Annotated in this window: 46 protein-coding genes and 1 rRNA gene (1 of these 47 running past the window's edge); 30 read left to right on the forward strand and 17 right to left on the reverse strand. The window is 39.1% G+C overall.

Translation table 11 applies throughout. From position 1 onward, the window contains the following. The first annotated feature begins 131 nt into the window (after window positions 1-131). Both rrf and ACWIB3_RS02985 read left to right on the forward strand, forming a co-directional pair. A 5S ribosomal RNA gene (gene rrf, locus ACWIB3_RS02980) occupies window positions 132-243 on the forward strand. Window positions 244-723: 480 nt separating this feature from the next. Further along, on the forward strand, window positions 724-3,402 hold the full coding sequence (locus ACWIB3_RS02985) for a DUF7133 domain-containing protein (protein ID WP_454290825.1): 2,679 nt from the start codon (window positions 724-726) through the stop codon (window positions 3,400-3,402). A 65-nt stretch (window positions 3,403-3,467) separates the two neighbouring features. On the opposite strand, the gene ACWIB3_RS02990 is transcribed toward ACWIB3_RS02985, so the two are convergent. Then, window positions 3,468-3,857, reverse strand: a complete 390-nt coding sequence (locus ACWIB3_RS02990; protein WP_185213257.1) for an SRPBCC domain-containing protein — start codon at window positions 3,855-3,857, stop codon at window positions 3,468-3,470. Window positions 3,858-3,916: 59 nt separating this feature from the next. Between ACWIB3_RS02990 and ACWIB3_RS02995 the strand changes: the two genes are divergently transcribed. Next, window positions 3,917-5,284 carry a methyltransferase RsmF C-terminal domain-like protein gene (locus tag ACWIB3_RS02995; RefSeq protein ID WP_454290826.1) on the forward strand — a complete coding sequence of 456 codons (1,368 nt, stop codon included), beginning with the start codon at window positions 3,917-3,919 and terminating at the stop codon, window positions 5,282-5,284. A gap of 1 nt (window position 5,285) precedes the next feature. Here ACWIB3_RS02995 and coaBC read toward each other — a convergent pair whose 3' ends face one another. From coaBC to ACWIB3_RS03010, 3 genes are read right to left on the reverse strand one after another with little or no spacing between them, the layout of a single operon-like run. Further along, window positions 5,286-6,488, reverse strand: a complete 1,203-nt coding sequence (gene coaBC / locus ACWIB3_RS03000) for a bifunctional phosphopantothenoylcysteine decarboxylase/phosphopantothenate--cysteine ligase CoaBC (RefSeq protein ID WP_454290827.1) — start codon at window positions 6,486-6,488, stop codon at window positions 5,286-5,288. A gap of 10 nt (window positions 6,489-6,498) precedes the next feature. After that, window positions 6,499-6,825, reverse strand: a complete 327-nt coding sequence (locus ACWIB3_RS03005; protein WP_094257467.1) for a DNA-directed RNA polymerase subunit omega — start codon at window positions 6,823-6,825, stop codon at window positions 6,499-6,501. Between the two features lie 28 nt (window positions 6,826-6,853). After that, window positions 6,854-7,780, reverse strand: a complete 927-nt coding sequence (locus ACWIB3_RS03010) for an outer membrane protein assembly factor BamD (protein WP_185213253.1) — start codon at window positions 7,778-7,780, stop codon at window positions 6,854-6,856. Window positions 7,781-8,044: 264 nt separating this feature from the next. Between ACWIB3_RS03010 and ACWIB3_RS03015 the strand changes: the two genes are divergently transcribed. Together ACWIB3_RS03015 and ACWIB3_RS03020 are read left to right on the forward strand one after the other, a co-directional pair. Then, window positions 8,045-8,320, forward strand: coding sequence for a NifU family protein (locus ACWIB3_RS03015; protein ID WP_093099647.1), 276 nt, complete (start codon window positions 8,045-8,047; stop codon window positions 8,318-8,320). A 71-nt stretch (window positions 8,321-8,391) separates the two neighbouring features. Then, window positions 8,392-9,048, forward strand: coding sequence for a hypothetical protein (locus ACWIB3_RS03020; RefSeq protein WP_454290828.1), 657 nt, complete (start codon window positions 8,392-8,394; stop codon window positions 9,046-9,048). Here ACWIB3_RS03020 and ACWIB3_RS03025 read toward each other — a convergent pair. From ACWIB3_RS03025 to polA, 11 genes are all read right to left on the reverse strand, one after another. Further along, entirely contained in the window at window positions 9,045-10,274 is a 1,230-nt protein-coding gene (locus ACWIB3_RS03025; protein ID WP_454290829.1) for an ABC transporter permease, read from the reverse strand. The two genes, ACWIB3_RS03020 and ACWIB3_RS03025, sit on opposite strands and share 4 nt — an antisense overlap. A 4-nt stretch (window positions 10,275-10,278) precedes the next feature. Then, complete coding sequence (locus ACWIB3_RS03030; RefSeq protein ID WP_185218436.1) at window positions 10,279-10,920, reverse strand: MBL fold metallo-hydrolase; 642 nt, start codon at window positions 10,918-10,920, stop codon at window positions 10,279-10,281. A gap of 40 nt (window positions 10,921-10,960) precedes the next feature. Continuing rightward, window positions 10,961-11,704: a shikimate dehydrogenase family protein gene (locus ACWIB3_RS03035; RefSeq protein ID WP_454290830.1), complete on the reverse strand. Its 744-nt coding sequence runs from the start codon at window positions 11,702-11,704 to the stop codon at window positions 10,961-10,963. After that, entirely contained in the window at window positions 11,701-13,110 is a 1,410-nt protein-coding gene (locus ACWIB3_RS03040; protein ID WP_185218438.1) for a tetratricopeptide repeat protein, read from the reverse strand. Before ACWIB3_RS03040 ends, ACWIB3_RS03035 begins: the two co-directional genes overlap by 4 nt. 226 nt (window positions 13,111-13,336) lie before the next feature. Further along, a complete protein-coding gene (locus ACWIB3_RS03045) occupies window positions 13,337-14,716 on the reverse strand; it encodes an OmpA family protein (protein WP_313262067.1) in 1,380 nt (459 codons plus the stop codon). A 242-nt stretch (window positions 14,717-14,958) separates the two neighbouring features. Beyond that, a complete protein-coding gene (locus ACWIB3_RS03050; protein ID WP_313262065.1) occupies window positions 14,959-15,972 on the reverse strand; it encodes an inorganic phosphate transporter in 1,014 nt (337 codons plus the stop codon). A 34-nt stretch (window positions 15,973-16,006) separates the two neighbouring features. Next, the gene (locus tag ACWIB3_RS03055; RefSeq protein WP_313514058.1) at window positions 16,007-16,654 is read right to left on the reverse strand and encodes a DUF47 domain-containing protein; all 648 of its coding nucleotides are present in this window, start codon (window positions 16,652-16,654) and stop codon (window positions 16,007-16,009) included. A 74-nt stretch (window positions 16,655-16,728) separates the two neighbouring features. Then, entirely contained in the window at window positions 16,729-17,754 is a 1,026-nt protein-coding gene (locus tag ACWIB3_RS03060) for a sensor histidine kinase (RefSeq protein ID WP_313262061.1), read from the reverse strand. Between the two features lie 37 nt (window positions 17,755-17,791). Further along, a complete protein-coding gene (locus ACWIB3_RS03065; RefSeq protein ID WP_185213245.1) occupies window positions 17,792-18,445 on the reverse strand; it encodes a phosphatidylserine decarboxylase family protein in 654 nt (217 codons plus the stop codon). 42 nt (window positions 18,446-18,487) lie between these two features. Next, window positions 18,488-19,585, reverse strand: coding sequence for a toxin-antitoxin system YwqK family antitoxin (locus ACWIB3_RS03070; protein WP_454290831.1), 1,098 nt, complete (start codon window positions 19,583-19,585; stop codon window positions 18,488-18,490). A gap of 5 nt (window positions 19,586-19,590) precedes the next feature. Beyond that, on the reverse strand, window positions 19,591-22,398 hold the full coding sequence (polA, locus tag ACWIB3_RS03075; protein WP_313262056.1) for a DNA polymerase I: 2,808 nt from the start codon (window positions 22,396-22,398) through the stop codon (window positions 19,591-19,593). Between the two features lie 119 nt (window positions 22,399-22,517). Between polA and rsgA the strand changes: the two genes are divergently transcribed. The 5 genes from rsgA (at window position 22,518) to ACWIB3_RS03100 (ending at window position 30,587) form a co-directional block, all read left to right on the forward strand. Further along, window positions 22,518-23,438: a ribosome small subunit-dependent GTPase A gene (gene rsgA, locus ACWIB3_RS03080; RefSeq protein WP_313262054.1), complete on the forward strand. Its 921-nt coding sequence runs from the start codon at window positions 22,518-22,520 to the stop codon at window positions 23,436-23,438. Window positions 23,439-23,595: 157 nt separating this feature from the next. Beyond that, entirely contained in the window at window positions 23,596-25,401 is a 1,806-nt protein-coding gene (locus ACWIB3_RS03085) for a hypothetical protein (RefSeq protein ID WP_454290832.1), read from the forward strand. A gap of 65 nt (window positions 25,402-25,466) precedes the next feature. Continuing rightward, window positions 25,467-27,251, forward strand: coding sequence for a TrkH family potassium uptake protein (locus ACWIB3_RS03090; protein ID WP_454290833.1), 1,785 nt, complete (start codon window positions 25,467-25,469; stop codon window positions 27,249-27,251). 5 nt (window positions 27,252-27,256) lie between these two features. After that, complete coding sequence (locus ACWIB3_RS03095; protein ID WP_185213240.1) at window positions 27,257-27,943, forward strand: potassium channel family protein; 687 nt, start codon at window positions 27,257-27,259, stop codon at window positions 27,941-27,943. A gap of 172 nt (window positions 27,944-28,115) precedes the next feature. Next, entirely contained in the window at window positions 28,116-30,587 is a 2,472-nt protein-coding gene (locus ACWIB3_RS03100; protein WP_454290834.1) for a YfhO family protein, read from the forward strand. A 141-nt stretch (window positions 30,588-30,728) separates the two neighbouring features. On the opposite strand, the gene ACWIB3_RS03105 is transcribed toward ACWIB3_RS03100, so the two are convergent. After that, complete coding sequence (locus ACWIB3_RS03105; RefSeq protein ID WP_185213238.1) at window positions 30,729-31,337, reverse strand: ribonuclease HII; 609 nt, start codon at window positions 31,335-31,337, stop codon at window positions 30,729-30,731. A gap of 299 nt (window positions 31,338-31,636) precedes the next feature. Between ACWIB3_RS03105 and ACWIB3_RS03110 the strand changes: the two genes are divergently transcribed. The 9 genes from ACWIB3_RS03110 to ACWIB3_RS03150 all read left to right on the forward strand — a co-directional run bounded on the left by ACWIB3_RS03110 (window position 31,637) and on the right by ACWIB3_RS03150 (window position 46,275). Further along, window positions 31,637-32,368 (forward strand): hypothetical protein, encoded by a 732-nt coding sequence (locus tag ACWIB3_RS03110; protein WP_454290835.1) that lies wholly within the window; start codon window positions 31,637-31,639, stop codon window positions 32,366-32,368. Window positions 32,369-32,386: 18 nt separating this feature from the next. Beyond that, window positions 32,387-35,227, forward strand: coding sequence for an outer membrane beta-barrel protein (locus ACWIB3_RS03115; protein WP_185218444.1), 2,841 nt, complete (start codon window positions 32,387-32,389; stop codon window positions 35,225-35,227). Between the two features lie 152 nt (window positions 35,228-35,379). Beyond that, entirely contained in the window at window positions 35,380-36,609 is a 1,230-nt protein-coding gene (locus ACWIB3_RS03120) for a M16 family metallopeptidase (RefSeq protein WP_185213235.1), read from the forward strand. A 30-nt stretch (window positions 36,610-36,639) separates the two neighbouring features. Next, complete coding sequence (fabD, locus tag ACWIB3_RS03125; protein WP_454290836.1) at window positions 36,640-37,530, forward strand: ACP S-malonyltransferase; 891 nt, start codon at window positions 36,640-36,642, stop codon at window positions 37,528-37,530. A gap of 326 nt (window positions 37,531-37,856) precedes the next feature. Next, window positions 37,857-38,444 carry an RNA polymerase sigma factor gene (locus ACWIB3_RS03130; protein ID WP_454290837.1) on the forward strand — a complete coding sequence of 196 codons (588 nt, stop codon included), beginning with the start codon at window positions 37,857-37,859 and terminating at the stop codon, window positions 38,442-38,444. A 60-nt stretch (window positions 38,445-38,504) separates the two neighbouring features. After that, complete coding sequence (locus ACWIB3_RS03135; protein WP_454290838.1) at window positions 38,505-39,614, forward strand: FecR family protein; 1,110 nt, start codon at window positions 38,505-38,507, stop codon at window positions 39,612-39,614. A 238-nt stretch (window positions 39,615-39,852) separates the two neighbouring features. Beyond that, complete coding sequence (locus tag ACWIB3_RS03140) at window positions 39,853-43,236, forward strand: TonB-dependent receptor (RefSeq protein WP_454290839.1); 3,384 nt, start codon at window positions 39,853-39,855, stop codon at window positions 43,234-43,236. 22 nt (window positions 43,237-43,258) lie between these two features. Beyond that, complete coding sequence (locus ACWIB3_RS03145) at window positions 43,259-44,926, forward strand: RagB/SusD family nutrient uptake outer membrane protein (RefSeq protein WP_454290840.1); 1,668 nt, start codon at window positions 43,259-43,261, stop codon at window positions 44,924-44,926. After that, window positions 44,917-46,275, forward strand: coding sequence for an alpha-L-fucosidase (locus tag ACWIB3_RS03150; protein WP_454290841.1), 1,359 nt, complete (start codon window positions 44,917-44,919; stop codon window positions 46,273-46,275). Before ACWIB3_RS03145 ends, ACWIB3_RS03150 begins: the two co-directional genes overlap by 10 nt. A 173-nt stretch (window positions 46,276-46,448) precedes the next feature. Here ACWIB3_RS03150 and metK read toward each other — a convergent pair whose 3' ends face one another. Further along, window positions 46,449-47,702 carry a methionine adenosyltransferase gene (gene metK / locus ACWIB3_RS03155; RefSeq protein ID WP_454290842.1) on the reverse strand — a complete coding sequence of 418 codons (1,254 nt, stop codon included), beginning with the start codon at window positions 47,700-47,702 and terminating at the stop codon, window positions 46,449-46,451. Window positions 47,703-47,926: 224 nt separating this feature from the next. On the opposite strand from metK, the gene ACWIB3_RS03160 reads away from it, so the two are divergent. From ACWIB3_RS03160 to ACWIB3_RS03210, 11 genes are all read left to right on the forward strand, one after another. Continuing rightward, a complete protein-coding gene (locus ACWIB3_RS03160) occupies window positions 47,927-48,802 on the forward strand; it encodes a diacylglycerol/lipid kinase family protein (protein ID WP_185213228.1) in 876 nt (291 codons plus the stop codon). Window positions 48,803-48,804: 2 nt separating this feature from the next. Then, the gene (locus ACWIB3_RS03165) at window positions 48,805-49,155 is read left to right on the forward strand and encodes a translation initiation factor (RefSeq protein ID WP_454290843.1); all 351 of its coding nucleotides are present in this window, start codon (window positions 48,805-48,807) and stop codon (window positions 49,153-49,155) included. Window positions 49,156-49,571: 416 nt separating this feature from the next. Then, entirely contained in the window at window positions 49,572-50,402 is an 831-nt protein-coding gene (locus ACWIB3_RS03170; RefSeq protein WP_093099604.1) for a MotA/TolQ/ExbB proton channel family protein, read from the forward strand. 99 nt (window positions 50,403-50,501) lie between these two features. Further along, complete coding sequence (locus ACWIB3_RS03175; protein WP_093099602.1) at window positions 50,502-51,158, forward strand: ExbD/TolR family protein; 657 nt, start codon at window positions 50,502-50,504, stop codon at window positions 51,156-51,158. 9 nt (window positions 51,159-51,167) lie between these two features. After that, on the forward strand, window positions 51,168-51,725 hold the full coding sequence (locus tag ACWIB3_RS03180) for an ExbD/TolR family protein (RefSeq protein WP_185213226.1): 558 nt from the start codon (window positions 51,168-51,170) through the stop codon (window positions 51,723-51,725). 23 nt (window positions 51,726-51,748) lie between these two features. Continuing rightward, a complete protein-coding gene (locus ACWIB3_RS03185) occupies window positions 51,749-52,630 on the forward strand; it encodes an energy transducer TonB (RefSeq protein WP_454290844.1) in 882 nt (293 codons plus the stop codon). Between the two features lie 6 nt (window positions 52,631-52,636). Beyond that, on the forward strand, window positions 52,637-52,873 hold the full coding sequence (locus ACWIB3_RS03190) for a hypothetical protein (RefSeq protein ID WP_093099596.1): 237 nt from the start codon (window positions 52,637-52,639) through the stop codon (window positions 52,871-52,873). 35 nt (window positions 52,874-52,908) lie between these two features. Then, a complete protein-coding gene (locus ACWIB3_RS03195) occupies window positions 52,909-53,865 on the forward strand; it encodes a PstS family phosphate ABC transporter substrate-binding protein (protein ID WP_254530281.1) in 957 nt (318 codons plus the stop codon). Window positions 53,866-53,892: 27 nt separating this feature from the next. Beyond that, the gene (locus ACWIB3_RS03200) at window positions 53,893-55,641 is read left to right on the forward strand and encodes a tetratricopeptide repeat protein (RefSeq protein ID WP_454290845.1); all 1,749 of its coding nucleotides are present in this window, start codon (window positions 53,893-53,895) and stop codon (window positions 55,639-55,641) included. A 968-nt stretch (window positions 55,642-56,609) separates the two neighbouring features. Beyond that, window positions 56,610-56,813 carry a DUF6965 family protein gene (locus ACWIB3_RS03205; RefSeq protein WP_376780675.1) on the forward strand — a complete coding sequence of 68 codons (204 nt, stop codon included), beginning with the start codon at window positions 56,610-56,612 and terminating at the stop codon, window positions 56,811-56,813. Window positions 56,814-57,546: 733 nt separating this feature from the next. Beyond that, window positions 57,547-57,671: the beginning of a COG1470 family protein gene (locus ACWIB3_RS03210; protein WP_454290846.1), read on the forward strand. Its footprint extends 331 nt past the window's final position; the window shows 125 of its 456 coding nt (coding positions 1-125); the start codon lies at window positions 57,547-57,549; its stop codon lies off the right edge, out of view.

Below are 57,671 nucleotides of genomic sequence, written 5' to 3' on the forward strand. Positions count from 1 at the left end.
GCCGAGTGGTACTAATAGCCCGAAGCTTTCCAATGCGGATAGACCTGTTGTCCTCTCTCTTTTTCTGATCTTTTCTTCCAATAACATGTCAATGTACCTTCCCCTAGATGGGGGCATGTACAAAAAGGTATTCAGGTGCCTATATCGGCGGTGTCCACCTCTTCCCATTCCGAACAGAGAAGTTAAGCCCGCCAGAGCCGATGGTATTGCCGTAACAGGTGGGAGAGTAGGTCGGTGCCTAATTTTATACGGGAGCCCGCTGTCAACAGACAGCGGGCTTTCTGTTTTTAGGGGGTAATTGGTAATAAGGTATGCCGGTAGGGAGGCGGATCCGTTCCGTCGCCATATTATCCATCCTGCTCCTGGAATATCCTCCCATCCCATTAATCCTGGTCCGTTCCCAGTTCTTGGTCCATCCTCTCATCCATTTAATCCTGGTTCAAATCCAACCCGTCCTTTCCATCCCTCCCTTTTCAGAACAATATCAAATAACATATAGTTAAAATCGAATTAGTTCATTTGAAATATTATTCGCATTTTTATTCTAGTATAATTTTAACCAAATGTGAATTGTGAAATAGAAAAAAGCTTATTTAAGCTCTAGTGCCAGTTAACTTTATTAAAATCTTACTTAAACCTGCGTATTAATGGGATCTTGTTTTCCGGGATTGGGAACCAAACCGGTTATTCGCTATTCCAATCAATCTATATTTATCATCGAGAATGAAAAGAACATTTAATTTATTTTTTCTCCTTCCATTAATGTTGGGGTTCCCCAATTTTAATGAGAACTCAGAACTACCTCAAACTAAAAACAATTTCACTAATCAGTACGGTATTCGAATGGGACAGGATACTTTAAAAACCATGTCTGGTGCTCCATCCGATCTGATCATGACCGAATTTACCGGTCCAGATCTTACACCTTCGCCTGCCTGCCTAGCAGTTGCCCCTACTGGAGAAGTCTATGTAGGTGTGGATATGATCGGATCTCTGGGTAAGGATATGGGCAAAGGCTTTATCCGTCGATTTGTGGACTCGGATAATAACGGCAGCATGGACAAGCATACAGATTTCGCCCGCGTGGATAACCCGAGGGGAATCTTTGTCCTAGGTGATCAAGTATTTGTCCTGCACACGACATTTGATTCCAAATCGGGGATTGCAACAGGTATGGACCTTGTTGTGTTTGAAGACAAGGATAAAGATGGTGTTGCAGATGGAGACCCTAAGGTATTGATCAATGGCTTAAGTAATGCCAAGTATATTCAAGAACGTGGTACGGACCATGCAACAAATGGGATTAGAATGGGAATCGATGGCTGGATCTATATCGCAGTTGGAGATTTTGGATTCCATAATGCTACGGGTGCAGATGGCAAGAAATTGACCAATCTGGGCGGTGGTGTTTTGAGGGTTCGTCCTGATGGTACCGAAATGGAACTATATACACATGGTCTGCGCAATATTTATGATGTTGCAATCGATCCATTTATGAATATCTTCACCAGGGATAATACCAATGATGGTGGGGGCTGGGATATCCGTTTTTCCCATCAGATCCAATCGGGTGAATATGGTTATCCTTTATTGTTCCAAAACTTTACAGAAGAGATCATTCCGGCATTGGCCATGTTGGGTGGTGGTTCAGGAACAGGATCCTTATACATGGATGAGGATACTTGGCCAGAAAAATATAATAAGGTGCCAATGATGGCAGATTGGGGAAGGAACTTCCTTTATATGCATCATGTGACGCCGGATGGCCCTAGCTTTAAACAGAAAGAAGAAGAATTCATCAAGTTGCCACAGATAACGGATGTGGATGTAGATGGTTCAGGTAGATTATACCTATCTGCATGGGATGGTGCGGGCTATTCAGGTAATCCTGATAAAGGTTATATCGTTCGTGTTGTACCTCAGGGTTGGACTTACAAAGCCTTTCCAGAAATCAAGAATGCTTCGGTAGCTGATTTGAAGGAACTGTTGAAGTCTGGAAGTTCTACGATTAGGTTATATGCTTCCCAAGAATTGGTAGCAAGAGCATCTGAGGAAGCTGCTACTGCTGCTTTGGAGACTGCTCAAGACAAGAATTTACCATTGAGCAGTCGAGTGGCTGGTATTTATACTTATGCACAGGTAGCTAAAGGGAAAGGGGTTACAGCCTTGTTAGACCTTGCTAAGGAAGCAACAGTTAGGGAATTTGCTTTCCGTGCCTTGACAGACCGTCTGTCTACAGTGGACCAAGTGCCTACAGATCCTTTTGTTGAAGGGTTGAAAGATCCATCGGTTAGGGTTCAGGCCGTTTCTGCTGTTTCATTAGGTAGATTGGGTCGACCAGAAGTGGCCAATTCATTGCTACAAGTGGCTGTACCAGCATCGTTCATTGCTCCTGCAAAAGGAAAGGAAGGTCCTCATGATGTTCCTAACTCAGCAATTATTCTCCCTCATTTGGCCGTAAAAGCATTGGTTCGCTTGAATGCCGTAAATCCTGCCGTAGGATTTTTGAGCACAGAGAGTCCTGATCTGGCCTTATGGGCATTGCGTTATATGCATGATCCAAGAGCGGTAGAAGGATTGATCGCTGCCTATGGAAAAACAAAGGATCAAAAATTAAAGGATAAAATCCTGATTACCCTTGCCAGGTTGTATAAAAAAGAAGCGGATTATGATGCTTCTTGGTGGTGGGGAACCCGTCCAGATTCGCATGGTCCTTATTATAAAGCCGTTGATTGGGCATCATCACCGGTTATCGAAAAATTCCTGGTTGCTGAGGGAGCAAAAAGCAGTAGTTCCAAAAAACAGTATTTTGCTGACCTAAATGAAAAATTCAGGATGGAGATTGCTGCATTTGATATTGTAGAACCTAAGGTAATTGCTGAAAAACAGCCTACAGAGAAGAAAGTTGACCTAGAGAAAATCAAGAACCAAAAAGGACAGGTAGGTAAAACTTCTATCGAAGAGGTAATGATAGCACTACGTAAAGTAAAGGGAGATCCTACGAAAGGTAAAGCTTTGTTTAACAAACAAGGTTGCCATGCTTGTCACAGTGTCAATAAAGGCGAGGCTATGAAGGGACCATTTATGGGACAGATCGGTGGTATTATGAACCGTGAGCAGATTGCCGAATCGATCTTGAGACCTAATGCATCAATATCCCAAGGATTCTCCACTGTCTTGGTAACGACTAAGGACAAGAAGAATTTCATGGGTTTTGTGACCCAGGAGACAGCAAGTAAGCTTGTACTGAGAGATATTGCCGGGAATGTGAATACCATCAACAAAACCAATGTGGCAAGTAGAAAAGAAATGCCGAATTCTATGATGCCGGCCGGTTTGGCAAATTCATTGACTTTGGAAGAGTTTGCATCGCTGGTATCTTTCTTAGAAAAACAGAAATAAAAGCTTAATTAATAACAAAATAAAAGCCATGTCAAAGGACATGGCTTTTATTTTTTTGAAGGGTCTTAATCTTCTTCTTCGTCATAAAATTCCATCAATGATGAAATATAGGGATCATCCCATCCATCAACGATATCATCATAGGCCTCGTCAGGTATGTTGCTTTGCCTTACTTCTAATGAGGTACCCTTTTTATGTTCATGGAGTTTCAAGGTCACGATGGAAGGTTCTTCCTGCTCTCCGAAATACCATTCCTGGACAATTTTGCTGAACGGTTCCAATTCCAGGAACTTTCCTTGAATGGCTCCATCCCACATGGAGAATTCTCCATTGGGCACTGGGTCGATTTCTACAAGGTCGCCAGTCCATAATCTGATGGTTATTTCAGTCGTCAATGCTCTGTAAAGTTCCTCAGGTGTAGCAGGTATGATATAATATTTTTTAAATTCTTTCATTCTAAATATTAAAGGAAAAAAATAATTCCTGTAAATTTACATAGATTTATTAGCATAATATGAGTAATATTCTCCCGAATTCCTTAATAAAAAGATTAGGTATAAATCCATTTTTTGACGAAGACGCCTTTAAAGCCGCACATGAAAGCGGGGAAAAACTCACCTCCATACGCTTAAATCCTAAAAAACCCACAGAATTAGACTTTGAACTTGCCGACCGGATCCCCTGGTGTGAAAATGGGTATTATCTGAATGAACGTCCAAAATTTACCTTGGACCCCTTATTTCATGCGGGCTGTTATTATGTGCAGGAAGCATCATCTATGTTTGTCAGTCATATCTTGAAGGAACTAAAACTTCGGGAAAGGGACATCAAGGCCTTAGATCTATGTGCTGCACCAGGAGGGAAATCTACATTGATCAATGATCAGATCAGTCCCAATAGCTTATTGGTAGCAAATGAAATCATAAAGAGTAGATCCGTCATCCTACAGGAAAACCTGATGCGTTGGGGGTTCCCAAATGTTGTGGTGACCAATAACGATCCTTCAGCTTTCAGAAGGTTGCCAGGGTTCTTCGACCTAATGCTGGTGGATGCCCCTTGTTCGGGTTCAGGCATGTTTCGAAAAGATGAAGATAGTATTGATGAATGGTCAGAAGCGAATGTAAAGCTCTGCAGGGAGAGGCAACAAAGGATTTTATCTGAAGTTGTATCTTGTTTGAGCAGCAATGGCTATTTACTGTATTCTACCTGTTCTTATTCTTCTGAGGAAAATGAAGATATTTTGGATTGGCTGATCGAAGAATATAACCTTGCTAGCATAGAAGTTCCAGTTGATCCTGATTGGGGAATAGAACTGACCAAATCTGAAAAACAAAAGGCTACAGGCTATCGTTTTTATCCGCATAAAACTAAGGGAGAAGGATTTTTCATTGGCATCCTGCAAGTAAAGCATATCCAGCCTACATTCTCGACCAAGAAGATGAAAATGGAGAAATCTCCAGTTCCTAAAGATTGCCTAGTTGGATGGATTGAAAATGACAAGGACTTTTCCACATTAATGCACAATGAAAATGTCCACATTTTTCCGAAAGACTTGGAAGCCAGTATAAAGGCTTTACAACAGGTCCTTTACCTCAAAAATGCAGGAACAATGGTAGGAAAGTGGATAGGAAAGGAGCTTGTTCCATCCCATGATCTGGCATTGAGTGTTTTTAGAGATAAAAATCTGTCTTCAGTGGAGCTCTCTTTATCAGATGCTCAGGATTTCCTAAGAAAGGAACAGTTGGACATTGAATTGTTCAATGGGGTGAAAAAAGGCTGGTGCTTGATTAATTATGAGGGTGTTTCTTTAGGCTGGGTAAAGGTTTTGGGAAATCGTATCAATAATTACTACCCAAGGGAAGTTAGGATAGCAAATCTATAACTTATAGATTTTGATGGGCTAAAATCAAAGCGCAAATATCCTTTGCCACTTCCTCCTTGCTTTTTAGATCAAATGAAAGGATCTCTTCTTTTTTATTGATGACCGTGATTTTATTGGTGTCGTGTGCAAAACCGGCACCCTTATCCTGCATGGAATTGAGTACGATAAAATCTAGGTTTTTTCTCTTCAGCTTGCCAATTGCATTTTCCAGCTCATTGTTGGTCTCAAGTGCAAATCCAACCAGCGTCTGCTTTTCTGTCTTTTTTGCTCCAAGGCTAGCTAGGATATCCGTTGTTTTTTTAAGGGATATGCTGAAGTCTTCGGCTTTTTTCTTGATTTTCTGATCGGCAACTTCGGTAGGGGTATAGTCCGCAACGGCTGCGCTCATGACCGTGATGTCGGCTTGATCAAAGTATTTGCTGCATGCATCAAACATCTCTGCTGCAGACTGAATATTGACCCTTTTTACGCCCTCTGGCGTGCTCAAAGCTGTTGGACCACTGACTAGGGTCACTTCAGCGCCAAGGCTGCTGAGTTCCTTCGCAATGGCATAACCCATCTTTCCGCTGGAATGATTGCCAATGAAACGAACTGGATCGATAGCTTCATAGGTTGGTCCTGCTGAAACCAGGGCTTTCTTTCCAGAAAGCGGTTTATCGGATTCGAAATAGTCTTGGATGAACTGGAAGATATCTTCCGGTTCTGCCAGTCTACCTTCACCTACCAGTCCGCTGGCCAGATCTCCTTTTCCCGGAGGGATGATTACATTTCCGTAGGATTGGAGCAGATGGATGTTGTTTTTGACAGATGGGTGTATCCACATGTCCAAATCCATTGCCGGAGCTAAGAAAACCTTGCTTTTTGCAGAAAGATAGACTGCTTGAAGAAGATTGTCGCAGATACCTTGGGCACATTTTGCTAAAGTATTTGCAGTAGCTGGAGCAATTAAAATGAGGTCTGCCGATTCGGCAATATGGACATGGTTATTCCATTCCCCTGTTTTTTGGTCGTAATATTCAACGAAAACGGGGTTATTGGAAAGGGTAGAAAGAGTAAGTGGAGTAATGAATTGAGTAGCTTCCTGGGTCATGATAACCTGAACGGAGGCTTCTGCTTTTCTCAGTAATCTTACCAATGTTGCAATCTTATAAGCGGCGATGCTGCCGCTTATACCAATTACAATATGTTTGTCTCTTAAAGACATGGTAAATAGCTTACTCTTGTTCTTTAGATGGGTTTCTGAAATATACTTTCTCGTGTAAAAACTCGTCGATAGCTACTAAAGTTGGTTTTGGCAATCTTTCGTAGTGCTTAGAGATTTCAATTTGCTCACGGTTTTCAAACACTTCCTCTAAATTATCATTGCTGCTTGCAAACTCTGACAATTTTTGGTTTAACTCCTCTTTCATATCTACAGCGATTTGATTAGCACGCTTGCTGATAACAACGATAGATTCGTAAAGGTTATCAGTAGTTTGGTCTAACTCTCTTAAATCGCGAGTTACTGTTGAATTTGGAACGGTATTTTTATTCTGATTCATATATAAATAAAAATGGATGTACTAAAGATTATTGTTGATTGTTATTCTCGGTCTCGATTGGAACACCATTTGGTGTTGCAATACCTAAGTCTTCTTCACGTTGTTTCCTCATTTTTTCGTCATTAGCCATGATCTTCAGGGCAGAGGCAATCTTTCTGTCCGCACTTCCGCGAAGGCCGTTCAACTCATTGTTGTACTTGCTCTCAGGGTAATGCTCCATAAAGCTGTCGTAATAATCAATCATCTGATTGAACCTTTCCTCTTGACGGTGAGGGTAGGAGTTATCGGCAAAAAGATATTGTGATTTTACCAATAGATATTCGATATCTTCTGCGTGCTTGGTGTCTGGATATATTTTTAATACATTTTCCAATGCGATCACAGCTGCACGGTAATCATCTGGCAATCCCATATTGAAATACAATTTGGCATTGTCAAAAGCTTTCTTCTCTAATTTGTCACGAAGGTTTTGGATCAAATCACCAGCCTCTTTTGCTCGTTCCGACTCAGGGTACAGGTTCACAAAGAGTTGAAGTTGGTCAATCGCCTTACGTGTATTGTCTTGATCTAAATTTGATCGTGGAGAATCTAAATAATAACAGTATGCAGACATAAACCGACATTCCTCAGCTCTAGGGCTGTTTGGATAATTATCTGCAAAGTTTTTAAAGTGAAATCTTGCTGAGATATAATCTTTAAGACGATAGGCAGCAAAAGCAGTGTAATAGTTTAGATCTTCAGCATCAGCCGTGCCACGGTATTTGGCCAACAGATCTTGAAATAAGGTCAAAGCTTTAGAGTACTTCTCTTTTTCGTAGTACTTTACAGCTTCTTGATACTTCATTTGTACGTTATTGCTTGCGCGTAGTTTTTCGAATTTACTCTTACAACTACCCAAGCCCAATAAAAGAAACAAGCCGACAATTAGGCTAAATACATGATTCTTTAAAAACATCCCACAAAGATACGTGAATTAATACTAATTTTCAATTATTTAATGATACGCGAAAATACTTGATTTCAATAAGGTAATTCTTGGATGAACCTGGTTTTAACAATCTTTAACTTAAAGTGTCTCATTTTGCTGAGATTGAAGGTCTTGAGGCTAATATTAGGGTTTTTTGTTAAGTCAAATGAATGTTGAATTAGCATCGGGCATGTCACAAATAATTAAAATAATAACTATATTTACGTTTAATATATTTTATCAGGATTTAAAATGACCTTATTTGAAAGAGTAGAGCAAGCATTGGATTCCATCAGACCTTATTTACAGACTGATGGGGGTAACGTTTCTATTGAAGAAATTACGCCAGACAACGTTGTGAAGCTTAAATTGTTGGGGACTTGCGCAAATTGTTCAATGAGTATCATGACTTTTAAAGCAGGTTTAGAACAAGCGATTAAAAAGGCCGTTCCGGAGATTGTTGCTGTGGAAGCAATCAATATCACGGATATGGATGATCCCAATGCGATAAACCCCAACCAATTGTAATAAAAATATTAGATGCTGTTAACACTATTTAACAGCGTCTTACGTATGATTTTCCCTAGTTTTGTTGCTACATGAAATTCCTACAGAAATATATCTTGCTTGCTGTACTATTGGCAGTTGGTTTGAGCCTCCAAGCTCAGAACAATAAAATAGTACAGGTCTCTGGGTATATTTTAGCGGAGGAGACGGATATTGCCGTTCCTTATGTGACCATTCGAAATGAAAGTTATGGGAATGAGACATATTCAGCCAACCACGAAGGTTACTTCTCCTTTGTCGGACATACCGGTGACGAGATTGTCTTTTCTTCTATTGGTTACCGCTCCGTGAGGATTACCATTCCAAATGTCGATGGTGATAAATATACCGTTAAGATCGAATTGACGCCCACCGTAGAGGAATTACCGATGGTTACTGTTGGTCCTCCATTGCCATGGGCAAGTATTGAAGAGTTCAATATGGAATTCTTGGCCTTGAATATTGGTAGTGATGATGTAATGACTGCAAAAAGGAACCTTTCTCCTCAAGCTTTGGCATCTCTTTCTAAGATTGTTCCTAGGAGTGCTGAAGAAATCCAAACGTTTAATAACTTTCAGCGACATATCAATATGTCGAATAAAGCCATCAACCAAAATATGGCAAACCCACTGTTGAATCCTTTTGCTTGGGGTTCATTGATCAACCAGATCAGGCGTGGAGATTTTAGTAGACAGCGACTGAAGTATTAATTGGACTCTAGCGCTCCGCGCTTATTGATGCCTCTGATGTTTAACCTGGAGGCCATATAAGAAACCAAAGTGGAAACCGCCATTACCGTAATAAAGATCAGCACTAAATCCATATAACGAATGTCTACAGGGTAGGCGTCGAACAATGAGCCTTCGCTGGTTGTGACAAATCCGAAATGATTTTGCAATAAACAGAAAACCAATCCTAAGAAAGCGCCCGTGACACTTCCGATCAACGCAATGAGGATGCCTTGGTAATAAAAGATGTTTTGGATGAGGTTGTTGCTGGCCCCTAAACTATTCAAAACCACCATATCCTGTTTCTTGTCGATCACCAACATGGTCAGGGAACCAATAATATTAAATATAGCAATGATTCCGATGATCGTCACGATAAAGAAAACGATCCATTTTTCTGATCGTACGGTTTTGTAAAGGGTAGGGTTCTGCTGTTCCCTGTTCTTTACCTGAAAATCCTTGCCTAATAAAGCTTGAATTTCCTTTTGTAAGCTTGTAGAATTGTCGTTTTTCCCATAGAGTTCAATTGCTGAGATGCCTTCATGCTCATTGAGTAAATCTTTTGCAAAATCTATGGGTACAATGATTAAATCTTCGAAGCCGGGTTGATAGCCCAGAATGGCATTTGGCTTTATTACGCGTGTCCTGATATCTTCCAATGGGTTGATATTGTTTGGAGATGCTTTTTTGTCAGGAATATTGAGGAATATCTGATTTTCGTCTCCTTGCAGCGGAACTTGTAAGTTTGCCTGGACCGTGGTGCCAAGAATAGCGTAATTCGTGCTGTCTTCCTTGACTTCTAACCTGCCTTCCAATAACATGTCTTCATTGGCGATTTGATGTAGGCTATTGGGTTCAATGCCCTTTAATCGCCCAATAAATTGCTGTTGGTTAAATTCAGCAAGGACCTTGTCTTCTAATACCTCGCTATATGAAGTGATTTCTGGTAATGCGCGAAGATTTTTAAAGGCTTCGCTATTGGTGGAAAACACCTTGCCTGAGGATGGTTCAATCCTATATTCTGGCGAAAAAGTGCTGTACTGGGAAAGAATAAAGCGTTCCAATCCATTGTAAAAGGATAAAACTATCACCAAAGCAGCTGTGCTCACCAATACCCCGATCATACTGATCGATGAAATGATATTGATCGCATTTACTGACTTTTTTGAAAAAAGATATCGTTTCGCAAAGAATATTGGGAGCTTCATTGTTCTAGGCTCTGATAAATGGATTAGTCTTTTTTTCTTCTCCAACAGTGGTAGTCGGTCCATGACCAGGATATACTACTGTTTCTTCAGGGAGTGTGTATATTTTGGTAGCAATACTGTTCAACAATTGCTGATGGTTGCCACCTGGAAGATCTGTGCGACCGATACTGCTCTTGAACAGGACATCGCCGCCTATCAAGAAGTTATGTTCTTTACTGTATAAACAAAGATGGGCAGGTGAATGACCAGGCGCTAAGATCAGGGATAATTCTTCATCGCCTATCTTTATGTTATCATCTTCTGTTAAGAATGTCTCAGGAATGGGCGATGGCTCATATCGGATACCCATTTGAGGAGCATAGTTTTGTACCTGTATCACTAAGGGTAATTCGCCCTCATGGAACTGTGGAATTAAATCATAGGTCTCAGATACAAATTTGTTGCCCAACACATGGTCGATATGACCGTGGGTATTGATAAGATGGATTGGTTTTAGACCATTGTTTTCAATATATTCTTTCAGATGGTTTTCTTCTTGATAATTGTGCATTCCAGGATCTATAATGATGCAGTTTTTGTTTTCATCATAGATTAGATAGGTGTTTTCCTGGTATGGATTGAATACAAATGTCTTGATATGTAGCATGTCCAAAAATAGGAAATATTTCTAAGCAATTGGGTTTTTCCTATTGATTCCAGATTTCCCAGTTTTTTTCTGCTTGCAGAACCAACATTTCATAACCATTTTTAATAGCTGCCCCTCTTTCTTTTCCTTTTTTTAGGAATAAGGTTTCTTCAGGGTTGTAAATAAGGTCATATAATAAATGTTCACTGCTGATTGCATGGTATGGCAAGGCTGGACACTCCTCGGTTTTTGGGAATGTTCCTAATGGTGTGCAATTTATTAATAATGGCGTGTTTTGGATTAATTCTTCCGTTAGGTCTTCATAGGAAAGGTTATCCTCTGTCTTAGCCCGACTAACGATCTTAAAGTCTATGCCAAGCTTTTTTAAGGAGTATGCAACCGCCTTTGTTGCTCCTCCATTTCCAAATATTAATGCTTTGCTATGGTTGGGTTTCAATAATGGCTCCAATGACTTTTCGAATCCATATGCATCTGTATTGAATCCTTTCAATTTAACACCATCTGTTTCATGTCGGATTTGTATACAATTCACAGCGGCGATTTCCTTAGCTTCTTCTGAAAGTTCCGTTAAATATTGCATCACATCCTGTTTATAAGGAATAGTTACATTGACTCCGTAAAATTCAGGGTTATTCAGATAAAGGCTCGGAAATTCTTCGATTGTTGAAAGAGGGTATAAATCATAATCAATATTCTTTATACCCTCGTTTCTAAATTTTTCTAAATAATATTTTTTGGAAAATGAATGGCCAAGGGGATAGCCAATTAATCCTAATTGTTTCATCTTCCTTCTGTATATTTTTTAATTATGTCTACAATAACTTGATTTCCCTGTAATTGAGGCAAGTACTCAAATAATATATAATGCTTCTCTGGGTCTACATTTAAGGCAAGTTCCAAGAAACTCAAAGCCTCTGTATATTTCCCTGCTGCAAACATATAGGCAACCATGCGGTAATAAAGTGTAGCTTCATCAGGGTTACATTTGATGGCTTCTGAAATTACTTCAATAGCCTCTTCAAGTCTTGTTTGCTCAAATAAAAGCGATGAATAGTCCAACCATGCCTCAGCATCGGTTGGGTTTAATTCAACAACTTTTGAATAAGCTTCAATTGACTGATCAAATTGTTTCAATTTATATCGGGCATCCGCAATCGCAAACCAATAATCTGGATTTTCATCGTCGATTTCTAGAGCTTTTTTGTAAAAATGAAGGGATTCAAAATATCTTTCTTCAAAATCTAAAGTTACTCCAATGCCAAACCAAGCATCACTTTGATTGCTATCAAGCTTTACAGCTTTTTTATAGTACTGCCTAGCTTCATCCATCAATTCCAACTTTTCATAGCATTCCCCAATAGCACAATAAGTATCTGCATTAGGAGTTTCATGCTCGAATGTTTGTTTATAGACTTCAATTGCTTCTGAATAGCGATCTAAGTTTACCAGGGCATTCCCTTTATTGAAATAAGCAGATGAGAAATTCTCATTGATCAAGATAGCATAGTCATAAGCGTCAATTGCAGCTCCAAAATCACCCAATTTATGGTAAGCATTTCCTAAATTATACCATGCAGCATATGAATATGGGTCTGTATCGATGTATTGGTTATAGAATTGTATACTTTCTTGCTGTTGTTCCAATACATCATAGCAAAATGCTATTTCGTAAAGTGCATCTTGATTATCTTTATTTGCTTGAAGGGATTTCTTCAGATATGATATTGCCTTTTCGTAAGAGCCCTGCATCTGATATAAACCAGCAATCTGGTAATATACCTCATCTTTAGCATCACTTAATTTTAATGCCTTAAAAAAGTTTTCTTCTGCTAGAGCATGTTCCTGGAGGGCAGATAGGATTGTACCCTTGATTAAATAGATATCACCTTCCGAAGGTTCTAATAATTCAGCCTTGTTTAAAGCCTCCAATGCAGGCTCATACTGTAAAGTTGATGCCAATAGCTGAGCTTTTTTAATCAAGAACAAGGTTTCGAATGGGTGTTGGGCAGATGCAAATTCTATTACTTGTAAAGCCTTTATTGGATCATTGTTAGTAATGTAATAGTCAATAATGCTTTCAAAAGCTTTTGCGTCAAAAAAGTACTGGTCTTCATTTCGAAGCATTTCCTCATAACGATCCACCGAAAATTTTTGTTCTTCCGGGGTTCCAAATTCAAAATCTTCTTCCATTATTCTCCTCTTTAAATTTTATTCGTACTCTCCAATTCCTAAATGAAAATACTATTTTTTGAACATCAGAATATGTAATTGTTTTCAACATATTCACATTTTAGACTGGGCTAGTCTGCAAAAGTAAAGTTAATAAAGTAATTACAATGTAATTACTTGTGTAAAACAACAAAAAAGCCAGCTGTTTCAGCTGGCTTTTATTATTTCAAATTGTTATTTCTAACAATTATTTTTTGATCTCAACACGACGGTTTTGAACACGACCTTCTTCAGTATCGTTTGAAGCAACTGGGTTAGCTTCACCGTATCCTGTAGCGTTGATGCTTGATGCAGATACTCCAGCGTTAACTAAGTATTGTTTTACTGCATTTGCACGGTCTTTTGATAAGTTCATGTTGTAAGCTTCTGTACCTTCCGCAGATGCATAACCATCTAATGAAACAGAACCATTGCTATCTTTCAATTCTTTAGCTAATTTATCTAAAGTAGAGTAAGATTCAGTTTTCAATACTGAGCTATCAAATTCGAATTGAATTGGAGCGAAGTATCCTGAAGTAGTTCCGTCAGTTAATTGCTGAGGCTCAGGGAATTTGATTGGACATCCTGATCCGTCAACTACTGTACCTGCAGGAGTTCCTGGACATTTGTCAAATTTATCAGATACACCGTCACCATCAGAGTCTTTGCTTAATTGATCAACAGTACCTTCTAAAGTAGATACGCGTTGTTTCAATGCTTCAACTTCGTTACGTAATGAAGGGTCTTTCAACTCATCATATAATGTAGCAACTGGGTTAGTGAATGTTAAGCTTTCTTTATCACGAGAACCTAAAGTGAACTCTAAACCACCATATACGTTAGAGAATTTTTGTTTTCCGTCGTAACGAACTGGTCCGTATAATAAGTTATCATCAGTGAAGTTCATTGTGTAACCTAAGTTCAAGGCAACAACTTCAGATAATTTAAATTTAACACCAACACCAACTGGGATAAATCCAGTTAAACGGTTGTCACGGTCTCCAGTAGCCTCACGGTCACCAAAGATTTCTTGACCCCATTTACCTTCGTTGTTGTAAACTTCATTACCTGTGAAATCGTTGTTAGCAAATTGAACTGGGTTGTGAGCCATAACACCTAAACCAACTTTAGCGTAGAAGTTAACAGCATTTTCTCTTCTCATGAAGTCGATAGTACCTAATTGGAATACACCATTTAAGCTAGCTGCCCAGTTAACTGAAGTCTCAGCAGATCTTGCACCTAAGTTATTCTCCGGAGTAGTAACTAAGTCATGGTTGAAAGTTTTGATACGACCACGGTTACCCTCTAATTCTAAACCGAATAAGTGAGAGAATTGTTTACGGATAGTTAAACCATAGTATTCGCCAACTTTGTTTTGGAAATATCCAACGCGTTGTCCGAAACCGTTTTGGCCACCGATGATAGTGTTAGGAGTAGTGATACCACCTTGAACACCGATTGACCAAGTTCTGTATTGTGATCTACCACCAAATACAGTTGGGGTTTGTGCTTGTGCAGTTTCAGCGAAACCTAAAGCGGCTACTAAAGAAGCTGCAACAGCTGTTTTTTTAATTGTAGAATAGTTCATACTCTTTTTTTTAAGGTTATTAAAATTTTTAATTGTTTCTAGTTGTAAAATCAATTTAACATAACTTAACAATAACGGTGCCAAAAAATGTTAAATTACAAAAAGCTCAATTTTAATGATATATAGAGGTCCTTTTGCCGCGTAAAAATACTTATTAACATTAAATAACACAAATTTTTTATCAAAACTTTATTAATTAACGATAAATACCTGCATAATATCGCATGTCTGTATGATAATTACTACAGGATATAATGAATTATTGCTAGGGTTAACCCCCCTAACAATGCACTTACAGGGATAGTTAACACCCAGGCCCATAATAAACTTATTGTTACGCCCCAACGGACGGCTGAAACTCTTTTCACTAAACCCACCCCTATAATTGAACCGGTGATGGTATGCGTTGTTGATACGGGGATACCGAAATGTTCGGTAATGCCCAAAGTTATTGCGCCTGCTGTTTCTGCACTTACTCCTTCTAATGGAGTAACCTTTGTTATTTTAGTGCCCATGGTCTTTACGATTTTCCACCCTCCGCTCATCGTTCCTGCTGCAATTGCAAAATAACAGGCCAGTGGTACCCATTCAGGCATTTCTTCAAAACTTCCAATTACCCCTTGTGCAATCAAGGCTGTTGCAATAATCCCCATTACCTTTTGGGCGTCGTTTCCGCCATGGGCAAAGCTCAGTCCTGCTGATGAAACCAACTGGAGGATTTTGAACCATTTCTCGGCTACTGCAGGTCTTGCTTTTTTACAGATGTTGATAATTATTAAGGTAATGATAATGGAGATGGTCATACCAACCAATGGTGCCAGGACAATAAATGATACAATTTTTAATGTTGCGCTCAAATTAATGGCTTCCATGGGATTTGCTCCTAAGAATAAGGCATATGCCATTCCCGATCCCGCAAATCCCCCAATCAATGTGTGGCTTGAGCTTGAGGGGATTCCGTAATACCAGGTGAAAAGGTTCCATGCAATTGCTGCCACTAGGCCAGAAAAGATAACCTCGAGTGTGATGTATTCTTCTATGACCGTTTTTGCAATGGTGTTAGCTACCTTATGGTCGGTAAAAACGAAATAAGCAACGAAGTTAAATAATGCAGCCCATAATACTGCCATAAATGGAGTCAGTACCTTGGTCGATACGATGGTCGCAATGGAATTTGCCGCATCATGGAATCCATTGATGTAGTCAAACGCAATGGCCAGAACGATTACGACAATTAATAATGTGGTTATTCCCATAATTTAATATTGTTGTCAATTCTTATTTAAAACACTAAGCGTTCTTTACAAGAATACTTTCTAATACATTGGCAACATCCTCACATTTATCGGTTGCATCTTCCATCGCTGATAAAACTTCTTTGTTCTTGATTAGGTTGATTGCATCTTTTTCATACTCAAACAACTCAGCAACTGCTTTGTCAAAAATATAGTCCGCTTTATTTTCGACACTGTTTATTCGCACACAAGAATCAGTAATATTTCTGATGTTTTTTAAATCTTTGAGCTCAAATAATGCCTTTGCAACATGTTCGGTTGCCTCAAGGATCAGGCTGGAGATTTCCTTCATGGCCTCGCTGGGCTCAGTAACCTTGTAGAGTTCCATTCTATTGGAAGCTCCATGGATAAAATCAGCAACATCATCCAATGAACTAGCCAATGCATGGATATCCTCCCTGTCAAACGGAGTGATAAAATTCTTGCCCAACTCTAAATGGATTTGATGTGTAAGATTATCTCCCTTGTGCTCTAGATCTTCCAATAATTTGGCGTTGTCGGTTCTACGCTGGAGATCTGAGGTATGAACGCTTTCTTTTAGAAGCTTAGCCATGTCAATTAAATTTGATCCGGCTTGTTCAAATAATGGGAAAAATTTCTTGTCCTTCGGGACGAAGTATTGAAAAATGCTGTTTAAAGACATAACTCGTATTTTAAGTAGCGCAAAATTATGCACTTAATGTTAAGTTAATGTTAAGTTTTGATAAATCGCTTAAATTAAGCTTTCTCAAGGGTAAATGAAAAGGTAGTACCTATACCTTCCGTACTTCGAACATGCACATTTTGCTGATGCGCCTCAATGATGTGCTTAACGATTGCGAGACCTAATCCTGACCCACCAATATCCCGAGATCTACTTTTATCCGTCCTGAAAAATCGCTCAAATACTCTCGGTAGATTTTTTTCCTCGATGCCTTGGCCATTATCCGTAATTTCTATCAGTACCTGGTCTATTAATAAGTGAACCTTGATATTTGTTTTACCACCCTTGGATCCATATTTAATAGAATTATCGATTAAGTTGATTAAAACTTGTTGAATTTTCTTTCTATCAGCCTTTACATTGATAGGATTATTGCCTTTAGGATTAAAAACAAGGGTTATATTATTATCTTTGGCTTTATATTCCAAATCATCGATAGTCTCTTTTATAAGGGCAATGAGGTCAAATTTTTCTTTTGCAACTGAGATCTCGCCAGATTCCAGTTTTGCTATTTCATCCAGGTCATGGATCAGATAGCTCAAGCGATCTAAATTTCGAGAGGCTTTATTCAGAAAATTAACTGCCATTTCTGGATTGTCCTCAATCATACCGTCTTGAAGGGTCTCAATATATCCCTGAATCGCAAATAATGGGGTTTTGAATTCATGGGAAATATTAGAAAGAAATTCTTTTCGAAATTTTTCTTGAGCTTTTAATTGGTTAATCTCTATGGTTTTTTGTTTGGCCCAGTCCCTTACTTCTTTTTCTGCATCTCCAATCGGATCTTCAGATTTATGGTCCCCTAAAGCGTCTTTCAGTTCTTTGCCCAACTTCAGGTTGTGGATCAGTTTATATACAGATTTTATTCTTTCGTATACAAATTTTTGAAAAACATAGTTTAATAAGCTGAATGAAAGGACAAAACTCAGGATCAGGATAAAGGTGAAAGTAGGTAAGTCCCTCTCATAATAGTAGTTCATTCCTGATAGTGTCAAGGAAAAAACAAAACTAATGACAAGGATTAGGGTGCGAAAATTCATATTTACCTAATTAAAGGTGATCTCTCATTGTTTGAGATTAAAAACGGGCAATAATTGATTTACCTCCCGTAACCTTATCCCCAATGTTTACATTGATTTTTGAATCCAATGGCAAAAACAAATCCACCCTTGATCCAAACTTAATAAATCCAAATTCTTCACCTTGTTTCACCTCTTGGCCTTCTTTCACATACCAAACGATCCTTCTAGCCATTGCTCCAGCTATTTGACGGAACAATACTTCAACTCCAGATTCGGTCTTTACAACTACGGTTGTTCTTTCATTATCAGTAGAGGATTTTGGATGCCATGCTACCAAGAATTTCCCAGGATGATATTTGAAAAAGGATACAATTCCAGATACAGGATTTCGATTGACGTGGACATTGATAGGAGACATAAAAATCGATACTTGAATTCTACGGTCCTTCAAATACTCAGTTTCTTCTGTTTCTTCAATCACTACAACCTTACCATCAGCAGGACATAGTACAATCCCATCATCGATTGTTATGGTTTTGTTTGGACTCCTAAAAAATTGGACAATCGTAATCAACAGAAATGCAGAAACAATATATATGATCCATTTCACAACACTACCGGCATCATAATAATGCGCAATGGCATTTATTATAAAAATAAATAATACTACTAATGCTAAACTGGTATAGCCTTCCTTGTGAAATTTCATAAATAAATATTTGTGCAAATATAATTATTCTCTATTAATGTCCTATTGTTCATTCTTTCTAGCAATGTTCAAGCTATGGAATTGTATCTTTCCAGATTCGTCCGATGATACTTTTCCCTTTACAGTAATCTCATCCTGAATGTATTCCCCATTTACAAACGAGGGAATATATCGCTCTACGGAATTTAATACCAACTTAAATGGTCTGCTTATCTCCTCAGGAACATCATCTATGATCTCTAGTTTTGATGGGTTTCCATCCTTGCTTACCTGAACTTTATATTCGAAATTATCCTCAATAGGTGCTCTCAATTCAAAAGAATGAAAAGGTTGGGTGAGATAATCAGTTAAATAGCTGTTATAACCTGCGATTTCATCGTAATTACAGCCCTTGGAAATGAATTTTTCTGCCCTAAAGAAATTTTCAACCGGTAGAACGCTGAAAATAGGAGATGAATACTCAGTTTCATTGATTATATCATATCCGGATTTGAAAACCCCTCTATAGTAGACTTCCTCAGCAACTAAATCAGCTAATTTGTCCGCTGTATAATAAATTTGCCAAATTCCGTCTGGCACACCGTCTTTTAATTTTCCTTTATGCTTTACAAATGGATAGCCATAGGGATTATAGCCTTGGAAAGGTACATTGAAATCAAACCTGCCATTTCCTCCTTCTACAACCTTCCGACCCCGGGTATCATTGAACTCCATGATTTTCACATAGTCAGGAGAAAATTCTACAACCATCATTAATGCTCCATCCGGATAATAGTAGTTCCAATTGCCTTGGGGTCTATCATTCACAAATGTGGCTTCCCATTTAATAGATCGATTGGGGTGATAGGACTTGAAATAGCCAGATTTTTTCCCATCGACATAAGAACCTTCAAGTATCGGCCTGCCTTCGAGATCAAAATCGGTAAATGAACCGATATATTTACTGCTTGCAGGATCAAAACTCGCTACACGCTCAATGCTCTTAAATTCACAGTCTCTATCAACTAAATAATAATTGTTGTCAAAATAAAAACGGACGAGGTTTTCTCCAGATTTTTCAAAAAAAATAGGGCTTCGGTCCTGAGCGAAGCTGTCCAAGAAAATTACAATAAAGAATAAAAAACTACTCAGTATCTTCATTTTGTTTAATGTGCTTCTAACCAATTTCTTCCTTCACCAATCTCTATTTCAATTGGAACTTGCATCTCAATAGCGTTTTTCATCCTATTTTCGATGATGGATTTAAATTCATTGATTTCATGATTGGGAACATCGAATACAAGCTCATCATGTACCTGCATGATCATCTTGCCTTCCATTCCTCTTTCTGCAATATCTTTTTGGATATTTATCATGGCTATTTTAATCAGATCTGCTGCAGAACCCTGTATTGGAGCATTGATGGCATTTCGCTCTGCGAATCCTCTAACGGTCATATTTGCAGAATTGATATCCCTTAGATAACGCCTTCTTTTCAATATAGTTTCCACATATCCATTTTCCTTCGCAAATTCAATTACTTCGCCCATATATTTTCGAATACCTGTATATTGAGTGAAGTACTGGTCAATGATTTCTGCAGCTTCTTTGCGGCTGATTCCCAAATTTTGTGACAGACCAAATGCAGATTGTCCATAAATAATCCCAAAGTTTACAGCCTTGGCATTTCTCCTCATATCAGAATTAACTTCCTCCAATGACACCGAATAAACGCGAGCAGCAGTTGCCTTGTGAATGTCTAATCCTTGTTTAAAGGCCTCCAACATATTAACATCTTGACTTAATTCGGCCATGATCCTTAGCTCAATCTGAGAATAATCGGCAGATAGCAATGTCCAGTCTTCATTTCGGCTGATAAAGGCCTTTCTCACTTCCCTTCCTCTTTCCGTACGGATTGGGATATTCTGTAAGTTTGGATTTGTAGAACTCAACCTTCCAGTGGCTGCCACAGCCTGATTGTAGGAAGTATGTATTAATCCTGTATTGGGATTGATCAGATTTGGAAGGGCATCGACATAAGTGGATTTCAACTTCTGAAGCTGTCTAAAATCTAAAATATCCTGTACGATGTCAGATTTGTTTGCCAAAGCCAAAAGAACGTCTTCACCGGTTTTGTATTGACCTGTTTTTGTTTTTTTAGCTTTCGGATCTAGTTGAAGTTTGTCAAATAGAACTTCTCCAAGTTGTTTTGGAGAGGCGATATTAAAGGTAACACCTGCTTTTTCATAAATCTGTTGCTCCAATACCTTTACTTCTTTTTCTATTTCTTTTGAAAACTGCTTCAAGGTATCTACATCCACTTTTACTCCATTTCTTTCCACATCTGCCAACACTTTTAATAATGGAAATTCAACCTTTTGAGCTAACTCTATAGTGGAAGTTTCCTCAAGAAGAGGAGCGAGCTTGTTTTTTAATTGTAAGGTAATGTCAGCATCTTCAGAAGCATACTCTTTCACCAGCTCGACATCAACATCCCGCATATTTCCCTGATTTTTCCCTTTACCCCCGATTAAATCGGTAATAGAAACTGGAGTATAGTTTAAATAAGTCTCTGAAAGGTAATCCATGTTATGGCGAGTGTCAGGATCAATGAGGTAATGGGCAAGCATAGTGTCAAAAAACTCACCTTTAACATCAACATCATATCTGGATAGAAGAAGGATGTCATATTTTAGATTTTGACCAATTTTCTTAATGCCTTCATTTTCAAATATCTCTTTGAAAATATTCACTGTTTTTTGCGCTTCATCTTGATCTGCACTAACTGGTATATAATAACCTTCAAAAGCCTTGGTACTAAATGAAATTCCAACCAATTCCGCTTGTAGAGCATCCAAACCGGTTGTTTCCGTATCAAAACAGAAGGATTCCTCTTTGGCTAATTGCAGTGCAAGTTCCTTTTGTTTTTCTTCGCTGTCAACAAGTATATATTGGTGTGCAGTATTTTGAATGTTTGTAAAAACTGGGTTTTCGACAACTTCCGCAGGTTGATTGCTCTTTGATCCTTCTAAGTTTGCATCATTATGGACTGCAAAAAGATCCATTTGCCCAGCTTTTGGTGCCGAATTTTCAACCATGCTGAAATCCTCTCCAAAAACTCTTTTTCCTAAAGTCCGGAACTCCAATTCAACAAACAAAGGCTCTAACAGATCTTTATTAGGTTTCTCTAATTCCAATGCCTTTTCGTCCAATTCTACCGGAACATCAAGTAAAATGGTAGCAAGCTTTTTAGAAATCAATCCCTGTTCCGAAAAGTTTTCTACATTTTCTTTCAGTTTGCCTTTCAGTTTATCTGTGTTTTGGATCAGGCTTTCGATAGATCCAAATTCTTGGATTAATTTTTTAGCGGTTTTCTCTCCAATCCCCGGAATCCCTGGAATGTTGTCAACAGCATCACCCCATAACCCTAAAATATCGATGACTTCATGGACATTGTTTATTTCCCATTTCTCCAAAATTTCAGGAACACCTAAAGTTTCAGCGCCATTACCCATACGGGCAGGTTTATATATGAAAATATTGTCCGATACCAATTGGCCAAAATCCTTGTCAGGAGTCATGCAATAGACCTTAAAATCCTTCTTTTCACCCTTTTTCGCTAAAGTCCCAATGATGTCGTCGGCCTCATAACCATCCATGGTAATGATCGGGATATTGAACCCTTCGATCAAGCGATAAATATAAGGAATGGAAGCGGCAAGATCCTCGGGCATCTTTTCCCGTTGAGCCTTGTATGCCTCAAACTCTAAATGTCTATTGGTTGGTGCTGCAGTATCGAATACAACAGCAATATGACTAGGTTTCTGATTATTTAAAACATCGAGCAAGGTATTGGTGAAACCCATAATTGCCCCTGTGTTCAGTCCGTATGATGTAATGCGGGGTGTTTTACTTAGTGCGAAGTATGCACGGTAAATTAATGCCATCCCGTCTAAAAGAAATAACTTTTTCAAATTCTTCGTTTTTTTACCTGTATAACAAAGTTAACAAATTCAAATAGACGCAAAGATTAATTATTTTTTTCCATTTTTGCGGGAATTGCTTGTATTTTTAAATAACATGGAAAATTGATATGCGCGGACTTGTAACAAAATCTACCGGTAGTTGGTACCAAGTTTTGGATGATGATGGAAAAAGATATGAATGTCGGATAAAAGGAATATTCAGAACCCAAGGTATTAAAACAACTAACCCCATTGCTGTGGGGGATAGGGTGGAGTTTGAAATTGAACATGGCCAACAAAGCGCGGTTATCACTAAACTTGAACCGAGGAAAAACTATATCATTCGTAGATCAGTAAACCTTTCCAAGCAAACTCAAATTATTGGTGCAAATCTAGATCTAGCACTCTTGGTGGTTACTTTGGCCTCGCCACCTACATCTACTGGCTTCATCGATAGATTTCTGGTAACAGCTGAAGCTTATGGGATTCCAGCGGCACTTGTATTCAACAAATTGGACCTTTTTTCTGAAGAGGGCCTTGAGATCTTGGCAGAATACATGGCCATTTATGAAAACTTGGGTTACCCATGTTATACCGTATCCGCATTGGAAAAGGAAAATATAGAAGAACTGAATGAAGTTTTAAAAGACAAGATTACCCTCATTTCTGGTCACTCAGGCGTTGGAAAATCTACTTTGATCAATGCCATTATTCCAGGAGCCGATCTTAAAACCGGTAATATTTCCGACTGGTCAGATAAAGGAAAGCATACAACCACCTTCGCAGAGATGATCGATCTACCATTTGGAGGGAAGCTCATCGATACTCCGGGGATTCGAGAATTGGGGATCGTGGATATCGAACCCCAAGAACTTTCCCATTATTTCCCTGAAATGCGAAACCTCCTTAACCAATGTAAATTCCATAATTGTAGACATATCAATGAGCCGGGATGTGCTGTTTTGAACGCATTGGAAAATGGTGAAATTGAACCCTCACGCTACGATAGCTATCTGAGTATCTACAATAACGAAAACAACAGGAATTAATTCCTTCAAAATTTTCCCGAAGATTTGTAGTTATTTTGTTCTTTTTCAGTTAGTTGATTTAATTCTATTTAAATATTTTCTCCAGTAAATAAACATATTGGCTATATTGTTGTTAGGAAATAACACAAGCTGGGGATAAACCGTTTTTTTGAATTTTATGAAACCTATTTGGAAATGGATTATTGGGATTATAGCCGTCTTAATTTTGGCTATTTTGGGAATTGGCTGGTATTATAGCCGAAATTGGAAACCTATTGTAGAAGAAAAACTCAAGGAAACAGTTTCAAAAGCTACAAATGGTCTTTATTCATTGAAATATGATGATTTGGACCTCAATGTGGCTCTGGGAAATGTCACCTTAAAAAATGCAGAATTGATTCCTGATTCTGCTATCTATCGGAAAATGGTGCTCACTAAAGAGGCGCCTAATAGCCGCTATCATATCAAACTTTCAGCCTTAAAGGTCCGCAGATTCAATATCTGGGATGTAATCAAGAACAGGAAGCTGTATATCAAGGAAATCAATTTTGATTCCCCTGATATCCATATGATTTCCGAACGTCATGCCTATAATGATACCATTCAGCCGCAACAGTCAAAGACGCTATATGATAATATCAAAGATGTATTTAGTTCCATCAATGTTCGTGACATTCACATTGACAATGTAAAATTTAAGTTCTCCAAAATCGAAGAGGGCAAATCCAGCGATATCGTCTTGGATAGCATAGGCATCAAGGTGCATGATATTTTGGTGGATCAGGCCTCAATACATGATACGACCCGCCTTTTTTACACCAAGATGGTCGAGGTAGAAGTGCCAAAGTTTGAATATGAACTCTCCAACGGCATATACAAAGCCAAATTTGACCATTTGATCATGAATACTCAGGATCAAAACGTATTGTTGACCAAGGTTGAGTATGCTCCAAAAATGAGCAAGGCAGCATATTTTAAGACCAGAAATGAAAACATAACCATGGCGGTCATGAAGTTTGACACCCTTCGTTTCGAAAAATTGGACTTCAAGGAACTGATTGACAACCAGCAGACCATTGCGCAACATGTACAGATTAAAAACGGATCCGTTTCCTTATATAATGATAAGAGGTATCCTAAAAAGAGTATCTCCAAGATAGGGAAATCACCTCAGCAGCAATTAATGAAAGTTAAACAGCTCATTAGGATTGATACCGTATTTGTGGATAATGTTGACGTCCTTTATGGCGAACATTCTGCGAAATACAATAAAGAAGGTATAATTACCTTTAATCATGCCAAAGGAACATTGACCAATGTCACCAATGACAGTACATTTTTGGTGAAAAATAAATTTATGCGGGCGGATCTACAGGCAAGGATCATGAACGCCGGTCTGTTAAAAATCCAGTTTGGCTTTGACATGCTGAGCAAAGATGGCTATCATACCTATAAAGGTTCTTTAGGAAGGATGCAGGCTCCAGCTTTCAATAAAATCTTGACCCCTCTGCTAAATGCTGAAATAGCCTCAGGAAATATTAGAAGCATCAGTTTTAATTATCAGGCCAATGACCATAGAAACTGGGGGGAATTTAGATTCGACTATGACCACCTAAAATTGAACCTGATGAACGCAGTCGATCCAGGAATGAGTAAAACGAAAAAGGGGGTATTATCCTTTGTGGTCAACAACATCCTGATCAATGACAGTAATCCTGATGCCAATGAAAAATACCATATTGGCAAGGTAAATTATAAGCGTGTGCCGGAACATACTTTTTTCAAAACGTTATGGCAGAGCCTTCTGGACGGGATCAAACAATGTGCGGGAATCAGCAAAGAACGCGAGGCAAAACTGATGGGAGCCGCTGAAAAAGGTAAGGATGTCGTTGATGAAACCAAGGGCGTAGTCAAGCGTACAGGCAATTTCATCAAAGGGTTGTTCAAAAAGAAAGATAAAGAAAAAGAAGAAAAGAAAAATTAGTTTCACGTGAAAGCTTTTTTTAATGGGCCATTCATTAATGAAGATATTGCTATGTTTGTAACTTGATGGATTCGATTTTTAGCTTCCTAAAATATATATTTCGTTATAAAAAGAAAACCGTAGACCAGATTGTTTTTTATGTCAGTTTGATCAGTGCTGTAACAATGGTTGTGCATGTAGGTTACATTACGGATCCGGAGGTTGCAGTAATTACCGAGGGTGCAGTTGTAGCTCTATATTATGGTCTTTTTCTTTTTGAGATCATTCGAACTGCCTCATCAATACTCGTAGCTCGGCGAATTAATGTGTCGCACTATACAGGGGTATTGGTCAGTGCCTATTTCCTGTTAATAACGATTTCGAGGATTACAGGTGGTTTCTTATCTACCTTTGCAAAAGACGAATGGCTATATCTTGGGATTGCCATTATATTCCTCTCAGAACTTTCGAAAAACAGCCTTTTCTTTGATAATTTCTACTTCAATCCGACCATATTATTTGTCATCAGTTTCTTGGGATTGATTATTCTAGGTGCGTTTCTGTTGATGCTGCCTCGTACGACACTGGAAGCGCCATTAAGTTTTGTCGACGCTTTTTTTATGGCCACAAGCGCCGTCTGTATCACAGGGCTTTCCACAACGGATATTTCGACCAATTTTTCCCTTTTTGGGCAATCCGTCATTATGGCCTTGATCCAAGTAGGTGGATTAGGGATCATGACCTTTACGGGATTCTTTGGGTATTTCTTTTCAGGAGGTTTTTCCTTCAAAAATCAATTGATGTTCGGAGAGATCTTAGGCGAAAACAAACTGAATTCTGTAATCTCCACTCTACTGACCATCATCTTTATCACTCTTCTTTTCGAACTGATCGGTGCCATTATGATTTTTGCCTCATTAGAAGCTAAATATTTTGACTCCGTTGGAGAGATGATTTTCTTTTCTTGCTTTCATGCCATTTCAGGATTCTGTAATGCAGGTTTTACCATTATTAAAGATGGGGTAACCAGCGATGAATACCGGTTCAACTATAATTTTCAATTGGCGGTAGCATCCATGTTTATTTTAGGAGGTTTCGGTTTTGGAACCATATTTAACCTATATACTTGGGTCCAGGAAAAAGTGAAATCTATGGTCCGTAGATTGATACAGAAGAAAAGTTATCGATATAAACCGCAGGTTTTTTCGTTCAATTCCAGGTTTATTGTAGTCTGTAATGTCACAGTTATCCTTTTGGCTACACTTTCTTTCTTTATTCTGGAACAAAATCATAGCCTGATGGCGGATAAATCCTCTTTTGGAAAATGGGTAACTTCCATTTTCATGGCGAACTCTACCCGCTCAGCTGGATTTAATAGTGTGGACTTAAACTTTATCAATATTCCCACATTGATCATGTTTGTGACCTTGATGTGGATTGGAGTTTCACCAGGATCAACAGGGGGTGGAGTAAAAGTAACGACCATTGCCATTGCCTTGATGAATATTGTGGCGCTTGCCAAAGGAAAAGAATCCATCGAAATCTATAAACGCAAAATTGCATCTGAATCAGTGAATAAAGCCTTTGCCATTATTCTGCTATCCGTTCTGACAATTACCTTAAGCTTTATCTTATTGAATTTTTCAGATCCAAACCAACAGATGATTCCTTTGTTGTTTGAATCCGTTTCTGCATATACAACCTGTGGTTTATCCCTTGGAATTACCTCTTCCTTAACGGCGACGAGTAAGATTATTTTAATGTTTACCATGTTTGTAGGAAGGGTAGGAATGCTAACCTTATTGGTTGCATTTATTAAAAACACAAAGAACAAAAGTTATATTTATCCAACTGAAAAAGTATTGTTTTAAGAGATATGAAGTATATAGTATTAGGATTAGGGCATTTTGGGAGATCTTTGGCAATCCACCTTACCGAGCTAGGACATGAAGTAATCGCGGCTGATAAAAACATGAGCATTGTTGAACAGACCAAAGACCGCATTACCCATACCGTATGTCTGGACAGTACCGACCGTGATGCGGTCAGTTCATTGCCCTTAAGGGAAAGTAATGCCGTTATTGTAGCGATCGGTGAGGAAGAAGGTGCAAGTTTGATGACAGTGGCTCTTCTAAAACAACTGAAAGTAAAACGGATTATTGGTCGGGTAGTTTCAGATCTACAAAAGACTGTACTGGAAGCCATGAACATTGATGAATATATTATGCCGGAAGAAGAGGCCGCAGAGCGTTTAGCGATGCGTTTGGATAATATTGATATTGTTGACTCGTTTAAGATATCTGAAAAATACAGTATTATCGAAACAAAAGTTCCTAGCAAATACGTGGGAATGACCTTAAAAGATGCCGATCTGACCAATAAATACAAGGTTATTGTCCTGACGACTGTTCATGTAGAAAATGAAACCACCAAGGATGGTTCGACTCGGGTGAACAAAGAGGCTTCAGGGATTGCAAAATCCGATACCGTATTAATGGAAAACGACCTTCTGGTCCTATTTGGTGAACTGGCAAATATTAAAGATTTGATTCAGAAAGGTTAAAATAAACTTTTAACTAAATCCTTGCTCCAGACAAAATTAATCAATCGAAGAAGCCAAATAATCCTATAGGCTTCTTTTGTTTTATTTCAACTTTCTGATATCTCTTATCTCAAATCTCAACTCTATTCTATATTTTTGGAGCTATATCATTAATAATCCTATTAATTACTAGATGAAAACTTGGTTTAAGGAAAATCAGAATCACTTAATCATTATAGGCATCTTCTTGCTTCTAGTGGTGTTTTATTTTACGCCAGTATGGCAAGGCAAAACCTTACTACAAAGTGACGTGATGCAAGCTCGTGGTAGTCAGAAAGAAATTTTTGATTATAGAGAAAAAGACGGTACGACTCCATTATGGACGAATTCAATGTTCGGAGGGATGCCAACCTACCAAATTTGGTATGATCATGCCAATAATATCACCACCCACATCGGACCTGCTATTCGAGCTATATTTCCTCCGCCAGCGGATGTCTTGCTCATGTTCCTCCTAGGTGGATATTTCCTCTTCGCTGTATTGCGAATGAAGCCTTGGGTCGCGGCCATTGGTGCCGTCGCACTCGCGTTTTCATCCTATAATATGATATATGTCGAAGCTGGGCACATCAATAAGGCTTATGCTATCGCTTATTTCGCGCCTATTATCGGTTCGGTTATCCTCTGCTATCGCGGCAGCAAGTTTTGGGGACCTAGTCTACTGGCCCTATTCTTGGCACTTGAACTCAGGGCAAATCACATCCAGATGACCTATTACCTTTTCCTTGCCTTATTGGTATTGGTTGGGTTTGAGTTATATTACGCTATCCGTGACAAAAAATTGAACAATTTCTTAAAAGCTACTGGTTTGCAGCTGATCGGGGTTGTTGTCGCAGTTTTGGTCAATGCATCGGTGTTGTTCCCAACTTATGAATATAGCAAGGAAACCATCCGCGGAAAAGCGAACATCAGCAAAACAGATGATTCTGGTAAATCTGCCGCAGGTCTAGATAAGGAATATGCCTATGCATGGAGCCAAGGTATTGGTGAAAATATTACCTTTTTGATTCCAAATGCCTATGGTGGCCGTTCTGGAGGTACATTAACCCCAGAATCCAATACCATTAAAACCTTACAGAAAATTGGTGCATCCAAAGAAGAAGCTCTGCAGTATGCAAATAGACTTTTCCCTACTTATTGGGGTGAAAAACAATTTACCTCTGGACCTTGGTATTTTGGTGCAGGCATAATTTTCTTATTTGTCCTAGCGCTATTCGTGGTAAAAGACAGATTAAAATGGTGGATTTTAGCAGCAACCTTGCTGACTATTTTGCTTTCGTTTGGTCGTCACTTGCCATTTATATCCGATCTATTCTTTGACTACTTCCCAATGTACAACAAATTCAGGGCTGTAGAATCAATTTTGGTTATCCCTTCGGTCTTGATCCCTCTTCTTGCAATCATGGGATTGAACGAGATTATTACGCGTGGAAATGAAATCAAAGATCTAGATAAAAAAGTATTATATTCTGGTGGAGCCGTTGCTTTGCTGTGTCTGCTTATTGCAGTGATGCCTAGTTTGCTTTCTCTACGTATTTCAAACCATCAGGATTATGTTGCCTCATTGCAACAATATATTCAAGACCCAAGTTTAGCTAGTGAATTGGCCAATTCATTGTTGAAGGACCGTGCTGATATGGCTTCAAATGATGCTTGGCGTTCTTTCTTTATTGTGGTGTTGACCTTCGCCTTTGTATGGTTTTTCGTTAAGAAAAAACTTAATGCGGGAATCTTGATTGCTGCGGTAGCCGTTATTACCCTAGTAGATCTTTGGTCAGTTGATAAAAGGTATTTAAACACAGAATCTTTTGTAGACAAGAGTATCTATGAAAAACCGATCCCTGAAAGAGAAGTTGATCAATTGATACATTTGGACAAAGACCTTTCTTATAGAGTGTTTGATCTGACGACAAGTCCGTTCAATGATGCCAGTGCTTCATACTTCCACAAGAGCATCGGTGGATATCATGCTGCCAAATTGATGCGCTTCCAAGAATTATTGGAACATCAATTCAATGGCAACTTTAATGAAGACGTGTTGGACATGTTGAATGTACGATATGTCATCACAAAAGATCAAAGCAACAATTCAGATAGGATCCAACGCAGAAGCTCTGCATTAGGAAATGCCTGGTTTGTGAACAATGTTAAATTTGTCAACAGCAACCAAGCTGAGATGGATGCCTTGGGTACCTTTGATCCGAAAAAAGAGGCCATTGTAAACGAAGGATTGAAAGGCCAATTAGGGGACAAATCCATTGGTCAGCCAAATAACGCTGAAATTAAATTGACATCTTACCATCCTGATACCTTGAAGTATGAATATTCGGCAGGGAACAATGTCTTTGCGGTATTCTCTGAGATCTATTATGACAAAGGCTGGAAAGCTTACGTTGATGGCGAAGAAGTGCCTATTATCAGAACTGATTACCTATTGAGAGGTTTATCCCTACCAGGCGGTAACCACAAAGTAGAATTTGTTTTTGCACCAAATTCTATGCGAATCAGCAATATCATTTCACTGATTGCATCCATTACCCTTGTTTTAGGTCTAGGATTCGCAATTTGGTTATCTATCAAACATAGAAAAGAAAAAGTCAAATAAAATGGCTTAAGCGTATAGAAAAAGGAGATTCTTTATTAGAGAATCTCCTTTTTTTGCTTTTATCTTAGAATGTTCAGCCAGCGTGTTAAGTCTTACTCTGCGGAGTCTTGGTGTTCCCATAGCAAAGGGAAAATATATCCCCTAAAACAAGGTCAACTGCGGATCAGTGACCCTAAAGGTCTTTCTATGGTGAGGGGTCAACCCCAACTGTAAGACCGCTTGCCTATGTTTTATGGTCGGGTAGCCTTTATTCTGCATCCAATCATAATCTGGATAATCAACAGCAATGTTTTCCATGTACTCATCGCGATAGGTCTTTGCCAAGATCGAAGCTGCCGCAATGGAGAGGTACTTGCCATCACCCTTTATTATACAGGAATGAGGCACATTGGGATAAGGAATAAATTTATTGCCATCAATGATCAGGAAACCTGGTTTCACAGCAAGCATATCTAAAGCCTTGTGCATCGCCAAATAAGAGGCTTTATGGATATTGATCTTATCAATCTCTTCAGCCGAAACACTCGCAACGGCATAAGCCAAGGCTTCCTGCTCAATAATTGGCCTTAATTCCATGCGTTTCTTCTCCGAGAGCTTCTTGGAATCATTCAATACGGGATTACAATAATCCGCCGGAAATACCACAGCCGCTGCAAATACAGGCCCCGCCAAACAACCTCGGCCAGCCTCATCACATCCCGCTTCAATAAAGTCCCGCTGAAAAGTTGAAAGTAAAGTAATTGAATTCATGCTGTAAAGGTAGTATTTAGTAGTTAGTATTTAGTATTTAGTATTTAGACTGGTGTATCAACCATAGATTTATCCTTTTAAAGGCAAGAAAACCATATCAAAATCATTGAAAATCTGGCCGAAGCTAGAGTCTAAATACTAAATACTTTATACTAAATACTACCCCAAAGAAATGTAACAACTCCGTGATTAACCTCGTTTTACACTAATTTACACTTCTTGTGTTTTTCTTTGCTATGTATTCGGGAATATAAATTTTTTTCTTATACTGCTGGTAAATACAAGATTACTTGAATTGTATGAAAAGGAATATCATTATTGCCATTCTAATCTTTGCTAGTTCAAACTTGTTGGCGCAGAAGAAAAAAGACCGATATGCTATTTTACCCACTTTCCAAGTCCAGGTCGACGGAGACCTCAAGGAATGGGGAAATCAGCTATCTGTAATAGGTCAAGATTCCAGCTGGAGCTTTGCTGTTACAAACGACGCTAACTATCTGTACACCGCAGTTCAAATCAAGAACCTTGCCTTGCAACAGGAAGCAGCTCGAAATGGTATCATCGTGAATATCAACCCTGAAGGAAAAAAGAAAGATGGGGCAATTTTAATCTTTCCGATCCCAGACAGCGAGTCAGTCAGAGCAATGGTAAACGATGAAAACCTCCCGAATATGAATGTTCGCGAAGAGTTGATCAAGCGAAGCAGGGGGTATGGCGTGAAGGGTTTTGCTCGGATTGTAGATGGTAGGCTGTCATTCGAAAACACGTATGGCGTGCTGGCACTAGCAAAATTGATGGACAATGATGTTTTGGTTTATGAATCAAAAATTCCGATTCAATCAATTGGTATCAAGGATCTTAAAGATCCAGTTGCTATCCAAATCATGATTAACAATAGATTTACCATATTACAGAAAACTATCAAAAGCAGACCTGACCCCAGGGGATCGATGTACGGTCGATACAGCCCGACGGTTAAAAGTCCGTATAAGACCAAGATTGATGCTTGGATCTTAGGGACGCTGAACTAGAATTAGTTTAATTGATATATGGATAGATTATTGAAAGCCTTGATATGCTTATGCTTCATGGCAATGGGAATTACCGTATACGGTCAATCTGGCCGTGTCGTATCTGGGATGCTTCGGGATACCGAATCAAGACCCATATCAGGAGCGTCAGTGCGGTTGATAACGGCATCTGACACCATAGCAACTAGCTCTACCAATGCTGGTTTCTATACCTTTGAAAATGTTAAAGCCACAAAATTTAAGATCAGGGTAAGCAGCCTAGGCTTCTCACCTTTTGAAAAGGAAGTGGACTTTCCTGAAGGGCAAAAGGAAATCCAAATCCCTAGTTTTGAATTGGCCGTCAATGAAAACCAGATCGAAGAGGTGGTGATCCAAGGCGTACTGACTGTGCAGGTAAAGGGGGATACCGTAGAATACTCTACCAAAGACCTCAAACTCCGCGAAGGATCAGTTGCTGAAGACGCCCTTAAGAAATTACAGGGGGTTGAAGTCGACAAAGACGGAAACGTAACGGCCCAAGGTGAAACTGTAACCAAGGTCAGGATCAACGGGAAAGACTTTTTCGGTGGAGACGTCAAAACCGCTACCCAAAACCTTCCGGCCAATATTATCGAAAAAATTCAGGTTGTAGATGACTATGGTGACATGGCCAATGTGACCGGAAATAAATCTGGTGAATCGGAAAAGATCATCAATATCCAAATTGACCCTAAATATAATAAAGGCTTTATGACAACCCTTCGTGCCGGGTACGGTTCTGAAGATCGATACCAAGCAACAGGTATGTGGATGGGTATGACCGATAAAACTCAAGTCTCAATCTTGGGTAACCTAAACAACGTGAATGCGTCCCTGTTTGACTTCCGTACCATTGGCGGTGGCGCAAGGATGCGTCAAGGTGGTGGTGGCCGACCGGGCGGTGGCGGTGGAATGTTTGGCGGCGCATCGGGTCTAACTGATGTTGGATCCATCGGGGTCAATATCCGTCATGATTTCTCTGAAACGCTTAAAGTATATGGTAGCTACTCTTTTGGTCGGGATGATAATACAACATTGACGAATAGTTTGACAAACTATATCATGGGTGCTGATGGTGGTAACCTGGAGCAAAGTTCTGACTCCACTGCAAATAATATTGTTTCAAGCCATCGCTTTGAAGCTAATTTAGAATGGAATATCTCAGACAAGGATTATATAAAATTAACACCTCAGGTAGGGTTTTCTGGAACTACTTCAAACTCAAATTCTGTAAGTAACTGGTTTGATTTCCAAGAAAATACGGAAACCCGGGATAATAGGGTAGAAAGTGGAAGCTTGGATGCACCTAGGTTTGGTATCAGTGGTCTTTATAATAGAAAATTAAATGATAGGGGAAGGAATTTCTTCATGAACTTTAATTATGACAATGCCGCTACTACCCAGGATTACCAAGGCGTATTGGATCGCTTAATACAAGATCCTAATAACGCCAATACCAGCATGGCTGAAATCTATGAACAAACTATCCGTGAAGTCAACAACAAAAGTTGGAATGCAGGGGCTAGTGTATCATATCTAGAACCAGTATCCCAACATGGAAAGATTGAAATCCAGTACGACTTCAATAAAAACAATTATAACAATAAACAGAATCAGGATGCCTTTGATGAAGAAGGAGATGCATTACCTAATTTAGATGATCGTATCCTTAATTATCACTACGATCAAGATTATTCTTTTACCACACATAGAATTGGAGCAAATTATGCTTTTGAAAACGATAAGGTAAAATACTCCATTGGTGCTGCGGTTCAGCCGTCACTATTAAAAGGTACGGCCTCCAGCGATGCAGATAATGCAATTATCGATCGTTCAAACCTGAACTGGATGCCTATTGCAAGATTTGAATATAAGTTCTCTAGACAAAAGAACCTGAGCATCAATTATAATGGGTCTTCGACAGAACCTAATATCAATCAGATTCTTCCTTATGCGGTCGGAAACTCTTCTACCAACATCGTTTATGGTAACCCGAACCTGAATCCTGAATTCAGACATAGGATGATGTTGAGGTTCCGTGGAGGCGATTTCCAAAAAGGGAACACTTTCTTTGCGATGGTTAATGGTAACTTGACTTCAGATAAGATCGTATCTTTCGTAAAACGCGAAAACAATCCTACAGGTGGTTTGATTTCCGAAACTAGGTACCTGAATGAAGAAGATCCGGTATATAACCTAAACTCATTTTACCACTTCGGAAAATCGCTGAAGGAAAAAACCTACAACTTGATGTTGATGGGAGGGGTGAGCTATAACAAGAACATTTCCTATACCGCTAGGGAATTGAGTGCGACCGAAGGGATGAAGAATATTTCCAACAACTGGGTATTTATGCAAGGGTTGATGTTCAGATACAATCCATCTGAAAACTTTGAATTGAACCCAGGAGTAAGATACTCGTATAACTACACGAGAAACTCACTTGGTGATTTTAACAATAACGTTTCTTCTTGGACACCTACCTTGATAGGATCGGTGAACATCACGCCTACTACCATATTTGGTGCTGACCTTTCCAAGTCATTCAATAGTGGATATGGACCATTGACAAATGCCAATCCATTTATCATCAATTCTTACATCGAACAAAGACTTTTGAAGGGCCAACGCGGAACCATCCGTTTCCAAGCATTCGACTTACTGAATGAGCAAACCAACCTTTCAAGGACCGTTCAAGAAAACATGACCATCGACAGGCAAACAAACCGCCTAGGTCGTTACTTCATGCTTACATTCACATTCAAGCTTCAAAAATTCTCCGGAGTAGCCCCAACCGACAACGACGGCATGCCTCCAGGAATGAGAAGACCTAGGATGTAACAGTCTAGTATTTAGTAGAAAGTATTTAGTATTTAGATAAAAAATAAAGGACGGCCTAAGTTTATAGGCCGTTCCTTTGTTAAACATCGGTCTAACTACTATATACTTAATACTAAATACTATTCCTTACCTTTGTCATTCAATTTTTCTATATGGATCATAAGATATTCCAACTTGACAACGGGTTGCGAGTTTTGTTTCAGCCTCATTCCTCTTCCATTACGCATATTTGTTTGATTGTGGATGCCGGATCTAGGCATGAGGAGTTTGGTAAGTTTGGAACGGCTCATTTTATTGAACACCTGTTATTCAAGCGTACGGAACGTAGGAGCACCAATCAGATTTTAAATCGATTGGAGTCCGTTGGGGGCGACTTAAACGCCTATACGACCAAGGAATATACTTGTATCCATGCCTCCTTTTTAAATCCTTATCTCGAAAGGGCATTGGACCTATTCGAAGACATCCTATTTCACTCCGTATTTCCGGAGGAGGAGATGGATAAGGAGAAAGAAGTGATCTTGGATGAGATGGCATCCTATCTCGATAGTCCTGAGGAGTCCATTATGGATGATTTTGAAGATCAAGTCTTCAAGGACACTGGACTAGGCCACAATATCCTCGGACTTGAAGAGGACTTAAAGGCTATTCAACAAGACGATATCAAGCGATTCATTGACCAACATTATGACGCTTCCAAGATTGTAATTGCCATTTCAGGTAATTACTCGGACAAAAAGGTGCTCAAGATAGCCAATAAATGCTTTGGCAATCCAAATAACCACCAATGGATTCATGCAGCTGAAGATATGCGAAAGCCCGAAGTTGCTTTGATCGAAAAAGAAAGACCCATCAATCAAGCCCATGTAGTATTAGGTGGACCAGCTTTTGGAATCCATGATGACAGAAAAACTGGCCTCTTGCTATTGAACAATCTATTAGGGGGCTATGGGATGTCCAATATCCTGAACCTCAATATCCGTGAAAAATACGGGATTGCTTATACCATTGAATCCAACTACAGTCTTTATTCTGACACCGGCTTATTCAGTATCTATTTCGGTACGGATGCGGAGAAAGTGGATAAGACCTTAAAGCTGATTTACAAGGAATTGACTAAATTAAAGGAACAGGCATTGAGTGCACAGGCACTAGAAAAGGCGAAGAATAAGTTCAAGGGTCAGATTGCACTCGCAGAAGAAAATAGGATGAGCCTATTGATCGCAGAAGCTAAAAACATCTTAGATTATGATCGTGTTGTTGGCCTGCCTGAAGTATTTGAAAAAATTGATTTGGTAAGCTCCAAAGAGATTTTAGATATAGCAAATGAGGTTTTCAGTAAAGAAAATCTTTCATCTCTTTCTTTTCTACCCGAAGATTAAGTATATTTTTGTTGAATTAAACAATTGCATATGAAAACAGCATATATTTTTCCTGGCCAAGGTGCACAATTTGTGGGCATGGGTAAGGACTTATACGACTCAAACGAAGATTCAAAGGCTTTATTCGAAAAAGCCAATGAAATTTTAGGCTTCCGTATTACCGACATCATGTTCAATGGAACTGAAGAGGATCTGAAACAAACTAAAGTTACCCAACCAGCTATCTTTTTGCATTCTGTGATTTTAGCTAAGGCATTAGGCGATAGCTTTCAGCCAGCAATGGTTGCAGGACACTCATTAGGTGAATTCTCTGCATTGGTTTCTGCAGGAGCACTATCTTTTGAAGATGGATTGAAATTGGTTTCTAAGCGTGCTAATGCAATGCAAAAAGCAACGGATTTGGAACCGGGAACCATGGCTGCTATCTTAGGTTTGGACGATGTAATTGTAGAAGAGGTTTGTGAACAAGTTGATGATATCGTCGTTGCAGCAAATTATAACTGTCCAGGACAATTGGTTATTTCAGGATCTGTTTCTGGTGTTGACAAGGCTTGCGAAAAACTATTGGAAGCAGGTGCTAAACGTGCTTTAAAATTAAACGTAGGTGGTGCATTCCACTCGCCATTGATGGAAGCAGCAAAACAGGAATTGGAAGCAGCTATCTTGGATGTTGAAATCCAAGTTCCGGTTTGTCCTATTTATCAAAACTACGATGCATTGCCTTACCAAGATCCTACAGCAATTAAAGATAACCTGATTGCTCAATTGACTGGTGCAGTACGCTGGACACAATCTGTAGAGACCATGTTAGCAGATGGTGCTGAAAGTTTTGTAGAAGTTGGACCAGGTACGGTGCTTCAGGGGTTGGTTAAGAAAGTTAATCGTCAGATCCCAACTTCTTCAGCATCTATCGCTGAGTAAAATAAAAAATTAATTATTATTAAATAGGAAGATATAAGCCCTGCAATTTGCAGGGCTTATTTTGTTAATACTAATTTCTATGGACATTTTCCTTTGTAAATAGGTGCAATGCTAATGAATGAAATTGCCATTGTGATGAGTTTGTCGATATTATTTGAATGGATTTTAGTAGGAATAGTGATTTTTTTAGGTAAATTCATGTTGAATTAACACCTATAACTCAGAAATAGAACTAATTTCCTGTAATATCATTTGTCTTATATTCATTGGACCATTAAATAGAATTTTTTGGAGAATGGAGGGTTCCTTTTTAGAGAACGATTTTTATGCAAAATGTCCAAAATATTAATGATTTATTTCTTCTTCAGAAATTGAAAGATGGAGATAATATCGCTTTTCAAGAGCTTTACAACAAGTATTATGGCATTTTATATTTGCATGTCTATCAAAAATTGAAAGACCGAGAAGTCGCAAAAGACATAGTCCATGATTTATTTATAAGTATTTGGCAAAAACGGGCTGACCTTTCCATTAATGGCCAAGTTTCTTCCTATATGTATGCGGCAATTAGAAATAGAGTTATTGACTATATTTCTAAAGAAAAATCTAAGTTAAAATATTTAGAAAGCCTCACTGAGCCTAGTCAACAAATATCCTCAGAAACTGATTATTTATTGCGTGAAAAACTACTTGCTGAACAAATCGAAAGTGTTCTGGATAGGTTATCCCCTAGGGTTAAGGAAGTTTTTGAATTAAGTAGAAAGGAATATTTAAGTCATAAAGAAATAGCCAATAAGCTAAATATTTCTGAACACAGTGTTAGAGGATATATTAAACTAGCACTGAGGTTGTTGAAAATGAAGTTTGGGAGCATTCTTTACCTAATGTTGATTTTCTTTTGTAAATATTTATAATTATTACCCCCCCCCAATACACCTTTCATTCGTCATATAAGTAATCAAGGATAAACTTCAATGGCGAATCATAAAGATTCTATAAAAAAGGAACTATTAGATAAATATATATCTGGTAATTGTACTGAGTTTGAAAAAGCTCAAGTTGAGGATTGGTATCTAAATATTAATACAGATGGCAAAGACCTCTCTGACGCGGAAATAATTGATGACCTAATCGAAATCCAAGGAAAACTTAATTTAATCACTAAAAAGAAGGATAAAAAGGGAACATACCTCTTGTTAGCTGCTGCATCTATAATTGTTGCTTTGTGTTTTATCTTTCTATGGAATAATAAAATAGTTCCTCAAAAAAACCGAACTCAAAATGTCGTTACTAAAGGTGAAAATGTTATGCCTGGATCAAACAAGGCATATCTATCTTTAGATGGGCAGGCTTCAATTCCATTGGACGAGGACAATAACGGTATAGTTTCATCAAATTCTTCCATTCATTATGCAGATGGTACTAAAATAAGTGAATTAAATGTTGCCCAATCTGTCACTATATCTACACCTGCTGCTGGTCAATTTCAAGTTACACTTCCTGATGGTACCAAAGTTTGGTTGAATGCACTTTCTTCTATCAGTTTTCCATCCGTATTTGATAAAAGTGAACGAAAAGTAAGCATCAAGGGAGAAGTCTATTTTGATGTTTTTAGAGATGAAAAGAAACCCTTTACTGTAAATGCAGACAGGCAAATCATTGAAGTATTAGGGACAAGTTTTAACATTAATTCTTATGAGGACAATGATAATACCTATACAACGCTTATCTCGGGTAGTCTAGCCGTGAAAAATCCTAGCAGAGACAATAAAGTTATTTTGAAGCCGGGACAACAAGCCGTTTCTAATATAAACTCGCTTCCTAAGGTGAGTTCTGTCAATGTCGAAGAGATTTACTCTTGGAAGGATGGGATGTATATATTGAATAATGAACCCCTAAATGAATTTGCAAAAAAAATAGAAAGATGGTATGATGTCAAAGTTGACATGGGTAAGCATGGATCAAAACGTCTTTCAGCAATAATTCCAAGGAATGCAGTCTTATCAGAGGTTCTGGCAGCAATTGAATTGAAGACAGGTATTAAGTTTTATGTTGAAGAAAGGAGGGTTATGGTAAAATCTTAAATCTAAGGCGCTCACTATAAATGGGATGTAAGATCTTGCGAAAGGCTATATTCTTACTTTTTAACCTAATTCATATAATAACCTTAAACCTACAATACTGTAAAATCTCATTTTCCATGTATTGTTTATGAAAATACTTATGATCAATAATAATATTGGGTATTTTATTAAGTACCTACATTTCTCGAAGACTTATTTTACAATAAAGTTAACCGTACTGATTTTTCTGAGTTCAATCATGCTTTCATTAGGAAACATTAGAGCACAACAGGTTAGCTTAAATTATAATAATACTAATCTAAAAAGCATCTTGATTGACATTAGTAAGCAATCAAGTTATACATTTATCTACGATGAAAAGGACTTAGATGTAAATTCTGTTTTTTCAGTTAATGTTAAGAACAAAAGCATTTCTGAGGCTTTGAACGTCTTGTTCAATGGCAAAGCCATAAAGTATCAAATCAAAGGAAGATCAATTGCTTTAACAAGTAATACCGAATTTGAGCGTACTAAGCCAGAAGTAAAAGAAATTGACCAAACACGTGTTGTTTCTGGGAAAGTCATGAACGAAAGTGGTGAAAATCTTTCCGCAGTCAGTGTGTTGGTTAAAGGTACTTCCCAAGGGACCAGTACCGATATAGATGGAAAGTTCGCTATAGAAGTTCCTTCTGAAAACTCCGTATTGGTATTCAGTTCCATGGGCTATCAGAGTCAAGAAGTTTCAACCCAAGGGAGAAATCAACTTTCAGTGGTTCTAAAAACGGTGAGCAGTGATCTGGAAGAAGTTGTAGTTGTTGGATTTGGATCTCAAAGGAAGGAAAATTTAACAGGAGCAGTAAGTACGGTAAGTGCTAAAAAATTGGAAGATCGACCAATTGCAAATCTCGGACAGGGTTTGCAGGGATTAGTTCCAAATCTAAATATTTCGTCTGCTAATGGAAAACCAGGCACAGGTTCCTCATTCAATATCAGAGGGACAGGGTCCATAAACAGTGGCACGGCAACCCCTCTGATCCTTGTTGATGGTGTACAAAGGGATCCGAATTCAATTGACCCATCCGATGTTGAGAATGTTACCGTCCTGAAGGATGCCGCAGCTGCCGCAATTTATGGGGGTAGGGCCGCATATGGGGTGATATTGATCCAAACCAAAAATCCTAAAAGTCAAAAACCACAAATAAGCTATTCAGGAGAGTATACCATGTCTAGGCCGACAAAAATGGCAGAGTATATTAATTCCGTTGATTATATCAGAATGCATAGGGAAGCCAATAGAAATGGTCAGGATGGAGGAACAACCGCTACAGAAGCTTTTACAGTTGAAGATTCAATCCGGGCCGAGGCATATTTCAATGACCCTGTAAATAATTTACCTGTTTATGTAGATCCCGGAAACCCTGCAAAATACAGATACGTTGGGAACACCGATTGGATAAAAGAACAGTATCCAGGTTTTGAGCCCATGCAAAGGCATAATTTATCCTTGCAAGGAGGACAGGGTTCAACATCGGTTATTGCTTCGCTAGGTTATCTTGGTCAGAAAGGCCTTTTTAAGGAGGCTGGTCAAAAATATGAACGCTTGAATCCTTCCTTGAAGGTTAATTCTGATATTACAGATTGGCTTACATTAACTGGGAATTTTGCCTTGACACACATCTCTGATAAAGAAGCAGCGGGAGTGGTTACAGGCGGGACATCTAGTGGATGGATTTCTGGAGATTTAAGACCGATAATGCCTATCAGGCATCCTGATGGAAATTTTGCTGGACAAGGTAGTTTTACCAATCCATTTGCTGTAGCTGCAAATAATGGAAAAAGGAAGAGATATTCCAATGACTTATGGTTAACGGGAGGGGTGAAAATTAAACCAATAAAAAATGTATCCATTGTGGCCGACTATACTTGGAACGCCTACAATAATTTTAATCAAAGTCATCAAATTCCATTTAAGGAATATGGTGTAAATGGGATATTATTAGGGACGTTTCCATGGACTAGCCCATCTTCCGTTTCTGAAACCACAGACAATCACAATTATTTTGCATTGAATGCTTTTGCTACTTATGAAAACACCTTTGCTGAAAAGCATTATTTTAAGGCCATGCTTGGGGTTAACCAAGAAAGTAACCATTATAAAAGACTAGGTGTTTTTGCGAATAATTTAGTAGATCCTACAAAACCTGCTATAAATCTAAATAATGATCCTAGACCAAGCATCACTGGTGCTGAAAACGAATGGGCTCTATTTGGAACGGTATTTAGGTTGAACTATATTTTTAACAGTAAATATTTGCTAGAAATAAATGGCAGATATGATGGTTCGTCCAGATTCTCATCAAAAACCCGATATGTTTTCACCCCTTCGATTTCTGCAGGTTGGAGAATTTCGGAAGAAGGTTTTATGGAAGGGATAAGGGATGTTGTGAATGATCTAAAACTTAGAGGATCCTATGGTGAATTACCAAATCAAGGATTCGATCAAAATCAGCTTTATTCCGCAGCGAATTTCTATCCATATATTCCAACAATGCCAATCAATAATAGTCTGAGCTATATTTTTGGCAATCAAACCGGAGTTGGCGTATTGGCCCCAGGATTAGTTAGGAATGACTTTACTTGGGAAAAGTCTGCAACAACAAACTTCGGGCTGGACTTTGCATTTCTAAACAATCGTTTATCAGGATCTTTTGATGTATATGAAAGAAGAACTAGGGATATGCTAGTTGGAGGTGTTCCACTGCCCGCTGTTTTAGGAACTGCGTCTCCAAACCAAAATGCTGGGACTTTAATTACCAAAGGTTGGGAACTAAGTATAGGATGGAACGATCAAATTAATGAAGACCTTTCTTATGATCTCTTATTGTCTTTCGCTGACAACCATTCTAAGCTTACAAAATACCCACTTAACACGAGTCAAATTTTCAGCAATTGGTATGAAGGCAAATTAGATGGAGAAATTTGGGGTTTTGAAACTCAAGGCTTTTTTACAAGTCAACAGGAAATAGATTCGGCCCCTAACCAAAGTCAAATTTGGGGAGGTGCTTGGAGACCTGGAGATATAAGATATGCAGACCTAAATAATGATGGGAAGATTGACTTTGGCAATAATACGGTTTCCAATCCTGGTGATAGGAGGATAATCGGTAATTCTACTCCTCGTTATTCATTTGGATTGAATGTAGGGGTAAATTATAAAAGCTTTGATTTCACTGCTTTCCTACAGGGTATCGGCAAGCGAGATGCTTGGATAAGCAATAGTGCATTTTGGGGATTTACCAGTGAGTGGAATGTTCCTTTTATATATGCCACCGATTACTGGACTCCTGAGAATCAAGATGCTTTTTTTCCAAGGCTTCGTTTTGGAAATGGAGGAAACTCACAGACTCAAACCGGTTACCTACAGGACGCCTCTTATCTGAGGGTGAAACAATTGACGCTAGGATATACTCTTCCTCAAGTTTGGGCTAATAAGGTAAAACTTAGCCGAGTAAGAGCTTATTTATCAGGTCAAAATCTATTTACTTTCACCAAACTTTTCGATGCGTTTGATCCTGAAGTTTTCAATTTCCAAGACGCACCTCAAACTAGGTCATTTGCGTTTGGACTACAATTAGGATTTTAATTTTTGCTAAAGAACTTTGAATATGAAAACTATAATAAGAATTATATTAATAAGTCAAGTGGTTTTGCTTTTCTCATGCAAAAAAGATACTTATTTAGATAGGTTTCCGCTTTCTTCAATTTCGGAACCCACGTTTTTTAAGAATGAAAATGATCTGATGCTTTATGCAAATCAGTTTTATCCTTCACTACCTGCTCAAAATTTTATCCAGGACAATCAGTCTGATGATAAGGTGCCAAGTAGTATCAATAACTTTTTAGCTGGTCAATATGTGGTACCTACAGCGGATGCTTCTTACAATTGGACGAATATCAGGAACGTAAATTATTTTTTACAGCGATATATGAATGCTGAAGCTTCACAAGCTGTCAAAAATCAATATGCAGGTGAGGTCAGGTTTTTTAGAGCCTTATTTTATTGGGGATTAACAAAAAGATATGGCGATGTGGCATGGTACAGTAAAGATTTGACGGAAGACAGCCCTGAACTATATGCCCCAAGAACATCCCGTAATATTGTCATGGATTCTATTTTAGCTGACCTAAATTTTGCAGTAGAGAATATTCCTGCAGATAATGTTTCAGCTGGAAGAATTCATAAATATGCAGCAGCGGCCTTAAAAGCTAGAATATGTTTATGGGAAGGCACAAGGAGGAAATATTTTAATGTTGAAGGAAGTGAGAAATATTTGCAGGAAGCCTTGAAGGCAACAGATCTGATTATGGATTCAAAGAAATTCTCACTCTTCACAACAGGAAATCCTAAGACGGATTATTATAATCTGTTCATCCAACAAGAATTAAATAGTAATCCAGAGTCTATTTTAGGACGCCGGTTTTTACAAAGTATATTGATGAATGGAATCAGTAGGACTTTAGGTGAATCTGGGACAGGATATAGTAAAGATTTTGTTCAGAATTACCTTTGTATAGATGGATTACCTACGGCTTTGAGCCCTCAATATAAAGGTGAGGATACCCCTGAAAATGAATTTGCAAATAGAGATCCGAGAGCACAACAGACTATTGCTACCAAAGGGTTTGTACTTTTGCAAAATAGCGATGGTTCTAAAGATGTCATTGATCTTCCAAGAATAGGGACCAATACGGCTAATACGGGCTATCAGTTGATAAAAGGGAGAAGTTCCGATCCAGCAATGTGGCAAGCGAATCAATCGACTTTGGATTTCTTTATATTTCGATATGCAGAGATTTTGCTGATCTATGCGGAAGCAAAGGCGGAACTGGGCCTTGCCACACAGGCAGACATTGACAAAAGCATTAATCTATTGAGAAAAAGGGTCGGGATGGCTGAAATGACCATATCAACCTTAAAGCGTGATCCTAAGTCTTCATTTCCCGAAGTGTCTGTTTTAATCGATGAAATTAGAAGGGAAAGAAGGGTGGAATTGGCCGATGAAGGATTCAGGTTTGATGACCTATTAAGATGGAAGGCTGGTAAACGAATTGAAAAGCCAGAAACAATACTGGGGATGAAGCTAACGCCCGAGCTGAAAGCAAAATATCCCGCTTCTCAAGTAAATGGGATAATTGTAAATCAAAATAATTATGTCCGTTTATATACCTCAATTGAAAAAAGGCTGTGGGATGATAAGATGTATCTTTTCCCGATACCACTAGAAGAAATCAGTTTAAATCCTAACTTAACCCAGAACCCGGGATGGAAATGATAATTAAGAAATATGCGATTTGTCTGTTTTTCCTTTGTTTTGGAGGGACCTGTTTGGCTCAACAAAAGGAAGTAAAGCCTTCTTCCGCCCAAGTTGATTGGGCGGAAGCAGAAATTGGAGCGATGTTCCATTTTGATGTGGTGAATTATGTGCCCGATTATAACTGGAGAAAATGGGGGTCACATCCTCCTGCATCCATATTTAATCCCAGTAAATTGGATACTGATCAATGGATCAGGGCTGCCAAGGCCGCAGGAGCAAAATATGCTGTCCTGGTTGCAAAGCATGGCTCTGGATTTAGTCTGTGGCCTACAAAAGCACATGACTATAATATTAGTAATTCTCCCTGGAAGAATGGAAAGGGATACCTAGTCCTTGATTTCATCAATTCCTGTAAGAAATATGGACTCAAGCCAGGGATCTATGCTAGTGCCTCTGCAAACGGTTATTTACATGTGGATAATCCCGGTAAAGTCCAGGAAGGATCGCCCATAACCCAAGAAGAGTATAATAAGGTTGTTGAGACTCAATTAACGGAATTGTGGACTAATTATGGAAAGCTTTTTGAAATTTGGTTCGATGGTGGAGTTTTACCTGTAAATGAAGGCGGGCCAGACCTAGCACCCTTATTGAAAAGGTTGCAGCCTGATGCGGTGGTATTTCAGGGCCCCAATGACGCAAATAATTTGATTCGTTGGATCGGGAATGAAGAGGGACGAGCTCCTTACCCGAACTGGAGTCGATCTGATTTTACCACCTCTGCGACAGGGACTATTGTCATTGATGGTCTGAGCGGGAGTCCTAATGGTAAAATTTGGTGCCCTGGAGAAGCTGATTTTCCACTTAGAACAGGATGGCAAGGAGGGTGGTTTTGGAAAGAATCAGGACAAGATATGCTATCTTTAGAGCAATTGGTCAGTTCCTATTATACTAGCGTAGGAAGAAACTCCAATATGTTGTTAGGGATCGTAGTTGACACGAGTGGGTTAGTGCCAGAGGAAGATTTTCAAAGGCTTGAAGAGTTTGGGCATGAATTGCTAAAGATTTCCTCAAACCCTATTAAATCTCAGAAAAATCTTGTTGGCAATTCAGTCAACCTTGACCTGAAACAACCAAAAGATATTAATCAGATCATTATTCAAGAGAATATTAGGAACGGTGAAATAATAAGGAAGTATAAAGTTGAAGCATGGATCGGAAATAAATGGGTCGAGATTTGTTCTGGGGAATCAATAGGGAACAAAAGAATCCAAAAATTTGATGATATTTATACATCCAAAGTTAGATTAACCATAGTTGATTCTGAAGGATCTCCTGAAATTAAGGCTTTTTCGATTTTTAAAGTCTGAGACTGGTCTAGATGTTTGATGGATTCACCAAAATTTCTCGATTTTATTCTGACCTTATTCGAGACACATTCCGAATTTTCCGAATGTGTCTCGAATAAGGTCAAAGCAAGGTCCGGAGCATTGCACAAAAAAACGCTTGAAATTTTCAAGCGTTTTTATTTATGTTTTTGATCTTAAAGACCAAATGCTTTTTTCACTGGCTCGACAAAATCTAGCTTTTCCCAAGTGAAAAGATCCACTTCCAAAGTTTTGGTTTCGCCATTCGAGTTTTCGAAAGTTTTGCTTACCGTTTTTGGTGTTCTTCCCATGTGGCCATATGCTGCGGTTTCAGCGTAGATTGGGTTACGAAGGCCTAAGCGTGTTTCAATGCCGTAAGGAGTCATGTCGAACAGCTCAGCAATGATCTTTGCGATTTCTCCATCAGTTTTGTTCACCTTGTTGGTTCCGTAGGTATTCACATAGATACCCATAGGATCTTTTACACCGATAGCGTAAGAGATCTGTACCAGGATTTCGTCAGCAACACCCGCTGCCACCAAGTTTTTGGCAATATGGCGAGTGGCATAAGCTGCAGAACGGTCCACTTTGGATGGGTCTTTTCCAGAGAAAGCACCGCCACCGTGCGCACCTTTACCGCCGTAAGTATCGACGATGATCTTTCTGCCTGTCAAACCGGTGTCGCCATGAGGTCCACCGATTACGAATTTACCGGTAGGGTTGATGTGGTATTTGATTTTATCTGTGAATAGCGCCTGTAGTTCAGGTTTCAATTGAGCCTTTACACGAGGAACCAAGATGTTTTCAATATCAGATTGGATTTTCGCCTGCATTTCTTTTTCAGAAGCGAAGTCATCATGTTGGGTTGAGATCACGATGGTGTCGATGCGAACCGGTTTATGGTTGTCATCATATTCCAAGGTTACCTGTGATTTAGCATCGGGGCGAAGGTATTGGATTTCGTTGTTCTCGCGTCTTAGACCTGCAAGTTCATATAAAAGACGGTGGGAAAGGTCCAATGCCAGGGGCATATAGTTTTCGGTTTCGTTATTGGCGTAACCGAACATAATACCTTGGTCACCAGCGCCTTGTTCTTGTTTTGTGATACGATCTACCCCTTGGTTGATGTCGGCGGATTGTTCGTGAATTGCCGAAAGAACTCCACAGGAATTCGCTTCGAACATATACTCGGATTTAGTATATCCGATTTTTTCTATAACCTGGCGAGTGATCTTTTGAACGTCCAAGTAGATTTTGGACTTCACTTCACCTGCTAAAACCACCTGTCCAGTAGTAACTAAGGTTTCAATAGCTACGCGGGCATCTTCATCCCAAGCGAGGAAGTTGTCGATTAAAGCGTCCGAAATTTGGTCTGCGACTTTGTCAGGATGTCCTTCAGATACCGATTCGGAGGTAAATAAATATGCCATAAAAATAATAAACGTTTGAAGGGAATAGCAGGCAGTATGTGAAAAATCATTTGTCCCGAATGGTTTTAGCACTTTTTTACTGTGGTTGCAATCTCCCATTTACATTATGATAATGCTAAATGCAAATCAGTCCACATTTTGTGTGGCACAAAGCTACGATACTTTGCAATATTTAAAAAGTATTTCAACCAAATTATTATCTTTAGCGGAATTAAATGACGTAAATGAGAAAGAAACGCATACTGTTTGTAATCAATCCAGTATCTGGTGGGAAGAAGAAAACAACGTTTAATAAACAGGTACTCGAAGTACTGGATTTAAACAGATTTGACCCGACGTTTAAGATTACCAATCACGCTAATCACGCCTATGAACTTGCTAAATCTGCGATAGATGAGCAGTACGATGCCGTCATTGCCGTAGGTGGCGATGGCACGATCAATGAAATAGGGACGGCCTTGGTGGGCAGTGATATTCCATTGGGCATTGTCCCTGAGGGTTCTGGGAATGGATTGGCGCTTTATTTAGGTATTCCGATGAATGAGTCTGCGGCTTTGCGCAGGATCAATCGGTTTGAATCGGTCGACATCGATTGTGGAAAGATCGGGGAACGTTGTTTCTTCAATATTGCGGGTATCGGTTTTGATGCTTCAGTAAGTGATCGCTTTGCTTCGGAAACATTTAGGGGGCCGGTTGGATACCTTCGCACGATAATTAACGTTATTAGTAAGTATAAGCCTAAGAAATACACATTGAACATTGATGGTAAGGTCTACGAACGGGAGGCCTTTATGATATCGGTTGCGAATTCACCGCAATATGGCAATAACGCCTACATTGCGCCGAATGCATCCATCAATGATGGGGTATTGGATGTATGTATTGTGCATAAATTTCCGTTATATACATTACCGATGATGATCTTCCATCTCTTCAACAAGACTGCGGACCAATCCGAGTATGTAGAAATAATACCAGGGAAGAAGATCTGTATCGAGCAGGAGGGAAAGGCACCATTGCATTTGGATGGAGAGCCGATGGATTTAGGAAACAAGATTGATATAGAAGTGCAGGGCAATGCCCTCAAGATTATTTGTTAGTTATGGTAAAACAGAAGAAGCAAAGATTCGAAGGGATCGTTTATTCGACCTCTGACGATTATGAATATACCGATTCGGATGGGATGGAGGAAGAGGACACCATTCCCAATGAGAAGCAGAAACTGAAGGTCGGCTTGGACAAGAAACAGCGGAAGGGGAAGGTTGTGACCATCGTGACGGGATTTATAGGGACTGGTTCAGATTTGGATGATTTAGCCCGTAAATTGAAGCAGCGATGTGGCGTAGGGGGGAGTGCCAAGGATGGTGAAATATTGATACAAGGTGATTTTAAAGAAAAAATTATACAATATTTAACTTCCGAGAAGTACCAAGTTAAATCCTTTGGTGGTTAAACATGGAATTGTCCTGTAAACGTTTAAAAAACAAAGAAATAATGGGGATTTGGTTAAAAATAGGGGGTGCAAAGGCGGGCGGTATTGTAAGTAAATACTCACTTATTTTTAACATTTAACGATTTGATAATTTGCAATTCAAAAAAAAAATGGTTTTCATTGTAAAAAATATGGAATATTCAACCGTTATGTGATACGACAAAAGAAGCATTGATTTGAGAGCTGCTGAAGAACGTCAATGAGTAGGTAACACAGCCTAAAAGTTAAATAATCAGATATCTTCAAATTAATTTTGTTTTTAACAGAAAATGCTATATTTGTTTTGAATTAATGTAAAATAACGGCATTTAGCTTGCATTAAATTGAATTTAACTTAATAATTAAACAACAGTAAAAAATCTAAAAATTAGTAAAAAATGGCAAACGCACCAAAAACTACAACCCCAGCTAAACAAGAGAGTGGCAATGCGGGTAATCTATTTGCAAGTTTAGCAATTATCATTTGTCTAGTAATTGGTTTCTTGGTTTACAAGTTTGTGATGGGTGATCCTTCAAACTTTATCGATGAGAATCCAGCGAACCAACCAAAACCAGGTAACTACTACGGTATGGTTTACCATGCAGGTTACGTAGTACCAGTTCTTCTAGGTTTATTCTTAATGGTATGGGTGTTTTCAATCGAGCGTCTTATCGTTATTGGTAAAGCATCTGGAACAGGAAACGTAGGTAACTTCGTAAGAAAAGTACAAGGATTATTGAGATCAGGTAACATTGATTCAGCTATCCAAGAGTGTGACAAGCAAAAAGGTTCCGTAGCGAACGTAATCAAAGCTGGTCTTTTAAAATATAAAGATGTTGAAGCACATCCAGGATTAGATACAGAGAAATCGGTATTAGCAATCCAAAAAGAAATTGAAGAGGCTACTACCTTAGAAATGCCAATGTTAGAGAAGAACTTAACCGTTATCGCAACATTAGTTTCTATTGGTACATTGACAGGTCTATTAGGTACAGTAACAGGTATGATTAAAGCGTTCTCGGCTTTAGCTACAGGTGGTGCACCAGATTCAGCAAAATTAGCGAACGGTATTTCTGAGGCCTTGATCAACACGGCTACAGGTATCGGTACATCAACAATCGCGATTATTTTCTACAACATCTTAACTTCTAAGATCGATACGTTAACATATTCTATTGACGAGGCTGGTTTCTCAATCGTACAAACATACGCTGCAAACCACAAATAAGAAGATTCGAAAAAAAGTTGAATTTATTTTATGCAATGTTCAACGGTTTCGCATCATTATTAAAAAGAAATAGAGTGTTCACATTAAAGAAGTAAAGAAATGGGAAAAGCAAAAGTAAAAAGAGCCAGCACATCGATCGACATGACGGCGATGTGTGACGTGTCTTTCTTGCTTCTTACATTCTTCGTTTTGACAGCAACTGCACGTCAGCCAGAAGTAATGCCCGTAGACACCCCTGCATCCACTACGTTGGATAAATTACCGGACGATAACTTAGCAGTTATCACCGTAGGTAACCAAGGGAAAGTATTTTTTGGAGAGAAGAACCCTGAGGTTCGCGTAAAAACTCTTAAGAATATGTCGGCAAAATATGGTGTTGCGTTCTCAGAACAAGATTATGAGAAGTTTAAAGGACTAGATGAGTTTGGAGTACCTTTCAAGCAATTGCGTGCCCTACTTTCATTACCAAATGACAAACGTACTTTAGAGGTTCAACCAGGTATCCCCGTGGATAGCACCGAAGAACTTTCAAACGAGTTGTATCATTGGGTTCAACAGGCTCGCTTGGCAACGGTAGAATTCAACCGTGACCAAGAGACCAAAGTGAAGAACTGGTCAGATCCAGGAGCGATGAAAGTAGCGATCAAAGCAGATGCGGAAGAGAAGTACGCGGTAATGAATTTGATTATTGAAACACTGAGAAACCAAAAACAAAACAAATTCTTCTTTGTTACCGGTTTACGTCAGGAAAAATAATAAGAGAAAATGGCAGAATTAAATCAAGACTCCGGCGGCGGCAAAAAAGGCGGCAAAGTTAGGTCGAAGAAAAATGGAGGTCGTGTAGATTTAACCGCGATGGTGGATCTAGCATTCCTTCTGATTACTTTCTTCATGCTAACAACTTCCTTGAACAAGCCACAAGCCATGGATGTTAACATGCCTGATAAGAATAAGGACAAGAATGAGTTGAACCCTGAGATTGAAATCGCAGATAACCGTTCGATCACCTTATTGCTAGGATCAGATAACAAGATCGCTTGGTATTATGGACAATTAGCAAACCCAATCTCGGCACCCGCTGTAGTAGACTATAGCAAAGAAGGAATCAGAAAGATCGTCCTTGAGAAGAAAGCTCAGGTTCCGCAAGTGTCAGGAGGAAAAGACCTAATCGTCGTAATCCGTCCAAGTGACAGATCAGTACAACGTAACCTCGTTGATATACTAGATGAAATGAAAATCACTGATGTTAAACGTTTCATGATTTCGAAAATCAAACCTGAAGAAGTTGAGGTTTTGAAAACAAACGGAATCTATAACGAATAATTCATCAGACAAAAAGGAAAAAAATGATCGGTTCAAAATTAGATTTATTTAAGAAAGAATGGCTAGATGTCGTTTTCGAGAATAGAAATAAAGAATACGGAGCATATGCATTGCGTAAATACGCACCAAAAGCTACCAACATCGCTTTATTCTCAGTTTCGGCAGTAGTCCTTGCTTTCACGGCTATCAAAGCCTTCGATATAAAGCTTTTTCCTGAGAAACCTGTTGAGGAAGTAGTAGAAGTTACTCCAGTTACTTTAGAGGATTTAGAGATCCCTGAACCACCTGAAGAGGAAGAGCCACTACCTCAAGAGGAAGAGCCACCTCAACGTATCGCTGAGGAACCACCGGCGGAAGACCTAATCCGTTTCCCAGAGCCTAAGGTTGTTGATGCGAGACAAGTAAAAGAAGAGGTTGTTTCTCAAGAAGAGATTAAAGAGAAAAACGCTACTCCAGCACGTATTACCCTGAAAGGTACCCCAGGTGCATCAGGTGTTCCTACTGGAGAGTTCGGTCCGAAGAAAGTGGAAGGTGCTATCACGGGTAGTACAAAAGGAGAGGTGGACGGCGATGCTAACAAAGTTTATGACTTTGAGGCAGTTGAGGTTCCAGCATCTTACCCAGGAGGTATCAATGCATTCCGCCAGTTCGTATCGAGCACACTTCAATATCCACAAGCTGCAATCGATGCAGGTGTGAAAGGTACAGTTGAGTTGTCCTTCGTGATTGACAAAACAGGTGCTTTGACAGATATCAAAGTGGTAAAAGACGTTTCTTACGGTACAGGTCAAGCAGCGATCACTGCATTGAAGAAATCAAAGAAATGGCAACCAGCTATCCAAAACGGTCGTCCGGTTCCAGTTCGTTATTCATTGCCAATTCGCTTAGACTTGTCGCAAATGTAATTCGATATGTCGAATCATTCAACAAGAAATAATTTTAGACAGAAATCGCCCACACAGCGATTTCTGTCCATTTTAGGACTATTCATGTTCCTCTTTTATTTTGTGTTGGGATTGTTGATCATCTTTTGGAGCGGATTTCCAATTGAGATCGATCCAACCTATAAAAAGATCTTCGGGATACTCCTAATCGTCTATTCATTTATGCGTTTTGCCCGACTTTGGCAAAATAATTTCAGGAATTAATTAATCCTTGAGGCATTAAATCATTCTAAGATAATATGAAGGGTAGATTATGGTATGTACTGGCGATGCTTCTGATTGTAGCTTCAGCGATTTCCTGTTCACAAAATAGAAATAAAGGACAGGAAAGTGCAGACAGCACGACAGCAGGCGCTGGCACTTCAAAAGATGATATATTGACAGGTGAACTTTCGGTCATTGTTGATGAAGCAGTCCTTCCAATCATGCTGGAACAGGTAGAGGTTTTCAAGACATCCTATGTCAATGCGAACATCAAACTGATTCCATTGCCAGAACGCGAAGCAATCAATGCTTTAATTAAAGGCGAGGCGGATATTGCGATTTTGAGCAGGTTATTGAACAAGGAAGAAAATGCGGGTTTCAGCAGTCGAAAAATTAGCCCGAGGACATTTCCGGCCTTCTATGATGGGGTGGTTTTTTTCAATAATTTGAGCGCTAGAGATACTTCAATCGATATTCCGACGTTAACATCTTTATTGAAGGGTGATTCCAATACGGGAAAACGTTTGGTTTTTGACAATGTGAATTCAAGTACTCTTCGACGCGTGAAAGAATTTGTAAAATTGGATAAAGTCTCAGGGCAATCTGTAAAAGGTATGAAGACCTCCAAGGAGGTTGTAGAAGAGGTATTAACGGATGCAAATAGCATCGGTGTAATGTCCTATGGTCAATATTTAGATTGCGTTTCACAATTTGGAGAAGAAAATAAAATTCGTATCTTAAGCCTTCAAAGTTTGAAAGACGGGAAAAACCTTGGTTTTTTCAAGCCTTCCCAGACCACGTTTGCTACCGATGAATACGCTCTGAAGACAGAGTTTCACGTGTTGAATTATCAACCAAATTTGGGTTTGGGAATTGGATTTTCTGCTTTCTTGACAGGAGACCGTGGGCAGCGGATTGTGCTGAAATATGGGTTATTGCCCGTGACGATGCCAGGTCGAGAAATTATCATACGAGAAGACAACATAAATTAGTTTATAACAAAGAGTAAATAACAGATTATGACAAACAGCAAATTATTTTTAAGCCTTTTGGTTGCGGGAGCTTTTGCTACAGGAACAGCACAAGCTCAAAGTATCAAAGATGCAAAGGCTGCAATTCAAGCTGAACAATATGACAAAGCTAAAGCTATGTTGCAAAATTTAGTTCAGAAAAAGGCAAAAGATGGTGAAAACTATTTTTACTTAGGTCAAATCCACTTGATCAACGATAAGGTCGATTCAGCACAGATCGTTTTCCAGGAAGGTGTAACGAACGTTCCTAAGGAAAAATTGAATACTGTAGGTCTAGGTATCGTAGACCTTGAAAAAGGAAACGTGAGTGCCGCTGAAACAAAGTTCTCAGAAGCTTCACAAGGCATAGGCAAAAAAGAGTATGAAATCCCTTACTTTATCGGTAGAGCGTACATTGATGCCCCAAAACCGGATTACAAGAAAGCGGTTGAATACTTGACCAAAGCGAAGGAAATGAATGCTAAGGATGCCTTAATCCCTACAGCATTAGGTGATGCTTACGCTGGACTGCGCGAAAGTAGCCCTGCATTCGTAGCGTACCGTGACGCTTTGGCAATCGATGACAAACTATTGGCTCCAAAAATTGGTCAAGCAATCATTTCAAGGAGAGCGCAAGCTTATGACGTAGTATTAGAGCAATTGACCACGTTGGCTGGTGAAAACCCAGAATATGGTCCAATCTACCGTGAATTGGCAGAAACTTATTACTTGTCATCCATCAAAGCACCTGAAGAGCAATACCGTGAAATCAACCAGAAAGCAGTTGAAAACTATAAAAAATACTTGTCACTGACAGGTGATGCTTCCATTGATGCTAAAGTACGTTACGCTGACTTCTTGGTTTATTCAGGTAACTACGATGAATTGAAAACAGTAGCTCAAGAATTATCAACTGTGGAAGGTGTTGATGCCAAAGTATACCGTTACTTAGGTTACATCTCTTTCTTGCAAGATAAAGACTATCCAAAATCATTGGAGTACATGACCACTTTATTCAGCAAAGTTGATACTGCACGTTTGATCGGTCGTGACTACCTGTACGCTGGTTTAGCAAACTTAGTAGCAGGTGATGCTGCAAAAGGCGCTGAACTATTGAAAGTAGCTGAAACTAAACAGACTGAAGATGAGAACTATGATGAAGAAATCTCAGAAACTGCCTTTGAATACTTCAAGAACGGTGAGAACGAAATCGCAGCTAAGATCTTCAGGATCCCTGCCAGTAACGACAGCTCAGATTATTTCTTCGATTCAAACTTCTACTTAGGACAGATTGAGTACGGCATCGGTTCTAAATTGGTAACCGTTCCTGAAGGTACTGAATTGACTCCTGAAGAAGTTACTGCTAAGATGAATGAGGCTAGACCACATTTAGAGGCTGCAGTAAAATCGTTGGGTACAGTAGCTGCATCAACTAAAAAAGAAGTTGTTGACAAATACAAAATCCCTGCGTTATACTACAAAGGATTAACTGAATTAGCTTTGGATAACGTAATGTACGATCCAGAAAACGCTAAAGGTTTGTTCGTAGATTCATTCACTCAATTGCTATCTGCTATTACCGCATCTGGCAAAGCTGAAGAAGAAGCGAACAAAACTTACGCTGCTGATGCCAATAACTATATCGGTTACTTCGCATACCTAAAAGGTGATACAGCTAAAGCTAAACAACATTTTGGGGAAACATTGAAGTTGAAACCAGATGATGCCTTCGCTACCCAGATGATGGGTGCACTTTAAGGGAGTTCGAACAAGATTTATATAATGGAGGCCGCTTTTTGCGGCCTCCATTATTATTTAGAAATTTAAGAGGATTGACCGTGGTTGGATTTGAATGGCCAGGCGGTGAAATCGGGACTAAATCCAAATACAAATACGTTAACGGTCATCAAGCGTTGATCTCCCTACGCCGTTTTGGTTGAAATCCGTATATTGTTCCATGAAGTCCTCAACTCTTTTATATTAAGTGCCTTGATTATGCGATAAGGGGATTTGATACCGGGACTAACCTAATTTTAAATGATTATTGAGGAAAGCTGGTTACTTGACCACTTTCTGACCTTTTCATCTTGTTCCGCTTGCCCAATCTTCTACTGTGTATTTCCTAAGATGTGATTTGCCCGGTCCAATGGTCCTTAGTTAGGACCTGCCAGATTTTTTTCAACTACCTAAATTCCCCTGTATGGGATGCACATTCGTTCAAGATCATCAATTTCTTTTTAAGCGCGGTTTGCATATCCTTGCCAGGCCAATCAACCTTTTTCTACTTCACCTTTCCTGATAATTTAGCGGTTGTGCAAAATGGCAAATTTTCCAGATTTTTCCTGTATTTGCCAAAATAATTACCTGTCCCGTGAGTTCTGCAGGAGAATAAAGGCTCAATTGGTAAAGGTTAGGGTTGTTTAACTGCTGTATAGTGGCCAGTCTTGCCCTAAATCTATCGGGCCGGCAGGAACAGCTTTTTTTAGTATATCACAACTGTTCTCATATCCGCTTGTGGGATTTTTGACAATACAGCTTCCCTAAACACTCACAAGCCAGTGGTGAGATAAAGTGGAGTGATTCTCCCAATTAGACCAAAATCATGAAACGATGCTTCTAGGATTAGATATTCAGGCCTATCTCTAATTCCTGGACTAGTTCATGGAGGCTAAAAAATCACTCTTGAACTGTATGGAGCTTCTTTCATTTTTATTTATTTTTGGCATGTGACGATTAATGAACTAAAAAATGAATTGCTCAACAGGCAATATGAAGACAACATACGGATCGCACCACACATTGTGGTGTGCAATGCAGAGCGGTTCCTTCAAAAACAGTTCAGGGACTGTGCCAATTGGAAAAAGGATCTTGATTCTTGCCCAAGCTACGATCGGTTGATTCTCTTCCATAAAGCTGTTTCAGGACGCTGATTGACCAGAACCAGGTTACCTGACTTAAGACTGCTTGTGTTTTTAAGCTAGTGATCCCATTGGTCATGTGGAATTGAGTGATTTAGGACTATCAATTACCGTTATACTTGACGAAATGGAGTTTTGGCTTGCTAGATAGGGACTCCATTTCCGGACCCTGATAATTGCTCGGCCAGTGTTACCTCAATTCTTAAAAAATGTAAAAAAACCACTTGACACTTGAATTTAAAGGATTTGATTTTTAGATTAGCCAAAACTTTATAAAAACGGGATTTTCCATTTCATTTGACATTTTTTCCAAAGCTATCAATTTAAAATAGTTTAATAGATTATGTTACGAAAAACCAAATTTTCCAGATTTCAGGCCAAGCCTTTTTTTTTCCTTCTAATCTGCATGGTAATCCACTCGGGTTATGTGCTTAGCCAAAGCAGCCACATCCAGAACAGTTCCACGCAGGCTCCATTTCGGAGTCGCTTGATGAATGTCGAGGCAGCTCGGAACGAGACATTTAGGTACCATGCAACCTTAGAAAACTTATCCAAGACAACTAAGATTTACATGCTCCAGGCCGAATTGCCCCCGGGGTGGTTAGCTAACTTCATGGTAGAGGGGACCCCCGTGCGCTCCCTAGAGATGACGGCTGGCAAAAGCTATGACATAAACATTGAGGTAAATCCCTCTCTATTGGCCCCTCCGGGGAAAACGTCCTTTCTCATCCTCGCAATTTCCGAAATGGATACCCTTAAACTTCCGCTTGAAGCTGTCGTAAAAGGTTCATTCAATCTAGATCTCTCCACCCCTACCGGCAAGTTGAACGAGGAATTGGTTGCTGGGAGGAAAAAGGAGCTACTGTTTGA

Source organism: Sphingobacterium sp. NPDC055431 (genome assembly GCF_053644255.1).

What these genes read in the sequence shown, in the direction of transcription:
- ACWIB3_RS02985 (WP_454290825.1), top strand. Translation starts at nt 724, where the DNA reads ATGAAAAGAACATTTAATTTATTTTTTCTCCTTCCATTAATGTTGGGG.
- ACWIB3_RS02990 (WP_185213257.1), bottom strand. Translation starts at nt 3,857, where the DNA reads ATGAAAGAATTTAAAAAATATTATATCATACCTGCTACACCTGAGGAA.
- ACWIB3_RS02995 (WP_454290826.1), top strand. Translation starts at nt 3,917, where the DNA reads ATGAGTAATATTCTCCCGAATTCCTTAATAAAAAGATTAGGTATAAAT.
- coaBC (WP_454290827.1), bottom strand. Translation starts at nt 6,488, where the DNA reads ATGTCTTTAAGAGACAAACATATTGTAATTGGTATAAGCGGCAGCATC.
- ACWIB3_RS03005 (WP_094257467.1), bottom strand. Translation starts at nt 6,825, where the DNA reads ATGAATCAGAATAAAAATACCGTTCCAAATTCAACAGTAACTCGCGAT.
- ACWIB3_RS03010 (WP_185213253.1), bottom strand. Translation starts at nt 7,780, where the DNA reads ATGTTTTTAAAGAATCATGTATTTAGCCTAATTGTCGGCTTGTTTCTT.
- ACWIB3_RS03015 (WP_093099647.1), top strand. Translation starts at nt 8,045, where the DNA reads ATGACCTTATTTGAAAGAGTAGAGCAAGCATTGGATTCCATCAGACCT.
- ACWIB3_RS03020 (WP_454290828.1), top strand. Translation starts at nt 8,392, where the DNA reads ATGAAATTCCTACAGAAATATATCTTGCTTGCTGTACTATTGGCAGTT.
- ACWIB3_RS03025 (WP_454290829.1), bottom strand. Translation starts at nt 10,274, where the DNA reads ATGAAGCTCCCAATATTCTTTGCGAAACGATATCTTTTTTCAAAAAAG.
- ACWIB3_RS03030 (WP_185218436.1), bottom strand. Translation starts at nt 10,920, where the DNA reads ATGCTACATATCAAGACATTTGTATTCAATCCATACCAGGAAAACACC.
- ACWIB3_RS03035 (WP_454290830.1), bottom strand. Translation starts at nt 11,704, where the DNA reads ATGAAACAATTAGGATTAATTGGCTATCCCCTTGGCCATTCATTTTCC.
- ACWIB3_RS03040 (WP_185218438.1), bottom strand. Translation starts at nt 13,110, where the DNA reads ATGGAAGAAGATTTTGAATTTGGAACCCCGGAAGAACAAAAATTTTCG.
- ACWIB3_RS03045 (WP_313262067.1), bottom strand. Translation starts at nt 14,716, where the DNA reads ATGAACTATTCTACAATTAAAAAAACAGCTGTTGCAGCTTCTTTAGTA.
- ACWIB3_RS03050 (WP_313262065.1), bottom strand. Translation starts at nt 15,972, where the DNA reads ATGGGAATAACCACATTATTAATTGTCGTAATCGTTCTGGCCATTGCG.
- ACWIB3_RS03055 (WP_313514058.1), bottom strand. Translation starts at nt 16,654, where the DNA reads ATGTCTTTAAACAGCATTTTTCAATACTTCGTCCCGAAGGACAAGAAA.
- ACWIB3_RS03060 (WP_313262061.1), bottom strand. Translation starts at nt 17,754, where the DNA reads ATGAATTTTCGCACCCTAATCCTTGTCATTAGTTTTGTTTTTTCCTTG.
- ACWIB3_RS03065 (WP_185213245.1), bottom strand. Translation starts at nt 18,445, where the DNA reads ATGAAATTTCACAAGGAAGGCTATACCAGTTTAGCATTAGTAGTATTA.
- ACWIB3_RS03070 (WP_454290831.1), bottom strand. Translation starts at nt 19,585, where the DNA reads ATGAAGATACTGAGTAGTTTTTTATTCTTTATTGTAATTTTCTTGGAC.
- rsgA (WP_313262054.1), top strand. Translation starts at nt 22,518, where the DNA reads ATGCGCGGACTTGTAACAAAATCTACCGGTAGTTGGTACCAAGTTTTG.
- ACWIB3_RS03085 (WP_454290832.1), top strand. Translation starts at nt 23,596, where the DNA reads ATGAAACCTATTTGGAAATGGATTATTGGGATTATAGCCGTCTTAATT.
- ACWIB3_RS03090 (WP_454290833.1), top strand. Translation starts at nt 25,467, where the DNA reads ATGGATTCGATTTTTAGCTTCCTAAAATATATATTTCGTTATAAAAAG.
- ACWIB3_RS03095 (WP_185213240.1), top strand. Translation starts at nt 27,257, where the DNA reads ATGAAGTATATAGTATTAGGATTAGGGCATTTTGGGAGATCTTTGGCA.
- ACWIB3_RS03100 (WP_454290834.1), top strand. Translation starts at nt 28,116, where the DNA reads ATGAAAACTTGGTTTAAGGAAAATCAGAATCACTTAATCATTATAGGC.
- ACWIB3_RS03105 (WP_185213238.1), bottom strand. Translation starts at nt 31,337, where the DNA reads ATGAATTCAATTACTTTACTTTCAACTTTTCAGCGGGACTTTATTGAA.
- ACWIB3_RS03110 (WP_454290835.1), top strand. Translation starts at nt 31,637, where the DNA reads ATGAAAAGGAATATCATTATTGCCATTCTAATCTTTGCTAGTTCAAAC.
- ACWIB3_RS03115 (WP_185218444.1), top strand. Translation starts at nt 32,387, where the DNA reads ATGGATAGATTATTGAAAGCCTTGATATGCTTATGCTTCATGGCAATG.
- ACWIB3_RS03120 (WP_185213235.1), top strand. Translation starts at nt 35,380, where the DNA reads ATGGATCATAAGATATTCCAACTTGACAACGGGTTGCGAGTTTTGTTT.
- fabD (WP_454290836.1), top strand. Translation starts at nt 36,640, where the DNA reads ATGAAAACAGCATATATTTTTCCTGGCCAAGGTGCACAATTTGTGGGC.
- ACWIB3_RS03130 (WP_454290837.1), top strand. Translation starts at nt 37,857, where the DNA reads ATGCAAAATGTCCAAAATATTAATGATTTATTTCTTCTTCAGAAATTG.
- ACWIB3_RS03135 (WP_454290838.1), top strand. Translation starts at nt 38,505, where the DNA reads ATGGCGAATCATAAAGATTCTATAAAAAAGGAACTATTAGATAAATAT.
- ACWIB3_RS03140 (WP_454290839.1), top strand. Translation starts at nt 39,853, where the DNA reads ATGCTTTCATTAGGAAACATTAGAGCACAACAGGTTAGCTTAAATTAT.
- ACWIB3_RS03145 (WP_454290840.1), top strand. Translation starts at nt 43,259, where the DNA reads ATGAAAACTATAATAAGAATTATATTAATAAGTCAAGTGGTTTTGCTT.
- ACWIB3_RS03150 (WP_454290841.1), top strand. Translation starts at nt 44,917, where the DNA reads ATGGAAATGATAATTAAGAAATATGCGATTTGTCTGTTTTTCCTTTGT.
- metK (WP_454290842.1), bottom strand. Translation starts at nt 47,702, where the DNA reads ATGGCATATTTATTTACCTCCGAATCGGTATCTGAAGGACATCCTGAC.
- ACWIB3_RS03160 (WP_185213228.1), top strand. Translation starts at nt 47,927, where the DNA reads ATGAGAAAGAAACGCATACTGTTTGTAATCAATCCAGTATCTGGTGGG.
- ACWIB3_RS03165 (WP_454290843.1), top strand. Translation starts at nt 48,805, where the DNA reads ATGGTAAAACAGAAGAAGCAAAGATTCGAAGGGATCGTTTATTCGACC.
- ACWIB3_RS03170 (WP_093099604.1), top strand. Translation starts at nt 49,572, where the DNA reads ATGGCAAACGCACCAAAAACTACAACCCCAGCTAAACAAGAGAGTGGC.
- ACWIB3_RS03175 (WP_093099602.1), top strand. Translation starts at nt 50,502, where the DNA reads ATGGGAAAAGCAAAAGTAAAAAGAGCCAGCACATCGATCGACATGACG.
- ACWIB3_RS03180 (WP_185213226.1), top strand. Translation starts at nt 51,168, where the DNA reads ATGGCAGAATTAAATCAAGACTCCGGCGGCGGCAAAAAAGGCGGCAAA.
- ACWIB3_RS03185 (WP_454290844.1), top strand. Translation starts at nt 51,749, where the DNA reads ATGATCGGTTCAAAATTAGATTTATTTAAGAAAGAATGGCTAGATGTC.
- ACWIB3_RS03190 (WP_093099596.1), top strand. Translation starts at nt 52,637, where the DNA reads ATGTCGAATCATTCAACAAGAAATAATTTTAGACAGAAATCGCCCACA.
- ACWIB3_RS03195 (WP_254530281.1), top strand. Translation starts at nt 52,909, where the DNA reads ATGAAGGGTAGATTATGGTATGTACTGGCGATGCTTCTGATTGTAGCT.
- ACWIB3_RS03200 (WP_454290845.1), top strand. Translation starts at nt 53,893, where the DNA reads ATGACAAACAGCAAATTATTTTTAAGCCTTTTGGTTGCGGGAGCTTTT.